The following is a 57,051-nucleotide window of genomic DNA, read 5'->3' as shown; positions in this document are numbered from 1 at the left end:
CTAGTGCTGATCGACACCCAAGGCGCCCGCAGTGTCTTGCTGGAGATGGCCATGCTCGCCGCCGACCTGGCCGTCTCCCCGATCACGCCGGAAATTCTGGCTGCCCGCGAACTGCAACGGGGCACGCTGCAACTGGTCGACGCGATCAGCCCGTACCGCCATCTGGGCATCCAACCGCCGCGCCTGCATTTGCTGATCAACCGTGTACCCGCCGTTTCATCAAACGCTAGGTTGATCCAGGAGACCCTGCGCCTGATCTTCCGTGAGCACCCCGGAGTCGATGTACTGCACACTGAGCTGCCCGCCATTGAGGCCTTCCCTCGCGCCGCCACCTCGAGCCAGCCCGTCCACCGGATCGAATCTCGTCGGCCAAGCGGGCGCCAGGCACCGGCGGCCTTGGAGACCATGCGTGGCCTCGCCACAGAACTCTGTCCGCAGTGGCAGGAGCCATTTGCCCGGGTGACCGGCCGCAGCGGTGGGAGACAATCCCATGTCGAGCGCTCATGAGCTCTGCTGCAACCACAAACGGCTACTGCCGCTGGTGGTGTTTGCCTTGCGCGAAGACTGGAAGGTACACCACACCGCGGGCGGTCACCTGACGTTCACCAAGCCGGGCCTGTCGCCGATCTTCACCAGCTCGACAGCCAGCGACTATCGAGCAAACGAAAACGGGGGGGCACGGAAGCGCCGAGGTGGTCGGTGCCTGCAGGGAGCATGGAATGGCTAACGTCACGCCAGAGGAAATGGCCGGGAAGCTGATGGCCGATAGTTTTTCGCGCAACGGCCCCGTCGCGCAGGCACTGACCGCCCCCTTGGTCGAAACCCCGATGGTCGTCACCCTGGACGAGTTGCGTCCATACGAACTCGATCCACGGATCACGCGCAACTCCCTCTACGCTGAGATCAAGGCCTCGATCCGAGAGCGTGGCCTAGATGCGCCGCCGTCGATCACCCGAAGACCCGGTGCTGAGCACTACATCATCCGTAATGGCGGTAATACTCGACTGGCCATCCTGCGCGAGCTGTGGTCTGAGACGAAGGACGAGCGTTTCTTCCGCATTCCCTGCCTGTTCCGTCCCTGGCCCGAACGCGGCGAAATCATTGCCCTGACCGGCCACCTGGCGGAGAACGAATTGCATGGTGGCCTGACCTTCGTGGAACGCGCGCTCGGTGTCGAAAAAGCGCGCGAACTCTATGAGCAAGACAGTGGCAAGCCGCTGTCGCAATCCGAACTCGCCCGTTGCCTCAGCGCCGACGGCTATCCGATTCAGCAGTCCCACATCAGCCGCATGCAGGACACGGTGCGCTACCTACTGCCGGTGATTCCCAACGTGCTGTACAACGGTCTGGGACGACACCAGGTCGAACGGTTAGCGGTGTTGCGCAAGGCGGCCGAGCTCACCTGGCAGAAATACGCCGGTTTGAAGGTCCTCAGCATCGAATTCGAGACGCTGTTCCACGACGTCCTCGCTCCCTTCGATGCGCAGCCCGACGGTTTCTCCGTCGGACGGGTCAGGGACGAACTGATCGGTCAAATGGCGGAGCTGCTCGACGCCGACTACAACGTGCTGGAATTGGACATCGATAGCACCGAGCACCGGCAGCGCGCGGTCATCAGCACGCCAACGGCTACCGTCGAACCCTCACTCACTGTCACGCCCGCAAAATCCGAGCGTGCTCCTACCGTCAAGTCGGTACCGCCCTCAATTCCGGCCGATAACGCTGAAGCGCTCTCGCCGGCGGCAGCATCACCAGCGCTTGACGTGGCCCTGCCGCCTTCGCCGGTGCAGCCGCAAATGCCGAACGCTACCCAAGTTAGTGGTACGGAGGAGGCGCACCTGCAGGAGCATATCGTCACGCCAGCCGTCAGCACCGAACGCCTGCAGGCCATCCAGCAACTGGTGGCTGAGCAAACCGGTGAAGCAGTGCCGCGGTTTGCCGACGCTGTGCTGCAGGCAATCCCCGTCCAGGCGGGCGGGCTGTTTCCGATTACCGACGTCTGGTACATCGAATCCACTCTGGATTCACCGGACCGACTGCGGATTCACATTGTTCAATTCGCTCGGGAAATCGCCGAGGAAGCCGAGCTGAGTGATTGCATAGAAGCAGTCAATACCGGCATCGGCTTCACGTGTATACCCCCCCAACCCGCCATGCTGATTTCCGCGTTCGGCCGTACGGTGCTCGCGCTCCTGCACACCCTGAGTGTCCACGACGCCACACAGCCCTCCCCCTTCGACAGTTGCGATCTCCAGTTGGCGGACAATCTGGGCACCCTGCTGCTGGGGACCGGGAGCAGACTCCCAGAAGCCCTTCCCCGTCTGAGCGATAACGGCTTGGTCAAGCTTTTCCGACTGGTTCGGCTTGCCCGCCGACTAGTCGATCTGGAAGCCAATCCAGACAAGTCCGATCATTGAAAGAGGCCGGAGGCTTTCATGTCGACACCTCATCCCTTGAACCAGGCGGTCGTTGCCCAAGCCTTACACGACCTGCGAAACGGCCAACTTCGCCGCTGCCTGTCCATGGGCTTCAGCGAGAAAGAGCTGGATGTCCTGAAGCAACCCGCCTTGGTGAGCTTGCTGGCCAACGCACAGGTGCCCTGGTGCTCGGTGAAGGTGAATACGGACGTCCTCTGGCGCCTGGTCAGCCAGCTGAACGACATCGAGCAGGAGATCGCCACGGTCGATCGCATGTTGCGCCTGGGCGCCAGTACCGAGATGGTCAGCACCTTCTACGGTTTGACCCACCAAGAAGTCGCACTACGCCGCGACATCATCGGACTGCCCAAACGCAAGGGCCGGCATCCCGTCTTGAACGAGGAACAGGAGACCACCCTGTGGAAGCGCTGGAAGTCCACCATGGACGAGCGCGGGATCACCCTGAACGATGACAGTGCGATGCTGACGTTAGCGATGGATCTGGCCGAGTCACTGTCCTTACCCATGTCCGTAATCTGGGCGGCAATACACAGCTGGATCGATCAAGGCTTGGTGTAACCCATGGTGCCGCCAAGCCAGCAAGCGGCCGGCCCCAGCTCGCTGTCCACGCTGCTCGACGACGCGCTGCGGAATTTGGCGCCCGCAACAAATACCGCCCCAGCCAGCGACGGGTTCCTCTACAGCGGCAATCGCCATGAAAGCGTACCCCGCGCGCTGTTTCTCGACCGACGCCTGACACCGCTGGAGCGTAATGCCTGGCAGGTCTTTCGACTCCTGCTCAACGACGATGGGGTGACGGCCTTTCCCACCTACGACCACCTGCGGTCCTATCTGGCCTCGACCCCCTGTGCGGAGCAGGCTTCGCACGAAACTGTGGCGCGTGCCCTGATCCTGCTGCGCCTGACTCGCTGGCTCAGTCTTGTGCGCCGACGGCGCGACGCCCGGACCGGGCGCCTCCAGGGCAACCTGTACGTGCTGCACGACGAGCCCCTTACCCCTTACGAAGCCATGCAACTCGACCCTGAGTACCTGGGCCTGGTGAGCCATGCGCTCAACCATGCCAGCAAGGCGATTCGACAGGTAGGTTACCGGGCCATCCAGGAGCTGGCCGACGACCCGCTGCTCAGCGGTCGCGCCCTGCCGACGCGGCTGCAGGTGCTGGCCCAGCGCCTGGCGCCCGGTGAAGTGGGCACACTCACCAGTGATCAAACCAGGGAACAGGAACACGAATCCGAAGTGGGCCGCGAGGCCCCTCTTCGGAATGGTGAACCGCCCTCTTCGGATTCCGAAGCAGGTGAAAACCCCAGCCACGACGCCCCTCTTCGGAATCCGAAGCAGGACCGTACTGAAGTACTCAGTACTCGTATTAAAGCCGTACGTACTGTACCGCGTGCGCAGGAGCTCCAAGACCTGCGGCTACCCGAGCGTTTCCTGGCGTTGAAAGAGGAACAGCAGGCCGGCGCGCTGGTTGCGCTGCGCCAGGTCGAGGCCGAACAGCGACAAGCCGTGCTGGATGAATGGGCCGTGCGCTGTCGCAACAGCGAAGTCCGTAAACCCGCCGGTTATCTGTTCGGCATCATCCAGAAAGCCATCCGCGGCGAATTCAAGGCCTGGGCTGGACAAGGAAAGAGCAACACCGTGCCCCCCGCCGGACCGTCCGCAAGCGATCACCGGCCAGCGCGCCCCGAAGTCGCCCAGACCCACCTGGCACACCTGCACGCCCTCCTGGCCCCGGATCCATGACGGGCAGATTAGCTCCAGTGGAACTCCCTGGCGCTATCCCCAGGGGATAGTTGCAACAGTGTGCCTTCCGCGATCCACCAACCAGGCTGGGCTTGTGTGCGGTTAGTTGACTGACTGCCTTCCCCTCGCCCCCCAAGCTGGCGACTCGTTACTCTACCGCGAGTCGCTCCCATGGCCAACGACACCCTGCAACTGAACCTCGGATCGCTTCGCGCCGCGATGTCGCTGACGCTGCACACCCACCATGCCTCGCGCATCTGGCACGGCCGCACCGCCGCGGAGGGACGTCCCGCTATCGTCGGGCTCAATGGCTTCATTGCCGTGATGAACAAGATGAAGCGCGGCGCCGAGCAGGATGATCCTTACAGCGACTGGTGGATGCTGCGCATCGAGGAAAAACTGGCGCAGACCAAGGACACCCTGCAGGCCTTGCGAGAACAAGTGGATCAAGCCCTGGCCGACGTGCCGCCTGCACTGACACTCGGGGAAAACCTGAATGTTCAGCCGGTGAAGCTGCCGCTGTTCGTGAACGCGCAGCTGGGGTTCGTGGCCGTCTACCTACTGGCCGACTACGACGACCTCGCCCGGAAGCTGATTCTCGCGCATCACACGGCGCTGATCGATCGCAGCACGCTCGAGCGCTGGCTCAACGAAGGGGCCCACGCTCTGCGCAGCCTTTTTTCGCTGGCCCAGCAGTATCGCTTCTCAGGATGCGTGCGAGATGATTTCGCCGCCAAGAATGCGGCAGCGCGAGCGGCTATCGAGAAATTTGGCGAACTGCCAGAGGAGGTGCTCGAAGGCACCCGACGCTCCCGCTATGCGCCGCCCATTGTCCGGCGCTCGGCGCTGGCCGCATCGGCACATCCTGGGGCCGAGAGCGACGACGAGTTCCAGGTTGAGGCCAGCGATTTGCTGATCACGGCCGCCGTCAGTGATGAGGATGAGCCAGCATGACACTCACTCCAGCGGCACCGGCTCGACGCTTTTACCCCTTGGAACAGGCTGACTTCCAGCGCCTGGAACAGGCCGCCTCGCTAAAAGGCCTTTTACGTCCTTTTAAGGGTAAGGGGACGCTTACGGACTGGGCCAGTCAGTGCCACGCGCTCCGCGATGACCTGGTCGTACTGGCACAGCAGCGAATCCTGGCTCAGACCGACGCCTACCCCTTCCGCCTGCTCCCCGTCCAGCTGGCCCAGCAGACCACGGGCGCAGGCACCACCTTTCTGCGATGGCGCAAGCCCGACCGCTCCGCGATGGGTGTGGTGCTGTGGCAGGAGCTGCTCACCAGCCTCACCACGCCCGACACACTGATTGACGACCTCTATGCCATGGAGGTCCAGCGCATCGTGCTGAACATGCAAATCAGCCTGCTGCACACCCTGGGCCGCCAGGCCCAGGAGTGCGCCAGCAAGCTGGCCCAGGCTGAGTCGACCTACCTGCGGCGTGTCCACGGCGACGCCGCTTCCCCCCGCACCACGCCCCCCAAGGAGTCACTATGAGCACGCACTTTGTTGGCGAAGGCAACATCGGCTCTGCGCCGGAGTTCAGGGAGTTCCCCAACGGCAACGATGAGCCGCGGCGATTGCTGCGCCTAAACGTCTACTTCGACAACCCGGTTCCAACCAAGGAGGGCTTCGAGGACCGAGGCGGCTTCTGGGCCCCCGTGGAGTTGTGGCACCGCGACGCCGCGCACTGGCAAACGCTGTATCGGAAAGGCATGCGCGTCCTGGTGGAGGGCCGCACGGTGCGCGATGAATGGGAAGACGCCGACGAGAACGAACGCGTGACGTTCAAGATCGAGGCCCGGCGTATCGGCATCCTGCCGTACCGGCTCGACGCGGTAACGTTGAGCCAGAAACCGGCCGCTGAGCCATCCCCCACCACCGACTAACCGCGCGCAGCAGCAGTCAGTAGAACTATCCCCGGGGGATAGTTCTACTGAGTTCCACTGAGTTCCAGCGGCGCCCTCTGAACGATGCTTCTGGTCATTGAGCTACTGCTTCATCCCTCCACGCTCTGATACATGGCACCTGCTGCACACTGCCGCCGTACATCCTGGTGTCAGTCGCTGCCGCGTTGATTGCTGCCGTGAACATGGCCGGCGGGAATGCTGACGATCATTCGACGATCGCCAGCGTTCCCAGGAGGCCTTATGCGCGTGTTCTTGTGCGAGAAGCCATCCCAGGGCAAGGACATCGCCCGCGTCCTGGGCGCTGGGGAACGTGGCACCGGCTGCTACAGCGGCTCCGGCACCATCGTGACTTGGTGCATTGGGCATCTGGTCGAAGCGGTCCCGCCCGAAGGGTATGGCGAACAGTACAAGCGCTGGACCCTCGAGCACCTGCCCATTATCCCTAAGCGCTGGCGCGTCGAGCCCAAGACTGCGACCGCTGCGCAGTTCAAGATCGTCAAGCAACTGCTGGCCCACGCCAGTGAACTGGTGATCGCCACGGACGCGGATCGCGAGGGCGAGCTGATCGCCCGCGAACTCATCGACCTGTGTGGTTACCGCGGTCCGATCCAGCGGCTGTGGCTGTCGGCACTGAATGATGCGTCGATCCGCACAGCACTCGGCGCCCTCAAACCGTCAGCCGAAACCCTGCCGCTCTATTACTCCGCCCTCGCCCGCTCGCGTGCCGACTGGCTGATCGGCATGAATCTGAGCCGGCTATTCACCCTGCTCGGCCGCCAGGGCGGCTACGACGGAGTGCTCTCGGTCGGCCGGGTGCAAACGCCTACGCTCGCGCTCGTTGTTTTCCGCGACCGGGAGATCGCATGTTTCATCTCGGTGCCGTACTGGGCCGTGGAGGTGTCACTTTCCCAGGCCGGCCAGTTCTTTACCGCGAGTTGGATACCGCCAGATGGCACCACAGATGCCTCGGGGCGCTGCCTACAACAAGCGGTGGCGCAACAGGCGCTTGATCGCATTCGCGCGACACGCGAGGCCCAAGTCATGTCGGTAGACACCGAGCGCGTGCGCGAAGCCCCGCCACTGCCGTTCGACCTGGGAACCTTGCAGGAGGTGTGCTCGCGGCAACTCGGCCTCGACGTACAGGAGACGCTGGACATCGCGCAGTCGCTGTACGAGACGCACAAGGCGACGACCTACCCGCGTAGCGACTCGGGCTACCTGCCTGAGAACATGCTGGCGGAAGTGCCGGCAGTGCTCGATGCCCTAGTCGCGACCGACCCTGGCCTGCGCCCGCTGCTCGCTCAGCTCGACCGGGCACAGCGTTCACGGGCGTGGAACGACAGCAAAGTCACCGCCCACCACGGCATCATTCCAACGCTCGAACCTGCGAAGCTAGCGGCGATGAGCGAGAAGGAACTGGCAGTCTATCGGCTGATCCGGGCGCACTACCTGGCGCAGTTCCTACCTCATCACGAATTCGATCGCACCGTGGCGCTGTTCACCTGCAACGGGCAAACATTGCAGGCGACCGGCAAGCTGGTCGTGGTACCGGGCTGGCATCTGGCGCTAGGTCATAGCACGCCGGAGACCGGGGACGACGAATCGGCACAGCGTAGTCAGATCCTGCCGCCATTGGCCAACGGCACTCATTGCAACATAGGACAGGTCGAGCTGAAGGCGTTGAAGACCCTGCCACCGAGGCCCTACACCCAGGGTGAACTGATCAAGGCGATGAAGGGGGTGGCAAAACTGGTGAGCGACCCACGTCTGAAACAAAAGCTGAAGGACACGACCGGGATTGGCACCGAGGCAACACGCGCCAGCATCATCAAAGGCCTGCTTGACCGAGGCTATCTGCTCAAAAAAGGCCGTGCCGTCCGCGCGTCTGAGCCAGCTTTCACGCTTATCGACGCCGTACCGGCAGCCATCGCCGATCCCGGCACGACCGCCATCTGGGAACAGGCGCTGGACATGATCGAGGTGGGCCAGATGACGCTAGACGCATTCGTCGACAAGCAATCCGCCTGGGTTGCGCAGCTCGTGCAGCAGTACCGTGGCACCACTCTTTCCATCCGTCTGCCTGATGGGCCTGCATGCCCCTTGTGCGGCAACGTCACACGACAACGCAAGGGTAAAACCGGCCCCTTCTGGTCCTGCAGTCGCTACCCTGACTGCAAGGGCGCTGTTCCCATCCAGACCGGCCGGCAAGCTGGCGGGAAACGCCGCTCGGTGAGCAAGCCGTCGCCGCAGTCGAAGTAGCCAGGCTCCACCTCCCCCATCGTATCGATCACAGTCGATACGCAGACCTCGCTCCCGCGAGGAACCCAGCACACCCCATCCTTCTGCAATGTGTGCACGCTGCCGGCAGATGGCCGGCGCCGAGAAGGCGAAATCCTCCGCAATCGGCATGTCGCGATCCCCTACTCTGCGTGCTTCCGCTTCCCCGAGGGGTCTCCTGGTGCCTTGCTGCCGACCTGAACACGAGCCGCCAGGAGACCCCTCGGGTCGAACGGTATTCAGTGCCGGCGCCCACCGGTGAAACAACGGGCGCCCTTTGTGCGCGGATGCGTGCCAAAGGATTTCGACCCCAGCCACGACACGGGTCGAGTGCGAATGCTGCGACAGAGGACGGCTTTGACGACGGCCATGCTCTGAACCGGCTCACGGGTGGTTTCTTTATCGACAGCCGAAGGCCTTCGGCCTTCGGCGTCTTTCTCTTGGTTCCAGGATTCAGTCGACTTTGAACGACAGAAGAACGAACGCAACTCTCGGCACATCGCGCCATTGCGCCGCGCTGACCGGCCCATTGGATTGATGCTGGATATCGCCTGCAGATGACTTGGCTGGACGCTTACACTTGGCCCATGAATGTCACAGATGCGACCAGCGAGGATCGGCCAAAACCGGACACTCGTCTCCAGCACGTCGGCGCTGCGGTAACTTAAACGCCATGCTGGCATCTAGTACACTCATTTAGCGGCGACCGCGCGCGCTCAATAGACGGACACGATCGCTTCTAGCGCTCAGCGCTGTGGCTACTCATTCACCGCTAGCTGACTTCTAACCGGCCATGGGCTTTCTGAGGCTGTAACGCCGTCAGGGGTTGGTGTGAGTGACCATAAACGTGCTTCGATCCCGTCGTTTTGTAGCTTACGCATGAAGTAACGGGCTTGAAGGGCGTCATGGGTTGCAATCACGACCTGGAAACCATGATCGACGATGTAATCACGAAGCACGTCGAATACCGACGCAGCATGGACCAGGTCATGATGCTGGGTTGGGTCGTCTAGAAGCAGGCCGCGCCAGGAAGACCACTGATGATCCAGCGCCATTGACAGCAGGAAGGTTAGCTGCAAATCCGTCAGCTGAGCCTCACTGGCTATCGCCGGTACCGGGACTAATTCCCCGTGGAGCGGCACCGAAACTTCAGCACGCTCCTTTCTATACAGGCTGCGAAAATCCAGATTCGTCCCGGTAAAACGTTGCTCTCTAACCACTCGCTTCAGAAGCGCCTGCCATCGCGGTACCACGGCGAGTACGTGTTTTTGAACATTAGCGATTTCGGAGGATAAGTACTGATTGAGCGTGTCCATCGCATCGGATAGCAGCGACAGACGCTTCTGGCTCAATCGTTCTTTCTCCATACGCTGACGAAGATTTGCAGTGAACTCATCCTCCGACAGCTCGCCGCGCCGACGATCCAGGAGCCCCTGAGCCAGGCGCGCCTGCTCCAGTTTGCTCCAGGCACCAATCTCGATTTTGATCGTTCGTAGCTTTTCTGAGTGTCGAGCCAGCTCGGTGACCGTGGACTGCAACTGAGCCTCACGACTGCTCGCAACCTCGGCAGTTGGATCGCCGGCGAACGATAGCTGGCGCCAGGAAGCTCGGGCAGTAGCGAGTCGAGATTGGGCATCGGATAGCTGGGTTTCCAGGTCAGATACCCTATTCGTCACGTCGGTCAGCTGAACCTGCTGCCGATCCAAGGCGGATTGCTCGGCCGTCACCTTGGAGCTCAGGTCAGCAATCTGATTGGCATTTTGGTTCTGCGCCGAGGACAACTCTTCCAGTGTTTGTGCTGGCGGAGCGTCTGCAGTGATTGCTGCCAATGCCGCGGTAGCCTGCTCAAGCCTGCTGCTGGCCTCTGATCGGCCCTGTCGCGCGGAGTCCAATGCACGAACAGCCGAATCGTAGGCGTTTTTGGTCTGATCAAAGACATTGGGGGCTAGTGGGGGCGCAAGATTGCTCTGCTTCTCATCCAGCTGGAGCTTGGCTGAAGCATTTGCATCTTCGCGACGTCGGATCGACTCTTTCGCGAGGGGTACCGTATCGCCGCCGAGCAGAATGTTGGTTCTGAAATCGTTGATGTCCGCTGCCAGGCCCGCCTGCTGGAACTCCAGCTCAACAATTCTATCCTTGCATGCTCTCAATTCTGCTTCGGCGTGTGTTACCGCCTCTGAGCATTCACGCAAAGCATCGGCTGCCTTCTTGACGCGCCGTTCGGCGTCGACAACATTGGGGTCGATAGCCTCTAATGCCTTGGCAACACGTTCATGAAGGATTATTGCTCCGTGCTCTTCACCACATAAAGGGCAGTCACCGCGATCGCTGGGCAGGTGAGCCGCGATGGACGCAACGGCTTGCCGTATTGAATCAGCGGCCGAGGTCAAAGTCTCGTGATGGCTCTTCGCGGCTAACTCCTCAGCTTCAGCAGCTATCCTTGATGAAACCGCAGTTCGAAGCTGTTCTTGAAGGACATCCTCTTCTGCCTCTTCACCACTGATGGAGCCCGTAACATCTGCAACGTGCTGAATCGTCTGCTCCCAGCGCTCCAGGAGTTGATGAGCGGTGAGAAGGTCAGCGTCTATCTGTAGCAACGCCTTGCGTTGTCTGTTGATGTGGTCATGTTGGACGCCGAGCTGCTCGTTGCCTTCATGCTGGCTACGCAAGGTGGAGGCCAGGGACTCAGCGCTGGTCAGAGTCTTGTCAGCGGTCTCCAATACCTGCTTGCGTTGATCGACCGCCTCTTTGGCCTGGGTCTCATTCACGTGCCGATTGAGCTGCTGACCGATAGCATCACGCTCACCTTCGGCAGTGACCAACTCCTGCTGGAGTCGCTCATGATTGGCAGCGACTAGGACGCGATCTTGTTTCTTCTGTGTAAGCTCCTGAGTAACAGCGATGAGATCGTTACCAAGCTGCTCTGAACGTGCTTGATCAGAAACAAACCGGCCTATGAGTCCGTCAACCTCAGCCAGCGCCGTGATCTGATCACGAAGTCGGTCTAGCTTGGCTTGTACCAATTGCTCCAACGCATCGTGCACCGTTTCCAAACCATCTTGGCCCAGCGGTGGCACAAGTAGGCCTGCGGGCAACTGCTCGAAGCTCTGCGCCTGGCGCGCGATGTCCGAAATGGATTCAGCGATGTTTTCTTTGCTACGAAGTGCACCTTGAGACTGAGAAGCTGCCAGATCCCGGTCAAGGATCAGGCTTTGCCATTCACCAAATTCTGCTTCGAGTGTTTCGAGTGCGCTCTTGGCCTGTTTCAGTTGCTCTGTGAGCGCGCGGCGAATGCCGCCAAGCGCAGAGCTCACCTGGGTGCCATCCTTGCCAATCGGCAACCGTGCCAACTGAGACCCTGCGATTTTTGGTTCTGCCTTTACCAGCCATTCCCCTTCACGCTGATCAAGCAGGTGGGTAAGCCTCAGCAGAAACGGAATGTCCTCAGGGGCTGTCTCTGGGAAAAGAGGGCTGAGGTCGCCCGTTCTCTCAACGACACCAATGTTGCTCACTTGAGCAGAGGCTTGCACATCACCGAAATCGAGGCTCACGCGAGCCATGATTTGAGAATCTCGGATAATCGGGGAAAGATTCCCGTCGAGTCGGGAAATCTTGCCGGTGAGACCGAACTCGATGGCTTCAAAGATCGCGGTCTTTCCGGTGCCATTGGGGGCCAATAAGATGGTTGCCCCGCGGCTGAGCTCAATCGTGGTGTCGGCGCCAAACCTGCGGATGTTGGAAAGTGTAATGGACTTCAAATTTTTCATTGGGGGTCCTCGTCACCAAACGCAACCGCCTTCAAGGCTTCAGCGATCTCTCCGCCAGATCTTCCAGACAACAGCAATTCTCGCCACGTGTCGCGATACGGCTCAACCCAGGAATGCGCTAGGACAAGAGCACTCAGAGACGACAATAATGGATCGCTGATGTTGTCTGAGCTGCCGGCGGGCGAAAGGGTCGCCAAGAAGCTACGGTCGAGAAAGGAGTCGGCATCTTCCTCCTCTCTGACCACTACCTTTCTGCAGAAGCGATCGTCCGTCTCGAGGCGAGCTGCGTCTTCTGACGCAATGCCTTCGATGAGCATGAACATGTAGAGGTCAGCTGTTTGCGGCTCCGCAAGCATGTCACGGACATCCGCTGCCCACCGAAATGCGCCTTGGATTTTTGCCGAATCGAAGGGAAGGGCTGCGATCAACACAGTCCGCCAGCCCGCACCTTCCTGACTGACCCGTTTGAGCTGCACCGTAGCAGAGTCGATCTCAATCGACGGCGACGCCAGTTCAAACGTATCGGACACGGCAACTTCATAACGACCTTCAGCACGCTTCGAGATGGCTGCAACCATCTCCGAGATTGTTAGCATTTCAGAGTCCTTTCGCGTTCGCCTCGATGGCTGACTGGCGGGCAAGCAGTCGATCCTGCCATTGCTTAGTGAAGTGTTGTCGCACAGAGGCCAGACTCCCTCTACGCAGATGATTAAACGCCCCTGACCGGGTGACGAGCAGGTGCGGCTGGCGCTCGGCCGCCATGCTGGTGGCCGCCTCGGCGTCGTCAGCCATCCCTATGTTCAATAGCTCTGAGGGGGAGGCGCTTACGCCTGACAGGATTACGACCGGGGCTGGTGAAGGGCCAATAACCGTCACCAACGGATCGTCAGAGAGCTCACGGACTTCTGGAGCGCTGCCTGCGGGGCCAGACCAGTATTTGAGTGCAATGCTCAGCACCTGACCACAATCCGGGAAGGACGCCCAGTCGGTGCCGCTTCCACCTACCCCCACCGCAACCAGCAACAGGATTTCAACTGCGGTGACCAGCAGATCCAAAGTGCGAGGGCCAAGGCGAAGTGCGTGCTTCGCATTTTTCCCTTCTGTTTCCGGGTACAGAAGCTGATCCAGAAATTTTCGGCGGCTCCCAGGATTCTTGGCGAACCCGTCCAACCATTCCAGCCAAACTGCTTCCATGGCGTCAGCGAGGGCCGGATCTGTAATGGCGGTAAGCTTTTCAGAGACGCCTTGAATGAGGCGCTGCCACATCAGGTCGTCCATGGCGCTTGCGAGCGCATCAGCTTCCGCTCGGGCCGCGCCTTGTGTCTTGAATTCATGATCCAGCGCGCACGCAAGACGCTCAGGGTTTTCGAGCCACGGGAGGTTGTTCAGGTCGCTCTCTGCGCAACCGAGCGTGTGCCCGACTTCATGGCCGACGCTACCGCGCCACGTTGGTTCGCCTAGCATAAGACTCTGACTGCCATTGGGCAGGTGCAAAGCCATGCGCAGTATTGCAGATGGAAGAGTGAGATTCGCCCCGATGGAGGGCGTGTATGGGGCGTATATCCTGAGCTTCCGGTTTCCAGGCCCACTACTCCACATGTGCTCCACAACTCCCTGCGCAGATCGGGGAGCCACCCCACCAAGATCATGAGTCCCTGCGAATGACCATGACCTGCCGGCCGGCAGAACTTCGTCACCTAACAGATACTGAGCCCAGGTTTCGATATCTGGGCGAAGCTCGTCCTTGAGCTCTCGGACTACCGCATGACAGCCCAAAGCTGACACGTCAGATGTCTCGCTAGTGATGTACGTTATCAGGCGTTCAAGCGTCCGTTTCGGATCGGTAAAGTGCCGACCGAGAGATTCAGCGGAGCGTTGCTCCAAGGTCGCATCATTGCCTACGCAGACTATGGTGACTCGACGCAGGGTGTCTCTGATCTGATCCCAGTTTTTGAACCCACACCAGGTAGTGAGCCAAAGATAAGTTCGTTCGGTGGGACCGTCCTTGCGATTGGCAAGTTCGTCCAGATCAAGTCCGTCTTGGCGACACAGTTTGCACAAGGCATCCAAATGGTCCACGGTCAGGTCTTTTTTGATCTTCAGGTGTGCGCCGACGAGGGTCAGCTGAAACTGACGGTCGGGGAGTGAGTCGAAAGTGCCCAAGCCGGCGTGCTTAGCCAGGCTGGCGAATGCCGAGTCTATGACTGAGTCCGCGGGCTCAGTGCCGGCAGTTCCACCTTTGGATGCCTTGGCCGGGTGTTTTGTCTTATCTGGATTCTTGGTGCAGAAATCACTGGCCTGGCGTTTGACCTGCAGATGCTCAAAGGAGTCTGAGGTGTGGAGGATGACCACGTCGTCCCATTCTTCGATACCGCCCTGTTCAGCGCCGATCGCGAGTGGAGCGCGCCGCCCAGCCAGGAACTTCTCAAGCATGTCCGACAAGCGCTGAGCAATCACCAGCCTCTCGTAATAAGACTTCTGCTCCAGCCGAAACCTTCTGATCATACCGACATCCCTTCACTCCATAATTGTCCCGACCAGCTCCGCTGGCAGTGTGCCACATGCTACCAGTCGAGATGACTCAGTGGTGCGCACCTAGCTGAGACGCACAACGAGCGACGCAGTTGGGGGCTCGACGCCCATAGCCCCTGCCCGTTCAGAGCGCTAGAGTTATGCCGAGAACACAAACTACCGAGGGAGAGCCGCCATTTTCTTCACTGTACTCGACGGGAACGCACGGATACCGGGCGACGCAAAGCGCAGGGCTTTCCTATACACAGACAAGTGGGACGACTGGGGCAAGTACAGGACGCAGTTCTTCCTTCACGTCGCCGACGAAAAAGGCCAGGTCCATGAGATCGGCTCGGTGAAAATCGGCCACAAGGGCCTGATGCCCTCCGGGAGAGTCTCTCAGGGCCACCGCGCGCCGGCCTTGCCCGAGACCTTCAACTCGCTGCCCGAGAAATACTTTTCGCTCGGCCAGAGCGAGAGCTACTACGAGGCACTGAACGAACTGAGCGACGTACTTCGGGCGCGCGTTTTCATCGGGCTGCGCGACTGCGCCGCCGACCTCAGTATCTTCGAGGCCCATCGCGATGAAGAGGTGATGCGCGAGTCACTTCTGCGAGACGTTCGCGGCTCGACAGTCACTGGGCGGCTGAACCGCTTGACCCGCGGCGATGCCAAGCTCACTGAGTTTCAGTTCACGTACCACTTGCCCACGGTTGGCCGTACACCGCCGGCGTCGATGACCTTTGAGGTCGCACCCGAATCTCAGCCGCCGACGAACGTTCACGTCCTCATTGGCCGCAACGGCGTGGGCAAGACACGATGCATGCGGCAGTTGACCCTTGCCCTTCTTGGCCGCGAGGCTGATGACGGATCCTCCCCTGGCTCGATTGAGATGCTGGCGGAGGATACCGGTGGCGCAGTGGCCTTTGCCGGACTGGTACTCGTTTCGTTCAGCGCCTTTGACGACTTCGAATTGAAGCCGCCAGAAGAAAGGGATGCCATGAGCTGCAAGCAAGTCGGCCTCAGGCATGCCGAATCCTCCGACCGCAATTCGACGACGAAGAGTTTCGCTGAACTGGGAACTGATTTCGCGAATAGCCTGACACGGTGCCAGTCAGGCGTGCTGGCGGAGCGCTGGCGCAAGGCTGTGAAAACGCTCGAAGAAGACGATCTCTTCGCAGAGGCAGATGTCACATCCCTGCTCGACGACGAAAGCGATGTGAGCCTGAAGACCCGCGCGCGCAGGCTGTTTAAGAAGCTCAGCTCAGGCCATGCCATTGTCCTATTGACTGTAACCCGGCTGGTCGAGCTGGTCGATGAACGAACACTGGTGCTTCTCGACGAGCCCGAAGGACATCTGCATCCGCCGCTGCTTGCCTCGTTCGTGCGCTGCCTGTCTGATCTCCTCATCCGCCGGAACGGCGTGGCTATTGTGGCGACGCACTCGCCGGTCGTCCTGCAGGAAGTACCTCGGTCGTGTGCATGGAAGCTACGTCGAAGCGGAAGAAGGTCCATTGTTGAGCGTCCGACTGTTGAGACGTTCGGCGAAAACATAGGTGTCCTAACCCGAGAAGTCTTCGGCCTGCAGGTCACAAAGTCTGGTTTTCACAAGCTATTGCAGGATGCCGTGTTGGACGGATCCTCCTATCGGCGGGTTCTGAACAGGTTCGGCGGGCAGTTGGGTGATGAGGCCAAAGCAATCGTTCAGGCGCTCATCGCGGAGCGAGACGGAGACGACTATGCGTAGCCTGCCGAGACCTGGCATCACAGGCGCCGAAGCGCTGGAGCTATGTGCATCCAGTATCAGGGATGAGGACCTGAGGAACCGGCTGCTACTGGCCGTAGCCAGCGTAGAAGCAGCCGAAGCGGTGTATGTAGAGAACGGTGAAGGCGCGACGCTGCACGCCTTAGCAGGGACGAAAAATGTTGGCGGATACGTCACAGGAAAAGAGGTGGAGCGTGTATACAACGGCACTTTCGTCAAGAGCAGCAGGACGCGCAACGTATACGCGAAGCTGAAGAAGGCGTGTGTCAACGACATCTGTCCGCTGTGCGGCCAAGGCACGGTTCACCAGCTCGATCACTATCTGCCGATCACAAGCTTTCCAGTCTTTGGCGTGACCGCAATAAATCTGGTCCCGGCCTGCAGCGACTGTAACAAGTACAAGCTCGTGCATGTCCCGGCAACCGCTGCCGAGCAGACTATCCATCCATACTTCGACGAGGTCGATGATGAGAGGTGGCTGTTCGGCGAGGTCGTGGAAGGCACGCCTGCTGCGGTGCGGTTCTCTGTCATCCCTCCGGTATCCTGGGGCGCAGTGAAGGCAGAGCGCATGAGAACTCACTTTCGCATCTACAGATTGGGCACGCTCTACGCAACACATGCCGCGGTGGAGATCGTCAACATGCGCTATGCCTTGAGAAAGATGGCCGCAACGGCAGGCTTCGAACAACGGATCAGGAAGGACTTGCGCGGACGGGCCGAGAGCTGCGCCGATGTCTATGAAAATTCATGGCAAAGGGCGACCTATGATGCGCTCGCGGACTCGGACTGGTTTTGCGCCGGCGGATTCGACGAGACGTAGACACTCCTGGTCGTACGTCATGAGACCATCGACAGCTTCCCGCGAAGGGACCGAGTCCCGCCATCACCGACTGCCAGCGGCAGCTTGCGCACTTGCCCCGTACCTCGCTTCGGGATGTTCTGCTGAAATGGCTACGTAGCGTGATACCCAAGTTCTCTCGGCAACCGAGTTCCGACCAGTGCACCCGCTGGAAAGAGACGAAACGGTGATAGCCTTTACTGGCGATTGCACCTCAAGGTACTACGGGTGCAGGGTGCACGGTACAACAACTATCCGGGAGTTTAGAGCATGGCACTCGACGGCCAGGGACGGATTCTGCTGTCTTATCTTGTTGGCAAGCTGCCGCAGATAGTGCCAGGCAGGCCGCAGAGTTATGTGGGCTACAAGCAGGTTCACGACGATCTAGGGCTTGCGATCCAGCGCGGAACCTTCGGCGAGAGTCTGCAGGTCCAGGGCTTGAACAGTCTGGCGGAATGGACGGCTGAATTGGCGCTGCCCGCAATCACAGGGCTGATCATCGATCGCGACCCACAGAGGATGCGCCCCGGTCACGGCTACTTCAAGCTGTTCGGCCGGAGAGACGAAGACTATCCATGGTGGGAAAGCGAAATCCGGAAGGTTAAAGGGTTCGACTGGGCGCCTTTCATCGCGAATGAGCCACCGCCCGTCACGCCGCCAGCGAATGACTTATCCGCCCCGCCAGGCCGTGTGGAAACTACGGTGAGCCGCATCATCCGCGATAGCCTGCTCTCCCGGCGCGTCAAACAATTGCACGGCTACAAATGCCAGCTTTGCCAGCACTCCATCGAGTTGCCGGCCGGATTGCGTTATGCAGAGGCGCATCATCTTCAACCGCTCGGTTCTCCGCATGACGGACCCGATATCGAAGGGAACATCATCTGCTTATGTCCGAATTGTCATGTCGAACTCGACTACGGTGTCCGTAGCCTGCGTATGGAAGACATCACCGTCGTCCCCGGTCATGTGATTGACGAACGGTTCATCACATATCACAACGAAAAGTGCGTCGAGCGATAGATCGACGCTCCATCTCCTCGACGGCGCGTTAGAACGCAGCATGACACGACTTTTAACCGACGCGGCGTCGAGTGCGACATCAAATCCTAATCCGTCCTTGTGCTGAAACGCGTCACTGATCTTCGGCCAGCTCGCTTCGGCTTGGCCATTCGCCGCGGTGTAGTCCCGCACCACTTAGGCTGTGTGCGATGGTTTGACCATCTTGTCTAGGTGACTGCTTTCGAAGAGTGAAACTGTCTAGCACGAAGTCCGCAGTGGGCCGCTTTCTGCTGATCCCAACCGAGGCTCGCGAGAATGTTTGTACAACCGATTTTCGATAGTGAAGGCAACTCTCCACCAGGCCACGGTTGCCGACGTGCACATGCTCGTGTTCGATGTTGATGCTCCGACGCTGTAGGGGCTGCCGCTGTACGACGCTTCGGTCACTAGCGTGGCGGAGAATGCGCAACGAGCCCCAATCCGCTAACGAAGCGAATGGCAAAACTGGAGCGCCCAAGTAGAACCGCCCCAATTACGGGCGCGTACGAACCGGTTTACCCGGCGCAGCCGCTCATCCGATCCAACATCCTGCGCGCATGTTCGCTGGTGAACCCAGCAGCATGCCCAGGCAGTCGAGACCTTCACGACTGCGGTGCGCTTCATCGCACTGGTCGCTCTGCTCTTCCAGCGCATGTCGCGCTGACCACCCCTCAAGGGATACCCTCCCTTGTAGGCGGGAGTCCCTTGCTTCAATTCGAGGAATCTCCCATGGACCACCAAGCCATCCGCACGCAACTGCCCTCACTGGTTGCGAAACACGTACCGCGTAACTCACGAACTTTTCGCTTCAAAATCTTCGACGGCGAACCCAAGGTATCCACTTTGGGCTTTTTCATCGATCCGCAGCCCTTCGACGGCACGGTAATCGCTACAACCGACGCGGCCATCGTTGTGAAGACCGGCCGTACCGAGTTTGCCGTTCTCGATCGGGACCTGGTCACCGAGCAGCCCGGTGAAGGTGACAAGGTTCAAGTTCGTCCATATGCACGGCGCCGTTTCGACGGTCAGCGCGCGGACACGCCGGAAGAACGAACCGAGCGTTCGTCGGACGGCACGGCCTACACCGTGAAGACGCTAATACTCGGCTCGGCTATCGCCAAGCTGCCCATTCCCACCCCGCAGTGTCCGGAGCTACAAGCACTGATCGAGCAACTGGAAGAGTTGCCAGCACCCGATGGCTACCGACGCATTACCCATCTGTTGGTGGATGCCGATGCGCGGGACTTCACGTGGGTGGATCCCAAGCCCGATGACATCATCAAGTCGCCACCGGCACTCAGCTTCACTGTAGCCACAGACAAGTTCGAGGGGCAGGTAACTGTGCTCTACGAACGTGTCCACGACCTCTACGCAATGGAGTTACGTCACGGTGTGGATGTGGTTGAGCGAGTGGACGAGGTGTACTTCGACTCGCTCGGAGAGGTACTCGAGCGGCTGATCGACGATGGCCGCTGGCGCCAGATACAGGTGGAGATCCTCCGTACCCGAGCTCGAACACCGCGCCAAGAGCTTTCAGCATGACGACTGGTACCTGACCTTTCCTCCTCCATAGCCCCCGTCCGCGGGGGCTTCTTTTGATCGCCCCACGCGTATCTATTACGCGCCGTCTCCAAAAACTGAAATGGCCGCCCTCGCCGGCTGATCCCGGTCAGCCCCAAGGAGACGCCCGCAGGCGCGCCGTTCAACATCGCCCCTTACTGGCACCAGTTTCAGCGGCAGCCGCCAATAGCGGTCAGGACACGGGTTTCTTCGACCCCACCGTTGACCCGATCGCCTGCCATTGCGAGGACTAACCAATGCGGTTTTCCGCGACTGCTGATTCCTCCTGGTCCGGCGAGTCGCCTAGCGCCAGGCTGACGTCATGTGCTGCTGACGACGTCAGCGACATACCAGGCAACCATCGGTCTTCGAGGTTGCGGCGCAGCTTTGCTGCGTGACCAAACCAGTTCGCACCGCATCTTTTGCGCGAACGACTCCCGGCATCCGGGAGTGGATGCAGTTGATCCTTAACCCACCGCGGGGTTACGCACCTCCCCGCTGTGGGTCGGTGTGTTTCCGCTTTCTTGTTCTCAAGTCAATGGAGATTCACCATGACCAGCAACGCTTCCAATCAGAAGTCCTACTTCGACATCCATACGTCCGGCATCGGCTACATCCAGCGCGTGCGCGAAGTCCCGGTGAAGGGCGGCCGCCATGCGCAGCCGTTCCTGGCCTGCACGGTCGCGGCCCTCGTCGGACCTGCCAAGGACCCGACCCTGCGCTACTTCGATGTGCGGGTCTCGGGGGCCGAGGCCAAGCAACTTGTCCAACCCTATGTCGGTGTCGATGATCGCAATCAGCGGCCTTTGGTCCGCTTCCGTCTCGGCGACCTGTGGATCGATCCGTTCCGCCGGCCCTCGGGTGATCCAGCTGCCAGCATGAAGGCCCGGTTACTGAAGGCCGAACTGCTGGAGCGGAGCGTCTTGGGAGAAATCGAGTACCACGAGCTGATTACCCGCGGTATCGGTTACTTGAATGATCCCAAGATGGTCCCGAACAACGGCGACCCGTTTCTGTCCTGCTCGATCGCAGTCTTGGCCGGGCCGGTCGACACTCCCGAATATCGCTACATCGAGACCATCGTCGCCGACAACAGTGCCCAACACCTGGTGCAACGCTGCATTCAGGCCGTGGAAGCACAGAAGAAAGTCCTGCTGGCCTTCACGCTCAACGACATGAAGGCCGAGTCCTACATCCGCATCAAGGGCGAGCATGCCGGCGACGTGGGCGGAAGCCTGAAATCGAAGCTGATCCAGGTCAGCCTGATCAAGATCGACGGCCAGCAAGTCTACCCGCTGAAGGCCGACGTACCCGCCTCCCAGGACGCTTCCACGCCCGACGAGACGGTTCCCCCTGCAGACGACAACGGCAGCGCCAAGCCCACCGAGCCTGCCGAGAACACCCCTCAGGCAGCGTCCTTCTAACTCGCAGCGCCCCACCGGGGCCTTGTCCTGCCCTCCCGGCATTGCCCCGGCACTTCGGTGTCGGCGGCATGTCGGTCACCGCCCCAACCGGCCCCGTCTCACGGGGCCTTCTCCATCCCAGGCAATCACCGGCTATCGAGCTTAAGCCCCGACACGCCAATTGCCAGCATTATCCAGGAGATCACCATGCAACTGGCCTCTCGCTTTGCGCATTGCTCCCCCATGCTGCGCGCAGATCACCCGCTCTCGGATGATCAGATTCGCGCCGTCGTACCCTCAATCTATGCGGAAGCCCCGCACGAAAGCCGATCCGAACGGTACAGCTACATCCCCACCGCCACCGTTCTCTTCGAGTTACGCAAGGAGGGCTTCGAACCCTTCATGGTGTGCCAGACCCGCGTGCGACATGAGGATCGCCGCGAGTACACCAAACACATGCTGCGCCTTCGCCACGCCAGCCAAATCGACGGCAGCGAAGCGAATGAGATCATCCTGCTGAACTCTCACGACGGCACCAGTAGCTACCAGATGCTCGCGGGCATGTTTCGCTTCGTCTGCCAGAACGGCCTGGTGTGCGGGGACACGATGACCGACGTGCGCGTCCATCACAAAGGCAATGTCACGGAGCACGTAATCGAAGGCGCCTACGAAGTCTTGAAGGGCTTCGAGCGCGTGGAGGAATCACGCGATTCGATGCGCGCCATCACTCTCGATGAGAATGAGGCCACTGTGTTTGCCAACTCTGCCCTGTCGCTCAAGTACGACGGCGCCAGCAAGCCGGTACCGATCACCGAGAGCCAGGTGTTGGCGCCACGCCGCTTCGACGACCGGCGCTTCGACCTGTGGTCGGTGTTCAACCGAGTGCAGGAGAACCTGGTCAAAGGCGGCCTATCCGGTCGATCCGCCCGCGGGCGCCACCAGCGCACTCGGGCCGTTGAAGGCATCGATCAGAACGTGCGCCTGAATCGCGCCCTGTGGCTGCTCGCCGACGGCATGCGCCAACTGAAAGCCTAAGCCTCTCACGGACCATCCCCGAACAGGGCATGGTCCGTTTTTTATCTGCTCCTAGCGCGCTTGCCTCGCCCTGCGCAAAAACACGGAGCGTTCGGCTGCCGATTGGCACGCGCCCCCACCCTACCCTTCAAGCAAGCTACCCCTATGTTCGCAGGCGAAGCCTGCAGCATGCCCAGCAGCTTCGACCTTCACAGCTGCGGTGCGTTGTATCGCACTGGTCTTCCTCATCCCCGATGCTTCGGCGTCGATCTGCGCCACTCGCATGGGACTCCGTCCACCGGGGCGGATACCGACCTTGATTTCCCTAGCAGGAGATTCCTTTCCGCGCGTTCGGATGGGCACACCCGGCCCAACATCCTCGAAGGAGAACCCACATGACCGCCACGCCTCGCGCTCAACAGTCCCCCATCATCGTTCCTGGCCAGCTCACCTTGCGCACCATCCATGGTCGCAACGGCCCATTCAATGTCAGCCGCCTCGTCACCCCGATCGGTGAGTTCGTGGTCAAGGATCCCGAGCTGGAGCAGTACGCCGAAGGGAAGTACGAAGGGGAGTTCGTGATTCGTTACATCTTCCCCAAAGCTTACCCCGCTGGCGGAGGCATGCGCTTTGAGATCCGCGCCAAACTCGATGGAATGGCCCTCTCTGGTATTACGCAGCTGAGCAAGGACGAAGCCCGCAAGTTCGGTCCACAGGAGGTCGATCCGCTCGATGAAGAGCAGAACAGCCCTGCGACCGACACCACGACCAATCCACAAAGCCCTGCGGCACCGTCGTCGAAAGACCCATTGATCGATACCACGCCCTTTGGGGTGGACAAGCCGACTGAGGCCTCTGCCTCAACGTCCGCGGCTGACGGCGAAGATGCCGCGCTGTTTGGCCTGCTCTGGCCGCTGGACGATACCGTCAAGCTCGACTCGACCATCGACCGCCGCACGCTGCGCCTGCAGTGTTCGCGCCTCAACCAGCTCGGTTATGCCTTCGATGCGAAGGCACAGAGTTGGCACCGGGAGCCCGACTGTCAGGCTGCCTGACCACTCACATCACCGCGGTGACCTTCACCCACCCGCCGGGGCTCCCCCCTGAGGGGCGGACTCCGGCCAGTTTTCGGAGACCTCATCATGGGTTGGTTTTTCTCTCCCCAGTCCCGATCCGAACTGATCGCTGAACTGATCGCACCACAGGAAACTGAACGCGCCAGCGTCAAGGTCATCGCCCACGCCCTGCGCGGGAATGTGCTGTGGTCCGTCGCCGAGGTGACCGCCAAGGTCGACGGTGTGCATCGAGATCTCGCACGAGGTCAGTCGCTCTGCTACATCCGCTGCGACCTGCTGCAACGTAGTGGCAGCGAATGGGGCTACAAGCCGATGGACGAGTCGATGCACCCGTATTACTACACGTGCCCGCTCCGCTATCTGGACATGGCACCTGAGCAGTCCCACGAGTGGCGCGAACACGTCCGTGCCTACCACACAAAGCGTCACCTGCCCAAAGCACCCGAAAGCGTGCTGATGGCCTAACCCGGAGCACACGCCATGGACTCCCTCCTTGCCGCGCTCCCGGAATCGCTACTCCTTTTCGTCGAGGACCAGTTGTCCAACAACGAAGTGTCCTCCGACGAAGAATTGCTGGAGCACTTCATCGCCAGTGGCCTCAGTGAAGAGCAGGCGCGCCATGCCTTGACCTACCGGGACCGTTACCGCCGCGACATCTACCTGCAAGGCTTCACGCCAATCCGCACACCGGATGCGGCGCTTCGCTTCAATCCTCACACCCGGGACTTCGAGCCCGATTCGTAATCCACCCCACGGGGCAGTCTCTGTCCCTCAGGCAGTGCTGCCCCGCCACCGAGGCCATCACCATGCCTGCATCCTCATCAACCGCAACGCTCTTTGCCATCGACGAGTGCCCCGACCTGATGGCCGACGCCTGCGTCGGCGACGAGCAGGGCACCCTTGTCTTCGCTTCAGTCTGGGGGCGCGACACCGCCATCCAGCAATTCATCGCCCGCTTGACCTTGGGACAGGACCAGGACGGGCTCGACCAGTTCCACCTCCTCACCCAACAGGAGTCGTCGATTCCGCTCTTCGTCGGCAGCGTCGATCGCCTGGAAAAGCGTTTGACCCGTGTCTACCGGCGCACCCTGTTTGGTTCGCTGATCAACCTCTGGCTGTTCGACCGCCGTTGCACGCGGCCCGACAAGAGCAACGCAAGCGCGCTAGCGCTACTGCCGCGCTCCGCTATCGCCCCCGACGCTCGCCTCTGGCGACTGGTACGGGACACCTGTCCGCTGCCCTTGCTCGACCACTGGCAGGCCCCTGTGCTGGCGCATCTACGCGCGCACGGCATGCTCCATCGCCTGCCATTGGCGATCGGTCCCCTCGATGGCCATCGCCTGGCCATGGACGTACCGGCCCTCACCCAGGCGCTGGGCAACCTGATCCGCAGCGGCACCCTCGACGTGCACGAAACCGATCGCCCGCTCCCCCGCCTGCTTGCGGCAGTGGCGTAAGGGCTCCCCAGCAGGCATGCGTCCGTGCATGCCTGCACTCTTCCTCGACAGACAGGAGGCAGCCATGGCCCTCATGTTTCCTCGACTCGCAAGAAACTTCGCCAAGGGCGGCTACTACCCAACTGACGAAGCCACGCTCGAACGAGCACTCGCCGCACTGGCGCCTGGCGACGGGCCGATGTGCATCATCGATCCCTGCGCCGGCGAAGGCGTGGCCGTTGCCGAAGTCGCCCACGCCCTCGGGCGCGAGCAAACCCAGGTGTTCGCCGTCGAGTACGACGGCGAACGTGCCCACCATGCACGGGGGCTGGTTGACCGCTGCATCCACGGCGACCTGATGGATACCCTGATCTCCCGCCAGTCATTCGGCCTGCTGTGGCTCAACCCGCCCTATGGCGACCTGAGCAACGACGCCAATGGCAACCTCGGCTACGACGGCAAAGGCCGCGCCCGGCTCGAGAAGCTGTTCTATCAGCGCACGCTACCGCTGCTGCAGTACGGTGGTGTACTGGTCTTCATCGTGCCGCATTACGTCCTGGACGCTGAACTCGTCGGCTGGCTCACGCGGCACTACAGCGACCTGCGTATCTACCGTGCGGTGGAGACGCAATTCAAGCAGGTCGTGGTGTTCGGCCGCCGCTCGCGGCAACGCGACCAGGCCAGCGACGAAACCAAGTCCGCCCGAGCCCTGCTGCTGCAGATTGGTCAGGGAGACATCGAAGCCGAAGCGTTGCCGGAAGAGTGGCCGCTCCTGCCGTACACCGTCCCCGCGACTCCGTCCGAGCCAGAGCACTTCTACCGCGTGACGCTGGAACCTGCGCAGTTCGCCGATGAAGTCGGTCGGCTGCAAGGGCTTTGGCCGACACTCGAAGCGCATCTGGGTGCCTCGCAACAGTCGCTGCGACCGCCCGCACGGGCGCTGTCGCACTGGCATCTCGCCCTCGCCCTGGCCGCAGGCGCGATCTCTGGCGTCGTGACGTCCAAGACCGGCAAGGTGCTGATCGTCAAAGGCGACACCCATAAGGAGAAAACCCTCCAGCGGGAGTTCACCGAACGCGACGACGGCTCCGTGGCCGAAACACGCATCCTCACCGACAAATTCGTACCGGTTATTCGCGCCTGGGACATGACACCGGACTCCCCTACCCGGGGCGAGGTGTTGACCATCCGCTGAGCACTCTCTGCGAGAGCTGACCGTCACTTTCCGCCACCCACCGGGGCCACGTCATCCCGCTGGGATGCCGTGGCCTCCACCTGAGGAGAAACCCATGGCATCCGCTGCTCGCAACACCCGTGATCGCAGGCTCCTGTTCCCGATAGGCGCGCTGATCTTCAGCAAGGGCGTCGACCAGCTAGTCCGTGAGGGCCGGCTCGACCCGTTGCCCTATTTCCAGCGCCATACCCGCGGTGACTGGGGCGACATTACCGACGACAGGTGGCAGGAAAACAATGCCGCTCTGACATCCGGTCAGCGTCTCGACTCGATCTACCAGGTCACGCGCGAGCTGACCCTGTGCATCTACACCGAAGCGGATCGAAGTGCGACACACATCGCACTCCCACCCGAAATCTGAGTACTCGTTCGACGGTCGCAAACCGTTGCTTTCCTCCCACCCAAGGGGCATGCCATCGCCCCACGGGGACGGTGCATGCCCACTTTCCTGGAGCATCATCATGTCCCACGCTCTTGATCCCGACCCCGAAACCGCTGCGCAGGGCAACCTGCTGGAAGCGGCTGATTCTCCCCTCACGCTCAGTCTGCAGGACTTCGTATCCGAATTCGGCGACGAGTTGCTCGACTCACTCAACCGCGCCAATCCGCCGGTCTATGCCGGGAAGCCGCGAGCACAGCGGCAAACTATCCTAGCGGGCCTCAAGCGGAGGTTGTTCCCCGCGCAGGCCGACGTGGTGCATGCCGTTGCCGAGTTGTTGATCGATCACGGCGAGCGCGCCGCGATCGTCAATGGCGAGATGGGCTGCGGCAAAACGACGGTGGGTATTGCCACCGCCGCCGTCCTCCAGGCCGAAGGCTACCGGCGTACCCTGGTGCTCTCCCCTCCGCACCTGGTTTACAAGTGGCGGCGGGAAATCCAGGATACGGTAGCCGACGCCCGCGTCTGGGTCCTCAACGGCCCGGACACCCTGGTCAAGCTCATCAAGCTGCGCGCGCAGTTGGGTGTGCCGGCCCAGGGCCAGGAGTTCTTTATCCTCGGCCGCGTTCGCATGCGCATGGGCTTCCACTGGAGGCCCGTCTTCACCCAGCACCGCACGCGTCACGGCGACGTGGGCGCCTGCCCTGACTGCGGCCAGGTCATCACCAATCTCGACGGCGAGCCGGTCAATCCGGTGGAGCTGGAAGCCGAGGAATACCGCCGCAAGTGCAGCTGCTGCGCAGCTTCCTTGTGGACGCTGATCCGCCCGCGAAACCTGTCCGCCAACGACCAGTCCTCGGCCGTATTGAAGGCCCTGAAACGCATTCCCACCATCGGCGAAGTCACCGCGCAGAAGTTAATGCAGCAGTACGGTGATGGGTTCCTCGCGTCGATGCTCGGCGACAACATCCACGAGTTCATCAACCTGATGGACGACCAGGGTGAACTGGTCTTCTCGGACCGCCAGGCCCAGCGCATGGAACGTGCGATGGCCAGTATGGAGTTCGGCTTCGGCGAGGGCGGCTATCAACCGTCCGAGTTTGTGAAACGCTACTTGCCGCAAGGCACATTCGACCTGCTCATCGCCGACGAGGCGCACGAGTACAAGAACGGCGGAAGCGCCCAAGGCCAAGCCATGGGTGTGCTCGCCGCGAAGTCGCGCAAAACGCTGCTGCTCACCGGAACTTTGATGGGGGGGTATGGCGACGACTTGTTCCACCTGCTGTTCCGCGCCCTTCCGAGCCGGATGATCGAAGACGGCTACCGGCCGAGCGGTACCGGCAGCATGACGTCGGCCGCCATGGCGTTCATGCGCGATCACGGCGTACTCAAGGATATTTACTCCGAAAGCTTGGGCGCAGCGCACAAGACGGCCAAGGGCACCAAGGTATCGGTGCGCACGGTTAAAGCGCCGGGGTTCGGGCCGAAAGGTGTGCTGCGCTGCATCCTGCCGTTCACGGTATTTCTTAAACTGCGGGACATCGGTGGCAATGTGCTGCCGCCCTATGACGAGGAGTTTCGTGAAGTTGCCATGGACGCGGACCAGGCCAATGCCTACCGCGACCTGTCGCAGCGCCTGAGCCAGGAACTGAAACAGGCCTTGGCCAAACGCGACACGACTTTGCTCGGTGTGGTGCTCAACGTGCTGTTGGCCTGGCCAGACACCTGTTTTCGCTCGGAAACAGTCAAGCATCCGCGCACGCGCGCCTTGCTAGCATTCGTGCCCTCCCAGTTCAATGAGCTGGAGGTGATGCCCAAGGAGCGCGAGCTGATCGAGCTCTGCCGGCAGGAGAAGGCAGAAGGTCGCAAGACCCTGGTCTACTCGATCTACACCGGCACCCGCGATACGACGTCGAGACTCATGACGCTGCTGGAGCAGGAGGGCTTCAAGGTGGCGGTGCTACGCGCGAGCGTGGATGCCTCTCGCCGCGAAGACTGGATCGCCGAGCAGCTCGACCGTGGCATCGACGTACTGATCACCAATCCCGAACTGGTGAAAACCGGCCTGGACCTGCTGGAGTTCCCAACGATTGTCTTCATGCAGTCGGGCTACAACGTGTATTCGCTGCAGCAGGCCGCACGCCGTTCCTGGCGCATCGGCCAGAAACAGGCCGTCCGGGTGATCTACCTGGGCTACGCGGCCACCTCACAAATGGCCTGCCTGGGCTTGATGGCCAAGAAGATCATGGTCTCGCAATCCACGTCGGGAGACGTACCAGAGTCCGGGTTGGATGTCCTCAACCAGGACGGTGATTCCGTCGAAGTGGCACTGGCCAGGCAGCTTCTTGCAACCTGACTCATGTGCCTTATGCCGGCAGCCCCTCGGGCTGTCGGCCCCTTCTCTTCACCTGTACCTCCTTTGAGGTCCTAGAGCACCGAGCAACGATTTTCCACCGTGTGATAACGGCAGCAGGCGACTTATTGCAGCCTGTCGGTACAGGCAGAAATCGGCCGATTCTGTTGAAAGACTCCCTTCGAGATTTCTGCCCACAAAAGTGCATTGCTTACGCTGAAATCTGAGTCATTTCCGGGGCAGAACTGCCTTGGATTTCACGTAGCAACGCGCGAATCAGCCGCATTTGGGCCTATGGGCAGGCGACTCTGGCCAACACCGCCTTTTTCAACAGAATCGGCCAGAAACGGACGTTCAGGGCGGCCTGATTATTAGGCTTGGAGGTTTCTAGGAGGCCCGGGGCTGCTCAAACCGAGAGAAGGCTGAAATTGCGAAGCAGCCTCGTCGCTTCACCTTGAAAATTAATTTCGTACTGGCGTCTTGAAATCCGCAGAAGTGACCTCATTTTAACATCAAAGAGCCAGTACAATGGAGGGGGCATGCCAGCACATAGCGGTGACATCAAAATTCTCAGCCTAAATGGTGGGGGGGCTAGAGGTCTGTAGATCAGCTCCGACTTGCCCTCATCCAGATCGCGATGACGCATTGATGCCGACCATTCCTGAAAGACGCCAGCAGGCTCTACCAATACCGCGGCAGCCACCTTACCTGGCTGGTAGTTGACGAATCGAGTCCGCATTGACAACGGACGCATCCATCCGCGCCCCTGATTGAATGTGACCGCCCCAATGTAAGGATGGCTGCCGCCACCTTCCACATTGGTTATCGACAGCAAGGTATCCCACTCCAAACGCACACTGTGGTTGTGGAATGCCTCAAAGGTAGCGGCGGCTGGGGCCGGCATGACTAACGTGATCTTATGGCGACTCATGACCGAAGGCCGACGGCGGGAGATGAGGGCTAGCCTAGACCAGTCGCACCGGCTCGAACATGCGCATCATCGAGGTATTTTTCGTTCGCTTCGGGTCGCTTTCTGCCGGTCCCACCCGAGGCTCGCGAGCGTTCGCGCATCTGATCTTCGACAATGAGGACAAGCTACAACAGGTCATGACCTCGCATTACCGGCCTTATCTAATGAACGCTCCTTCAGGAGTGCTCTTTTAATTCAGAAGATATCGAAGAGTTCCAGGCTCCACTATTCCTATAAAGGCAATCAGGAGACCTACAGCTTCGCATTTCCAACTGATTCAATGTTCAACGCTGATGCTCCGACTCTGGATGAGTTGGCGCTGTACACTGCAACGTAGCGCCTGCCACCGGCTAGACGAGAAAAATACTTATAATAAAGCTGCCAGTATTAGAAAAGTTTGGAGCTGGACATAGCAGAAGCGCAAGAATCCAAAAAATCACTACGAAGCCCATCTTTAGTGCTTCCAACTCATAAAAACAAATCCAAAAAGTCGAAAAACCGGAGTCAAGCGCCCTATAGCAGTACGCGCAGTAGGGTTTCGCCACAGCAATAGCTTTACAACAGACTATTACAAATAGACCCTTCCAATTTCAACGCTTTTTAAATACACTAAACCCGTTATTAACCAGGAGACACACGATGTCCCGCCTTGCTGAATTTCGTAAGCTTGAAGAACAACTAGCCCAACAATTAGCCGAGCTCGAAGCGCTCAAGAACGACAGCGCGCTGAAAAAAGAGATCGAGTTTGAAGAGAAGCTGCGTGCGCTCATGTCTGAGTACGGTGTAGATGTGCGCGGTCTGATCGCAGTGATGGACCCCGAGTATCGCCCACTCGCTAAGAAAGCTCAGACTGGTAGCGGCCCCCGCAAAGCGCGCGAGGTAAAAGTCTACATGCACCCCAAAACTGGTGAGCGTGTCGAAACCAAGGGCGGCAATCACAGCATCCTGAAGGCTTGGAAAGCCGAGCATGGTGTTGAAACCGTAGAGTCCTGGCGTGTGCAATAATTGCTTCGAAGCCAAAGATTTTGCTTAAAACAAAGGGCCCCGCGGGGCCCTTTGTCGTCCCAGCAGTGGCGACTCAACCAACTGACCCCTAATAAGAACACAAAACTTAACCACAAAATCTGTGGGTAACTCGTTGGATAAAACGTGCGACTTTCGATGCGATAGGCATTGCACGGGCATGCTGCTTTATTGAGCATGAGTTGATCCCCACCCCAAAGAAGCAAATCTCACTGACGAGCAATCGGCAACACGACGATTCCCTTTGTTTGGTGATACCGCATTGCTGAATGGCGATGCTCTCGGCTCGACTCAGCCGGGAGCGCCTCCATGCCCGCCGCCCTTTCCTATCGCTGCTGCCTGCTACTGGCCGTCCTGACGGCTGGCTGCGCAACACCTCCGCCTGCCCCTGTAAGGAATGAGGTGGTGAATCCCCAGCCGGAGCAATTCCCTGTCGTTCGTTACGGCCGCTACACCCTGGTCGAATTGGCGCCGACGGCCGCCCAGCAGGACCTCCTGCTGCAGGTAGTCGATGCATCCATTCCCGACACGCTGAGCGCCAGCGTCGGCGACGCACTGCGACACGTCTTGCGCCGCTCCGGCTATCAGCTCTGCAGCGGTCGTGAAACCGACGCCCTGAACAACCTTCCCCTGCCGGCCGCGCACTACCAGCTAGGGCCTGTCCAACTGCGTGAAGCCCTTCTGCTCTTGGTCGGGCCGCCCCGGACGCTGCACGTTGATCACGTAACCCGCCGTGTCTGCTTCACCCTGTCACGTCATGGCGAAGCGTCAGCGACTGCAGAGGCTGGTCCCCAAGACCATGTCGCATCGCCTGCCGGGAAGGTCCAGCCGTGACGATCCTGGGGAAGGAACACCGCGAGCCCACCCCGCTGATGCGCCCAGCGGCGATTACCTGGCTCCTGCTCGTCAGCGCCTCGGCGGTGATCGACCATGTCGCGCTATTACGCCTGGCCGAGCAGATGCAGACACGTGCTGCGACATCGCAAGTCGAGATACTTCAACAGCGCCTGGACGAACTCACCCTGCAGGTCGAACAGCTGCCACAACCGCAAGCGCTGCCCATGGAGCGCTACGAGTCCGAACGCCAGGTGCTGGAGCAGCGGCTCAGCGCCCTTGAGCACGCCCTCAGCAACCTTGCGACAGCGGACAGCCTGCTGCCCCTGCAAGCGCGTGTGGAGCAGTTGGAAGCGCGGCCCATGACTTCTCGGCAGCCAGCACCGGTCGTGGCACGTCCCCGCTCCCCTGCCCCATCCAAACCCCAGGAGATCCAGCCGCCGTTCCAGGTAATCGGCATCGAGTTACGTGCGAACGAACGCTTCCTGGCGATTCAGCCTTCAACTTCAGGCTCGCTCTCGCAGGTTCGTCTGCTGTTGCCGGGCGAAACTGAAGCCGGCTGGCGTCTCCAGCACATCGAGAGGGATGCCGCTGTCTTCCAGCAGGGTAACGACACCCGCCGAATCACGCTGCCCACTGGCAGGAGCGATAGATGATCGACCGCAGCGGCGCGCTCGTCGTGCTCGCCGCACTGCTGGTGAGTGGCGTGACCGACGGGGCAGAAACGCTCGCCTCGACTGCCCGCCCTAGCAGGGAGCAACCGACCACCATCGAGCGCAGCGACGAACAGCAGGCGCGTGATTGGGGACTGAGCAGCGACGAATGGACCCGCTACCGCGAGCTGATGCGGGGACCATTAGGCATTTACTCGCCCAATCTCGACCCACTCACCGCGCTGGGTATTGAAGCACGCTCCGATGAGGAACAACGCCGCTATGCGGAGCTGCAGGCGCAGGCCGAAGCTCGTCGTGTCGAAAAGCTGCTGGCCTACCAACGCGCCTATGACGCAGCCTGGCAACGGCTCAAACCAGGCATGCCACGCGTCGCCCTGCCCGACGCGGGCGCAGCCTCTTCGCCCGCCGTACCAGCCACGGGCGAGCGGCTCGCCGTATTCGTCAAGGACGCCTGCACGGCCTGCGACCATGCAGTCCAGCAGCTCCAGGCAGCCAGCGTCGGGTTCGACCTCTACCTGGTCGGCAGCCGCAATGACGACGCACTCATCCGTACCTGGGCTCGGCGCATCGGCATCGATCCCGCCAAGGTGAGCAACCGCACCATCACGCTCAACCATGATGCCGGGCGCTGGCTGTTGCTCGGCCTCCCCGGCGACCTGCCCGCTGTGCTGCGCAAGGTGAACGGCCAGTGGCAGCGGCAATAGCGACGTCACGGTGCGCCGTGCTGGCGCTGATGACCTGGGCACTGGCGGGGCACGCCCTGGCGCAGAACGTGCCGCCACCGGCCTACCAAGTCGCGGCGCACCAAGCCGGCATTCCTTCGACCGTGCTCTACGCCGTCGCCCTGCAGGAAAGCGGCACGCGGCTCAGTAGCCGGCTCGTCCCCTGGCCCTGGACACTCAACGTGGCCGGCGTCGGGCGCCGCTTTCCGACCCAAGCCAAAGCCTGCCTCCACCTGCATCAGGCACTGCGCGACGTCCCGCCCACCCGTATCGACGTGGGTCTGGGCCAGATCAACCTGGGCTACCAGCGTCATCGCTACCGTCGCCCCTGCGAGCTGCTCGACCCCTACCGCAACCTCGCTATCGCAGCCGACATCCTGCGCGAGCAACACGCTCCCGGCCAGGACTGGCTGATTACCGTCGGCCGCTACCACCGGCCTGCCGGCGGCGCACCGGCCGCACGCTACCGCCGCAGCGTCGGCCAGCACCTGGCACGCGTATTTAGCGAACCCCACCAAAGGAGCCTGCCATGAAGCCCATTCGCCTCGTTGCCCTCTTCGCCCTGGCCGGGGCACAGGTCACTGCCCGGGTACAAGCCGACGCACTAATTGTTGTGGAAGACCGGGGCGGCGCCTCCGCCCTTCCTTACTACGAAGCACTGAGTCTTCAACCACGACCCCAGGTGCCCTCACCGCACCTTGAGGTTCCACGTCCGCCCCTCGACCCGTTCAGCGAATCCGACATGTTGCCGGTGCGCTCAGTGCGTCTGTCGCCGGGACTGGTGGAACGCCGGGTGATCGAGGCACCAGGCCTGCCGCCGTTCTTTCTCGTCGGCGACGATGCCCAATCCCGCGCCTGGCTGCAGCAGCGGTCACCCCACTTGCGTGAACTCAATGCCGCCGGGCTGGTGGTCAACGTCGACTCGGCCGAGGCCTTGGCTGAACTGCGCGCACTGGTGCCTGGCCTGTCGCTGGCGCCAGCGTCCGGTGACGACTTGGTCGACCGCCTGAGATTACGCCACTACCCGGTGCTGATCACGTCGACCGGCATCGAACAGTGAAACACCGCTCATGGCCCAGCCCCATGCGATCGAGGTACTGCTGCGGCCAGCCGTGGAGCTGTATACGGTGGTGGTCTGCGTCGGCGCCGCGGCAGTGTGCCTGGTGGCACCCTGGTCGCTGGCACTGAGTCCGCTGCTGGGCCTCGGCAGCGCCTTAGCCTTCCTGGCGTTCGGCACGCTACGACTGCGCGATGCCTGGGTGATTCTGCGCTACCGCCGCAACATCCGAAGGCTGCCACGCTACGTGATGACCAGTCGTGACGTACCGGTGAGCCAGCAACGCCTGTTCATCGGCCGGGGCTTTCGCTGGGAACAGCGCCATACCCATCGGCTGATGCAGACCTACCGGCCAGAGTTCCGCCGTTATGTCGAGCCCTCACCGGGCTACCACGTGGCGCGCCGCCTGGAAGCACGGCTGGAGTTCGCCCCGTTTCCGCTGTCGCACCTGGCCAAGCTCACCGCCTGGGACGTCCCCATCAACCCAGTGCGGCCGCTGCCGCCGGTGGGCGGTCTACCCCGGCTGCACGGTATCGAACCCCATGAGACCGACGTTGGCTTGCCGCTCGGCGAGCGTGTCGGCCAGACCCTGGTCCTGGGCGCAACGCGGGTCGGTAAAACACGGTTGGCCGAGCTGTTCATCACCCAGGACATTCGGCGCTGCAATGTAACGGGCGAGTATGAGCCAGTGATCGTCTTCGATCCCAAAGGCGATGCCGACTTGCTCAAGCGGATGTATGTGGAGGCCAAACGCGCCGGCCGTGAAGGCGAGTTCTACCTCTTCCACCTCGGGTGGCCGAACATTTCCGCCCGCTACAACGCCGTGGGGCGCTTCGGACGGATTTCCGAAGTCGCCACGCGGATTGCCGGCCAGCTCTCCGGTGAAGGCAACAGTGCCGCCTTCCGCGAGTTCGCCTGGCGCTTCGTCAACATCATCGCGCGCGCCCTGGTCGAGTTGGGCCAGCGCCCCGATTACCTGCTGATCCAACGCCACGTCATCAACATCGATGCGCTGTTCATCGAATACGCCGCCCACTACTTCGCCCGCACCGAGCCCAAGGCCTGGGACATCATCGTCCAGCTCGAAAGTCGGCTGAACGACAAGAACATTCCGCGCAATATGATCGGCCGCGAAAAGCGCGTGGTGGCGTTGGAGCAGTACCTGTCGCAGGTGCGCGTGTACGACCCGGTACTCGACGGCCTCAGGTCCGCCGTCCGCTATGACCGCACCTACTTCGACAAGATCGTTGCCAGTCTCTTGCCGTTGCTGGAGAAACTCACGACCGGCAAGATCGCTCAGCTGCTGGCGCCGAATTATGCCGATCTCAACGACCCGCGCCCGATCTTCGACTGGATGCAGGTGGTCCGTCAACGAGCGGTGGTCTACGTCGGGCTGGATGCACTGTCCGACGCCGAAGTAGCCGCGGCCGTCGGCAATTCGATGTTCGCCGACCTGGTCTCGGTCGCGGGCCATATCTACAAGTTCGGGATCGACGACGGCCTCCCCGGCGCCGTTGGCGGGACCAAGCTGCCCATCAATGTCCACGCCGACGAGTTCAACGAGCTTATGGGCGATGAATTCATCCCACTCATCAACAAGGGCGGCGGCGCGGGTATGCAGATCACCGCCTACACCCAAACGATGAGCGATATCGAGGCGCGCATAGGCAATCGCGCCAAGGCCGGCCAGGTGATCGGCAACTTCAACAACTTGTTCATGCTGCGTGTGCGGGAGACCGCCACCGCCGAGCTGCTGACCAAGCAACTGCCCAAGGTCGAGGTCTACACGACCACCCTGGTCAGCGGCGCCACCGACAGCTCCGATGTCCATGGTCCCACTGATTTCACCTCCACCGCGCAGGATCGCGTCAGCACCTCCAGCGTGCCGCTGATCGAGCCCGCACACGTCGTCGCGCTGCCCAAAGGCCAATGCTTCGCCCTGCTCGAAGGGGGCAATCTCTGGAAAATCCGCATGCCCCTGCCCGCGCCCGATCCGGACGAGAGCATGCCCGAAGATTTGCAACAGCTCGCCGGGTACATGCGCCAGCACTATACGGAGGCTCGCGACTGGTGGGACAACCCAGGCCAGCCGGGTCTGCAGGACGCTCCGCTGCCCGATGACCTACTCGACGGATTGCCACACCTCGCCGACCGTGAGGGACCGGATGGGGCGGCACGGCCATGAGGGACCCGGCGACCACCGCACAGCGTCAGCAGATTCAGCAACAAGGGCTGATCGCGAATACCGTCACCCTGCCGCTGCGCATGCTGGGTGTGCTGATCGGGTCGTTACTACTGTCCATCGTCATCGAATGCGTCGGCATGCACCTGTTCTGGCCAGACCAGGGCTGGCGCCATGCCCAGGGCATGCTCGACTATGAGTTGAGCCAGCTATCCAGCCACTTCACCCGCAGCGCGCTGGTGCAGGAACCGGGACGTACGGCGCACCAGTTGATCGAGGGGGCCTACGAATGGCTCTTCGTGAAATCCGGACTGCTCGACTGGATGAGCCGCACCTCGGCGCATGCTCGTGCGCCCGGCCACGGCGACACCCGGGACTTTCGCTACTACCTGAGTCAGGTCTACCAGTGGACCGAGAGTTACCTAATCGCCGCGGCGTTCACCACGCTGACCTTCATCGTGCGGATCCTGGTGCTGCTCCTGACGCTACCGCTCTTCATCCTGGCAGCCTTCGTCGGCCTGGTGGACGGGCTGGTCCGGCGCGATATCCGCAAGTTCGGCGCCGGTCACGAATCCGGTTTCGTCTACCACCGCGCAAAAGCCGCGCTGATGCCGCTGGCGGTCATGCCGTGGATCCTCTACCTGACCCTACCCTTCAGCCTTCACCCATTGCTGGTACTGCTGCCGTGCGCGGTGCTGTTGGGGGGTGCCGTGAACATCACCGCCGCGAGCTTCAAGAAGTACCTCTAGGCGCGACACGAACGTGCTTATTTATCTTTAGATATCAGCATCCTAGGAAGTCTTACGAGAAGATAAGCCAGAATCGTCCAGTCGGCCGGGCTCGAGCCCTGCTCTACCCCTCGCGTAGGAAAATCCGCAAGGTCGAGCGGGGCCTTCACTAGATTTTCACCTGCCCAGGAGCACAGTGATTCTGCTGAAGGACCAGCCCCATCCGACGATGTACATGAAGCCCCGCCTGCCCGTGCGGGGCTTTGTGTTTCTACACCACCCTTCCCAACCCTACCCACGCTAGATAGCATTGCGCCATCAACGCATGGAGCATCCGTATGGCACGACGCCGCCCCCTTACCTTTCAAGCATGGGCCTTAGGCTTGGTAGGCACCATTCTCACCGCGCTTGTCATGTACTACGGCAGGCTGGCAATCATCGAGCAGATGGGCCAGCGGCAAATTGCACACACCCAAGCAGCCCTCCAACGGCTGCAAGAACAGCAAGCCCAACAGACTGCTGCTCGCGCCCAGCAAACTCTCCAGCGTCAACATCGCCAGACCATATCTACAGATGAAACCCAACGTCAGGCCGCCATTGATTCACAGCGAGCTGTCGAGGCTCAGCGCGCTCGTATCGATGAGCAGCGCCAGCGAGATGCGGCCTGGGAAAGCTTCTACAAGCCGATGCGGGGCTGCGATAACTGGCAGAGCGATTCCCATATGGTTGAATGCCAGAACCACAAGCTCAGGGCCAAGCGCGAGTTCGAGCAGAAGTGGGCCGCTGGGGAACTCGACCCACCCAAGGGCTGACCATGCTCGATGCCCTGATCGATTTCTGCTTCAACTACCTGTGTTATGGCTTCGGCCACCTCATCATCAGCACCGTATCGCGCGGCCGCTTTCCGGGGCAGAGCAGCTATTGGTTTGGCCTGTGTATGGCGACTGGTGGCGCAGCTTTAGGGGCTGCGCTGGCGTTGGTGATCTACCTTGTTTCACTCATAACCTGATTGAGGACAAGGCCATGTGCGGCCGCATCGCCCAGTTCGGGACCTTTCGCGAGATCGTCGAGCTAATCAATATCTGGAACACCCCCGTACAGGCGGAGGCATCACCGCCTAAGTACAACGTCGCGCCAGCGACGCGGGCTCAGGTACTGAACGTCGCGGGAGACGCCCTGCTGGCCCGGCAAATCAGACTGGCGCCCCCTTCCATAGGCGCCCCTCCCAATGCCCGTCAATCCGGTCACGTCTAGCAACCCATTGTTTAAGGCGCCGCAACCGGCATTTTGAAAGCATTTCGCCATTCCTCGCTTATCGCGGATAGGCCAATGTCGATGCGCTTACTCGTCCCCACCACCCTGCATCCCGAACCGGGGCTGACCCTCGCGCTGCTCCTGCTCAGCCTGTGTGGTTCAAGCTATTCCGCCGCCGACGACAGCACGCCTGAGCAGGCACACCTCGCCGCGGCGCTGCGCCAACTCGACAGTATCGAGCGGCTGGTCGAACAGCATGCTGCGCAGCAGAACCAGGAGCGAACCCGCTTCTACTTCGACTACACCCGCCTGCGCGCCGATTTGCAACGCATGCGCGCCGGCATCCGCGATTACCTCAGCCCCTCCCGCGCGCAACCGCGCGATCCCACGCAACTGCTCGGTGACTACCGGCAAAGCACCGCCACGCCCACCGACACGGGGGTCGCCCCGTGAACGCCGCCCAGGCCAGCGCATTCCAGGCCAACAGCGGTTTCGCCCCCTCCGCCCTATCGGTCGTACTCCTTGGCGCCGTCTTCACCGTCCTGCTCCTGTGGGGCGTCTGGGCGATGCGCGCCGCCTACAACGGCTGGGCGGAAGCACAGCTGTCCCAACGTCAGTTCACCGGTGTCGTGCTGCGCATCGTTGCCCTGTACCTGGTGCTGACCTTTTTCCTGCTCTCCTAGAGGCCGCTACCATGAAGCCGCTCCCTCCTCACCCGATTGCCCGCGTGGCCGCGCTGCCGCTGCTCTCCAGCTTGGCGCCACTCGCGCAGGCCGACCTGCCCACCATGGAAAACCCAACGCGGGGTGCCGGCTCCGGCATCATCGAGACACTGCGCAACTACGGCTACGACATCGTCATGCTCATCGCCCTGCTCGTGGTTGCGTCGATGTTCGTGGGCGTCTGCTATCACGCCTACACCCGCTACGCAGAAATCCACACCGGCCGCTCGACCTGGGGCCAGTTCGGGCTGACGGTGGCCGTCGGCGCGATCCTGCTGGTCGTGGGGATCTGGCTGCTGACCGAAGCCACCGGCGTTCTCTGAGGCACGCGTCATGAGCGACGACATCCGCAAGGACGGCACGGTGGCGTTCCTGCCCCACCGCCTTAACCACCACCCTGTGGTCGTGCGCGGTCTGACCGCAAACGAACTCTGGGTCTGTGCCGGAGTATCGAGCGGGCTCGGCCTCGTCGCCGGGATTCCTCTGGCCATCGCGTTCGCAACCGTCGCCATGATCCCCACGGCCATGGTGTTGGCCGTCGCCGGTGGGGTCTTCATCGGCGGCGGTGCGGTGCGCCGAATCAAGCGGGGCCGGCCGGAGGTCTGGCTGTACCGGCACCTCCAGTGGTGGTTTGCCACCCACCTGCCCCCACTCGCTGCCCTCGTCGGTGGGCACAGCCTGGTGACCCGTTCCGGCTATTGGACGACGCGCCGGAGCCATGCGCCGTGAGCCGGTTCAAGAACGAGGTCGTGCACCTGCAGGCCCATATCCGGACCCTCCGCATCGGCGTCGGCCTGATCGTGCTGCTGGCATTGGTCATGGGGGTCGGCTGGTGGAGCGCACCGCGCGACTTGACCATCCACGTGCCGCCGGATCTGCGCTCGGGCAGCACGCGCAAATGGTGGGACGTGCCGCCTGAAAGCGTGTACGCCTTCACCTTCTATGTCTGGCAGCAACTGCAGCGCTGGCCCACCAACGGCGACGACGACTACCCGCGCAACCTGTATGCGCTGTCGAGTTACTTCACCCCAGCCTGCCAGGCGTTCCTGCAGCAGGACTATGAATTCCGCCGTAATGCTGGGGAGCTGCGCCGGCGCGTGCGCGGCATTTATGAGATTCCCGGCCGTGGCTACGGCGACAACCCCACGCTGCGGGTGCGCACCGTCTCCAATCGCGAATGGGTGGTGACCCTCGACGTCACGGCGGACGAGTACTACGCCTCGGAACAGGTCAAGCGCGCCCTGGTGCGCTACCCGCTCAAGGTGCTGCGCAACGACGTCGACCCGCAGCGCAACCCCTTCGGTCTCGCCATCGATTGCTACGAGGGCGCCCCACAGCGCATCGCCACCCCCACCGAGACGGCGGACACCTCCGCCCCTGTGCAGGAAGACATCCCATGAACCGTCTTATGCCGGCCATCGCGCTGCTCGTGCTGGCCCTGTTCAGCACGGCCCACGCAACCGAAATCCTGCACTGGGAGCGCTTACCGCTGGCGGTACCGCTGGTGGTCGGTCAGGAACGCATCGTCTTCGTCGACCGCAATGTCCGCATTGGGGTGCCGGCGTCAGTCAGCGCCCGCCTGCGTGTGCAGAGCGCCGCGGGCGCGGTGTACCTGATGGCGAGCGAACCGCTCGAACCGGTACGGCTGCAACTGCAGGACGCCGATACCGGCACCGTGATCCTGCTCGACATCGCTGCGGAACCGGCCCAGGAGCACCAACCGCCCCTGGAACCGGTACGCATCGTCGACGCCACCTCAACCTCCATGCACAACGGAGCAACCGACGCGAAAGCGGAAGACGCCACCGAGCCTGCGCGCGCTACGCGGGAGACGCCTCTGCCCGTGGTGCTGACCCGCTACGCTGCGCAGAACCTCTACGCACCGTTGCGCACCGTCGAACCCGTACCAGGTATCACGCGGGCCAATCTGCGGCGTGACCTGACGCTGGACACCCTGATGCCCACCTTACCGGTGCAGGCCAGCGCGCTCGCGGCCTGGCGCCTGGACGACCTGTGGGTCACCGCCGTGCGCTTGCGCAACACCGCCCCGCGCTGGCTCGACCTGGATCCGCGCACTCTACAGGGCAACTTTGCCACCGCCACCTTCCAGCACGCGACCCTGGGCCCGGTCGGCACGCCGGAGAACACCACCGTCGTCTACCTCGTCACCCGCGGGCATGGACTGGCGCAGGCCCTGCTGCCGGCGATGGCCCCCGTCGACGCCGCGCTCAACCTCCCGACGCCGCATGCCCCCGACACCAACGAGGGAGGCCGCGATGCACAGTAATGGCCTGCTCAAGTGGTTGATGATCCCGCTGGCACTGCTGTTGGTGTTAATCGGCCTCAAGCTGTTCTCCGGTGGCAAGGACGCTTCCTCCCCACTGGAGACGGACAGCCGCCTGACGCCCGAGGAAGCCAAGGCGCTCGGCATCGAAGGCGACACGCCACGCGACACAGTCGCAACCCTGGTCGCACAGGTCCGCCAGTTGCGCACCGAATTGCAGACCGCGCTGAGCGACAACAAGACCCAGCGCGAAGAAAACGCGCGGCTGCGCCAGCGTGAGAATGCCATCGACCGACGCATCAAGAGTGCACTCGAGAGCGAACGCAACCAGCTGCGCCAGGATCGGGAACACGTCGCCACGGAGCGACAACAAACGCAAAACCTGCTCCAGGAACTGCAGCAGCGCCTCGAAGGTATGGGTAGCGACCAGGATGGCCAGGACGACCTGCCCGTCGGCCTCGGGCTGGAGCCTGGCGACGGCGCTGAAGCCTTGCGCTGGATCGAGCCGGACGACGCCCGTGACGAGGGAAAACGTCGCACGGCTGGCAACCCCGCCGGCGTCATCTTCCCCACCCGCTTCGGGCCGGCGCAGAAGACCCTCGAAACCAAGGCCAGAGCCGCCGTCGACGCCGGGCGCCGAGCGGCCGGCGTGCCGGACACCCAGGCGGTCTACACGGTGCCCACCAATGCCACGCTGATGGGCTCGATCGCCATGACGGCGCTGATCGGCCGGGTACCGGTGGATGGCACCGTCAACGATCCCTACCCCTTCAAGGTGCTGATCGGCCCGGACAACCTCACCGCCAACGGCATCGACATCCCCGACGTGGCCGGTGCCGTGGTCAGCGGTACGGCCTCGGGCGACTGGACGCTCTCCTGCGTGCGCGGACACATCCGCTCGGTCACCTTCGTGTTCCAGGACGGCACCATCCGCACGGTGCCGGAGGACCGCGGCGCGGGCGCCAGAGGTGGCGGCAGCCAGCGCAGCAGCGACGACAGCACCACGCAGAACAGCCTGGGCTGGATCAGCGACCCCTACGGAATTCCCTGCGTCAGCGGTGAACGGCGCAGCAACGCCCAGCAGTACCTCGGCTCGCAAGCCCTGATCACTGCAGCCGGCGCCGGCGTCGCCTCGCTGATCGACGCCGACAGCGGCCAGGTCCCCTACATGAACAGCGACGGCTCCATCGGCACCCTCGGCATCGGTGGGAACGAGGCGATGGGCCGCATCCTCGCCGGCGGTGTACAGGACCTGTCGCAGTGGGTCAACAAACTCTACGGACAGGCGTTCGCCGCGGTCTACGTCAAGCCCGGCGCCAAGGTGGCCGTGCACCTGGAAGAACCCCTCACCATCGACTACGACCCGGCCGGCCGCCGGGTCGATCATCGCCTTGGAGGACGCCCCCATGCCCAGGAACTGGACTGACAGCCTGACACTGCTGGCCATCGCCCTTGCGCTCGGGGGTTGCGCCACCAGCAAAGACGAGCTGCTGCCGCACGACGACGCGACCATGCTCGACATCTGGAACGTTGGCACGGGTGGCAGCGCGGGTGGTGGCCAGGCAGCCCGGGAGCTGCTCGATGCCCGCCAGTCGCTGCGCCGGCCGCTGACCGAGGCCGATGTGCAGGCCGCGCCGGGCGTGCAGGCCCGCTACACGCGCACCGCGGCCAACGAGATCTACCGGCAGTTTCATCGCCTGCCGAACCCCGATCTGGTGATGTATGTGTTCCCGCACCTGGCCGGCAGCGACCCGGTGCCGGTCCCCGGCTACACGACGGTGTTCCCGCTGTACCAGCGCGTGCAATACGCGCTGCCAGGCGAGCGGGTCGAGGACTACTGATGGCCTCGCTGCGGCGCGAAGCGCACCCGACCCATGCCGAGGCCGAGGAAGCAGCCCCGCCGAAGGACGCCTGGGCCCGCCATGTCGCTGCGTTGCGCGCGCACGGCATTCCCGAACCCGGCACCACGCGGCCCCGGCGCCGGCCCGCCACCCTGGCCGACGAGCAGGCGCTCTACGACGTGGCGCCATCTTTTACCGACCTGCTGCCCTGGGTGGAGTACCTGCCCGACGCCAAATGCATGCTGCTGGACGACGGACAGTCCGTGGCTGCCTTCTTCGAGCTGACCCCGATCGGCACCGAAGGGCGCGAACCCGCCTGGCTGCTGCAGGTGCGGGACACCCTGGAGAACGTGCTGCAGGACTCGTTCGACGAATTGGACGACAACCCCTGGGTCGTGCAGCTCTACGCGCAGGACGACACCAGCTGGGACCTGTACCTGGACGAGTTGCGCAGCTACATCCAGCCGCGTGCCCAGGGCACCGCCTTCAGTGAGTTCTACCTCCGCTTCTTCGGCCATCACCTGCAGGCGGTCGCCAAGCCCGGCGGGTTGTTCGAGGACAGAGCCGTTACCCGCCTGCCCTGGCGTGGGCAGACGCGGCGCACGCGTCTGGTCGTCTACCGCCGTGTCGGTCAAGCGCCCGCGCGCCGCGGACACTCGCCCGAACACGCCCTCAACCTGGTCTGTGACCGTCTCAGCGGGGGGCTGGCCAATGCCGGCGTGCGCAGCCGGCGCCTCGGCGCGGCCGACATCCATGCCTGGCTGCTGCGCTGGTTCAACCCGAACCCGACCTTGCTCGGCCCAACTACAGAAGACCGGGAGCGCTTCTACGCGCTGGTCCGCTACCCGGATGAACAGGAGGCCGGTGAGCTCGAACTGGCCAGCAGCACCGACTTCGCGCAGCGGCTGTTCTTCGGCCAGCCACGCTCGGACGCGGCCCGGGGGCTGTGGTATTTCGACGGCCAGCCCCACTGCACTATCGCCGTCGACCGCCTGCGTACGCCGCCCGCCACCGGCCATCTCACCGGGGAGACCCGCAAAGGCGACGCCATCAATGCCCTGATGGATCAGATGCCCGAAGACACCGTAATGTGCCTTACCCTGGTCATTACCCCACAGGATGTCCTCGAGGCCCACCTGAACCACCTGGCTCGCAAAGCCGTCGGCGACACGCTGGCCTCCGAGCAGACCCGCCATGACGTGCAGCAGGCCCGCGGCCTGATCGGCAGCGACCACAAACTCTTCCACGGCGCCCTCACCTTCTACCTGCGAGGCCGTGACGAAGCCGAACTGGACGCCCGCGGGCTGCAGCTCGGCAACGTGCTGCTCGGCGCCGGCCTGCAGCCCGTGCGCGAGGAGGATGAAGTGGCGCCGCTCAATACCTACCTGCGCTGGCTGCCATGCGTGTACGACCCGGTCAAAGACAAACGGCAGTGGTACACGCAGCTGATGTTCGCCCAGCACGCGGCCAACCTCGCACCGCTGTGGGGGCGCAGCCAGGGCACCGGCCACCCGGGCATCACCTTGTTCAACCGCGGCGGCGGCACCATCACCTTCGATCCCCTGAACCGCCATGATCGGCAGATGAACGCGCACCTATTCCTCGCCGGTCCCACCGGTTCCGGCAAGAGCGCGACCCTCAACAACCTGCTCAACCAGGTCACGGCAATCTATCGGCCACGCTTGTTTATCGTCGAGGCCGGCAACTCCTTCGGCCTGTTCGGCGACTTCGCGGCGCGGCTGGGCCTCACCGTGCATCGCGTGAAGCTCGCCCCCGGCGCAGGCGTCAGCCTGGCGCCGTTTGCCGATGCGCACCGGCTGGTGGAAACGCCGAGCCAAGTGCAGACGCTCGATGCCGATGCGCTGGATAACGACGACGCGGATGTCGACGGCGACGAGCAACGCGACGTGTTGGGCGAGCTGGAGATCACCGCACGGCTGATGATCACCGGTGGCGAGGACAAGGAAGAAGCGCGCATGACCCGCGCCGACCGCAGTTTGATTCGCCAGTGCATTCTCGACGCCGCCCAGCGCTGCGTGGCCGAGCGGCGCAGGGTACTCACGCGGGACCTGCGGGAGGCACTGCGCGAGCGTAGTCGCGACACCTCGCTGCCGGACACCCGGCGCGCGCGGTTGCTGGAAATGGCCGATGCCATGGACATGTTCTGCCAAGGCGCCGATGGCGACCTGTTCGACCGCCCGGGCACCCCGTGGCCGGAGGCCGACATCACCATCGTCGATCTCGCCACCTATGCCCGGGAGGGCTACAACGCGCAGCTGTCGATTGCCTATATCTCGCTGATCAATACGGTCAACAACCTCGCCGAGCGCGACCAGTTCCTCGGCCGCCCAATCATCAACGTCACCGACGAAGGCCACATCATCACCAAGAACCCGCTGCTCGCGCCCTACGTGGTCAAGATCACCAAAATGTGGCGCAAGCTGGGGGCCTGGTTCTGGCTGGCGACCCAGAACCTGGACGATCTACCCAAGGCCGCCGAGCCGATGTTGAACATGATGGAGTGGTGGCTGTGCCTCAGCATGCCTCCGGACGAGGTGGAGAAGATCGCCCGGTTCCGCGAGCTCACGCCCGCGCAGAAGGCCCTGATGCTTTCGGCTAGGAAGGAAACCGGCAAGTTCTCGGAAGGGGTGATTTTGTCGCGCAGCATGGAGCTGCTGTTCCGCGCGGTACCGCCGAGCCTGTACCTGGCGCTGGCACAGACCGAGCCGGAAGAGAAAGCCGAACGCTATCAACTCATGCTGGCCCATGGCCTCAGCGAACTGGATGCCGCATTCAGGATCGCTGAGAATATCGACCGAGCCCGAGGGATCGCCCCGTTGGCGATGTCATCAGTCAAAGCCACTCACCGCGCGTGATTGATCTCCCGCTCCAGCACATCCAGGCGCTCGATGATGCGCTCGAAGGGCAGCGTCTCGCCGTAGAACATTTGCGCAGCCAGCATCGCTTGGTAGTCCCCGCGCAACGCATCGAGCAGCGCAGCCTCCGGGACCAGCCTCAAGCCACCCGCTACGCACCGATCGTAGTGGCTGTGCCCGCTGCGATAGAAGGTCTCCTTGATGCTCAACACATCCCGCAGCAGCTCGACGTCGCACACGGCCTGACGTCCCACCTCATGGTCCGCCAGGCGCGCCAGATCGTACCAATGCCGGGACAGGCGCTCGGCCCCCTGCCGCAAATCCGGGCGGTGGCATTCGACATGGATCAGCGTGGCCTTCTCCCAGAAGGTGCGCAGGGGCGACAGCACGGCAACTTCCGCAGTCGGAAAGGCCAGCCCCGGTACATGCATGGCCACATCCGGCACGATGGTCAGCTGGTCCTGCGGCAAGGTGGCATTGCGACCGCCAAACTCGATCAGCACGCTCGGCCGCAGGTAAGCGTCGGTGTTCTCCACGGCACTCGGGTAATAGAGCCAGAGCTTCTCCGCGTCCTCACTGACCTCGATGGCGATCTCTCGCCCCGGCAACGCCTGCGTGAACGCCTCGCGCAGCGCCGGCAGCAGCTCCGCCGTCACATGCTGCGCCAGTGCCGCCTTGAGCGTGTCGGACAGCCGCCGGCGCTGATGGCTGCCGAGCGTCGCCAGCTCCGGCACGTCATCGACCAGGCTGCGGTAGTCGACGGTGACGTCGATGTCTTCGGAAAATCGCTCGATGGCCTGGTAGACCTTCGACAGCGAGGTACCGCCCTTGAAGGCCATCGGCTTGCGGCACGGCAGGCTGAACAGAATCCCCAGGGCGTGGCACAGCCAGATGTCTTTCTCCAGGATTTCAGCGCGGCGCCCCAGTACGGGCGCCAGGCCATACAGCAGATCAGCCTGCTCCCCCGGGGAAAGATCGAAATAGCGCTCGGGGCTGTCAGGCATGCACAACCTCGTTGCGCTCATAGCTGGTCAACGCCGCTACCATCCAGGCGGGCATCATGGCCTTCGCCTTGCACAGGGCCTCAAACTCGAGGCTCGGCAGCTTCTCGGCGATGCGCCGGAAGGTGGCGGGCGTCACCTGATGCCGCCCCAGATACCACAGCGCGGACAGTGCCTGCCCCGCAGGGCGCCCCGCCAGGGCCAACTTGCGTGGTGCCACATGCTGCAGGCGGACGACCAGCTTGCCCAGGCGCACCGTGCGCGACGAGCCCGTGGTGTAGAACACCGGCTGCGCCGGCACCTGGGTCGAGAAGCCAAAACGCCGCGCCGCCTCGGCGCCATGTACCTCGATGGTCGCGCCCTCGCTCGCGGCCAACACCTGCGCCACTTTCTCCGGCGCGGGCATGGCCTTGATGCCGAAGCGCCCCGCCTTCGGCACGCTGTACAAGCCATGGCCAATGCGCTCGATATGACCGGCCTTGGTCAGCCGCATCAGCGTCTGGTCAATGGCTGCACGCGAGCCTAGCTCCGCGAACAGGGCCGGGGTAAACGGCTCGCCGGCAGGCTGTGCCGCAATGCGTTCTCGAATGGCTTGGGATGTAGTCATACTGATCTCCAGTTGTTAGATATTCTTATCAAAAATCTAACAAACTGCAAACCCAATCAGAGCGGGAGACGCTTCTGCCGGGTTGCAGCACCGCCTGGACGTGAACAGCTACTGGGCTGATCGCCGAAACGCTCGTCGGAGGCAGCCAGGAAGCGGGCAATACCCTCCCCTCACCGCCCATCACTTGAATGGCCCGCGTACACACCCATGAGCACGCGCTACACTGTGCGCCCGCCAACAACCACTCGGTCTCAGAGGTACCGTCGTGACCTTAACCGACGCAACCATTGCCTTGCTGCTCGCGGCGAAGATTCATGGCAGCAGCGCTGCAGTAAAAGCCACGGCAAAACGCTGCGCACAGGCCTTACCCCGTAGCAAACGCGACCTGATGTTCTCTGTCATGAACAGCCACGAACCGCTCAAACTCATCGCCTGTATCGCTGAGAACCTTGATTGAGCGCTGTTCGTACACAACCGGCCAGATTGCCCCAACCTCGCCCGTCAGAACCACGCCATCTGGCATGACCAGCGGCCACGCCGCCTGCAAGCAGCATTAGGTGCCTGTAACAGCGCATCAAATGTCTCTCCCTCCGGGTCGGCCATTCTAGGGAGCCTCCATTTCCGGCTCATCCATCAAACCGGTAGCCTGGACTCCCGTTTGTTTGTCGCTGAACGCTCGTCCTTCGAATCAACTACTGGCACGACACACCCCACGGTAGTTCGATATGCCAGCGCTACGCTCGTCCCAAGCTTTCTCGTGGACTTCCTCCTTCGCGGCAGGTCTTTGTGCCGCGCTACTGGCCCCGCTGGCGCAGGCCGACGACATCCTCGTCATCACCGACAGCCGCCATCCGGTCCAGGCGCCCATCGGTGTTCGGGTCATTGAGTTGGATCAGCCGGCACGCATTGAAGCTGAGCTGACAGCACACCTTGCCAATGTGGCTGGACGCAGCGCAGCCGCCGTACAGCAGCGCCTACGAGCAGGCGGAACGGCACTCCAGCAACGAACTGGCATGGCCTATCAGGGGGTGGTAGATGCCTGGAGCCTCGGCATTACCACGATCCCCGCGGTGGTCGTCGATCAACACTATGTGGTTTATGGCGAGCCGGACGTCGCTAAAGCGGTCGCGCTGATTAACTCGCACCGGACAGTGCGACCATGAAGGGCCCTCACCGTTTGCGCGCCGGCATCGCCACCATCTTGCTCACGACGGGCCTGCCGTCGTTCGCCCTCGACACTGCGACCCTGGTGTCGTCAGTACTCTCCCCCGACTGCCTGGCATACCGCGTCGTCGGTGTTTGCTATTGGTTGTACTGCAGCCACGGCGGCTGCTCGGTCCGAACCTCCGTGAAGGTCAGGCACTACGCGCCCGACGCCGTGGTCTCCAGCTACTCGACCACCGGCGCCAATCCCTGGGTGGAAGTACGAGCGATGAGCCAGCCCAATGCCAAGGCACAAGCGGGTGGAGACGGCACGACAAACCACGGCAACGAGAACAACCTGGCGAAATTCAAGAATGCTGACGTCATCGGCCACCCCAGTGGCTACCTCTTCAGCCAGTTTGCGTCGTCTTATGGCTATTCCTGCCCAGGGGCTGGCAGGCCCTTCATGCCCTACCTGCTGAGCACGCTCGATCCGCTCGCCTGGCGCTTTAACGTGCCCGAGATGGTTTACCCGGAGGCCCTGATACCCGGCAAGCGAGAGATCGGCTCCCGCAGCGCGATGAACCTGTGGGGCAATGTCTATCCACGCGGTGGATTCCTGCATCAGGCCGATGACTACAAGGCCGCCGCGGTGGTGACCCAACGCGCCGGGGACATCGTCACTCGCCGTGGCCAGCTGCACGTCTATCAGCCCCTGCTCGCCAACGCCCGAGACGGCTATTGGCCGGCAGGCGAATTGGTCGAAAGCAACGCGACCACGGGTAAGTGGCAAGAGCTGACACCCATCCTGTCGCGTACCTGCGCGGTCTTCCCCCACGCAGATCCCGCGGTTCAGGCGCAGCAGGGCGACTACGCCTGGGCTCTGTGGCGGCCCTATAGCTGCTGCCGCCGGCGCGGCCAGGTGTTCCTGGGCAGCACGGACCTTCAGTGAGGCAAGCCATCATGCGCCACGCGCTTCTCTCACGCGTCACCTGGTGCCTTGCCCTACTGCTGGGAAACCTGGCACAGACGTCCCCCACCTTGGGCGAGCAGACCGACGTCAGCGACTATGGAGCGCAGCATCAGGGCGCCGTTATCAGCGACGACGTCTTGTACAGCATCGGTGGCGGCCGCGCCGTATCGATGAGTCCAACTTCCAATATGCGTGCCCTCGGCGTCGGAGTGGGTTGGAACAGCAATCTGATCTGCGGCGACATGTCGATATCCACCACCATCCAGAACCAGCTGAACGGTTTGACCAACGGGTTCCAAACGATCATGAGCAGTGTGATTCAGAACGCCACGGCCGCCGTGGCGTCGCTGCCAGCGTTGATCATCCAGCGGGCTGATCCAGGGCTCTACAACCTGCTCACCAATGGCGTGCTGCAGGCCCGACTCGACTTCGACCGCTCCAAACTGACCTGCCGCTCAATGGCAGAGAAGATGGCTGAGACGGCCGGCGGCCAGGCCGGCTGGAACCAACTCGCCGAAGGCATGGCACTGAAGCGCGCGGTTGCCAACACCGATGCCGTCTCTGCCGTCGCGACGGCTGAAACGAGCCGCGGTAACGAGGGTGTTCCCTGGGTCGGCGGCGACAACGCCGGCGGCTCGAACCAGAAGCCGGTCCGCGTGGTGGGCGATGTCACTCGCGCCGGCTACAACCTGGTCAACGGGCGCGATGCCACTGATGAGAGCACGCTTGATCCCAGCAGTTGCGGCGGCAACCTGGCCTGCCAGACCTGGCCCTCGCCTGATGCAGCCGCGCACTGGGCAGTGCGCGTGCTGGGCGAGCAGGAACAGCGCACCTGCGCAGCCTGTACCAAGACCGTCACGACGCCGGGCGTGGGCCTCACGCCTCTGATCCAGGAAGAGTACGAGGCGAAACTCAACCACCTGCAGGAGCTGATCGCCGGCAGTCGACCGTTGAGCTTCGAGAACCTGTTGGCAGCCGGGAGCGCCTCGTTGCCGATCACTCGCGGCGTGATCGAGGCGCTGCGCGACGAGCCCGACCAAGACATCCTGGCCCGGCGCCTGGCCTCGGAGGTCGCGCTGGCGAGCGTGCTGGAGAAGGCTTTGTTACTGCAGCGCACGCTGCTAACCGGGCGGAAAGAGCCCAATGTCGCCGCTAATGAGTTGGCGCAGAGCGCGATTTCGCACGAAAGCGATCTCCTTGATCGCGAGATCCACAATCTGAAAACCGAATTGGAACTGCGCCGCGAACTGGCGGCCAACTCCCCCACCGCGATCATCCAGCGGCACAGCACGCGCTCAGCCGGCTCTCGCGGTATCTATCAAGGCGATCCGACACGCAATCGGCTCAATCAACTGCAGCGCCCACCGAGCCCAGGAGACACGCCATGAGCCAGTGGCGGCCGGACTTGCTGCAACACGCGGCGCGGGTGCTGCTGTGGGGCATGCTGCTGCTGATCGCAGCGACCGCAGCCAATGTGGCTGGCATCCACCTGGCCGGCAGCCTCGACAGCTGGCGGCAGTGGCTGAAGTCGCATACCGACCACTTCCTGATCTGGCGACTGTTGCTCTACGCCGGCACGGCCTGGGGCTGGCTATGGATGCGGCGCCGCGTGCTCGCACGCGAGCCGGGAGGCAAGGCCCAACCACGCCTGCTCCGAGCCGAGATTGCCACTGTACTCGCGGTGGCAGCAATGGAAATCAGCCAGTTCGTCCAGGCCGGATGACCCGGAGGCGACTATGACCCTCTACACCACCGATTACCTGGAGTACTACCTGACCCTGGTGAGTTGGATCGTCCATAACGGCATCTGGTCGATACTGGTGGCCAGTGGCGTATTCGCCATCCCGTTTCTGGCGATCATTCTCCAGGAATGGCTCCGGTCACGTGCCGAGGGCGCAGATGAAGGTAATAAGGGCGCGCTTTCAGCCAGCCGCATCGAGAACCGCATCTTCGTCGCCATCGTGGTCATCATGTTTGCCGGCATTCCGTTCATCGACGTGGATTTCACCACGCTGCACTTCGACCGTTCCCGTTCTGCGCAATGCCAGGTGAGCGTCCCAGCACCTGCAGAGACAGGCTGGTCGCAGTCCTTCAGCACACTCAACAACCAGTCGGCCAAGGTGCCAGTATGGTGGTACTTCGTACACGCCATTTCTCGGGCAGTAACCGGTGCCTCGGTGACGGCGATTCCTTGTGGCACCGATCTGCGGCAGATCCGCATGGAGGTCGATGCCTCACGCCTCGATGATCCCGTGCTGGCACAAGAGGTCGCGGACTTCACCCACGATTGCTACGGGCCAGCCCGCGCCAAGCTCTTTATGAGTCGCCCAAACTTGAGTGAAGAGCAGATGTACGACGTGACCTGGATCGGCGCTCGCTTTTTCCTCGACACCGCGGGCTACTACGACACCTACCGCTCGCAGACACCGCGCGCGGGCTGGCCCTACGACAGTGCACGCGACGCGGGGCTGGCCGAGGTTTCCAGCGGCGCCGGCTACCCCACCTGCCAGCAGTGGTGGTCCGACAATGGCGGACTGCGGGCGCGGCTATTGGGCCAGGTCGATCCCACTCTGCTGACCCGAATCGCCAGCTGGGCGGGTTTTCTGAGCCAGGATCAGGTCAACGACTCGGTGATCCGCGCCATCGCGTCACCCCGGCAGCAAAAGCTCAACCAGGGCGCGATCTACAGCGATTACGGTGGCCGGATCGAATTGACCGTGCCGGACGTCGCCACCCGCGCCGCCAGTGACGTCGGACTCGCGGTGGGCTCTATTGCCTTCTTCCCCGCCATGGACGCCATGCGTCAAGCGCTGCCAATGGTGTTGGCCTTGCTCAAGATGGCATTGGTCATCTGCATTCCCCTCGTGCTCATGATCGGTACCTACGACCTCAAGACCATCGTCACGATCAGCATCGTGCAGTTCGCCTTGTTCTTCGTGGAGTTCTGGTTCCAGCTCGCGCGCTGGATCGACTCAACGATCCTGGATGCCCTCTATGGATGGGGCTGGGGATGGAACCGCCCCCACACGAACTTCGATCCTTTGCTCGGCCTGAACAACGCGTTTGGGGACATCCTGATCAGCTTCGTGATGGCGACGATGTTTATCGCACTGCCTGCGTTTTGGGTCGCGGCCTTGTCTTGGGTGGGTGTGCGCACCGGCGGCCTCCTTCAAGGGCTCTCGGATGGCACGCGCCCCGCAGGTCAAGCAGGCGGGAAAGCACTAGGAATGGTGTCAAGCAAACTCAGGTAAGCCGCCAACTCGACATCCGAGCATGTCAATCATCGTCATACCGCGGGTCAGCGTAGCGTGAATCAGGCGCATCGTTATAAAGTACCGGGTGGTAGCCAGGATTGCTCTTGTGTTCAGCTTGTTCGCCTACCGCCCATTCCTCGGCTCCATAATGGTCAGAGGCGCGCACAGCCCACAACACTGCCACTGCAAATGCCAGCAGCAGCGCCAGCCAAAACGCGGTGTACAGCAGCACACCGAGCACCACCAGCTTGGCGACCCAGAGCAAAGCAGTAGCCCCGCCAGCAGGTACGCCCCGCTCAACAAGCCAGCCATCCAGCTTCCGTTCTTGACGCAGGCAACCCCTCCACATCCGGCCCAACATCAGGCCCGTGCGCTCCGCGAAAGAGGTTTGTGCAGAAGGTTTCATGGCGGTTACCTCAAAGCCGACCCTTGATGTGCAGACTTAATAAATTCTCGTAGTGCGACTGAAGTTCGAGCGCGACCTCATAAGCGGTCTGACCCTATGACACTCCAAAAACTCCATCAGGTGCGCCATTTCTGATAGCCGGCATCATGGGCAATCCACTCGACAAGTCGCTGGGCCCCGGGGCCAAAAGGAAACAGCTCACACCTCATTGACGCTAGCGGACGACTGAATCTAGCCGTTACATCAAAGGGGCCCCGCAAAGGCGCAAGGGAATGGGGATTCAAGGGAAATGGGTCTATTTGGAAAAGGAAAAGGCCCTCACCTGCCACAACTCCAGGTGCCATCGATGCTCGCGCTGTTCCAACGAAAATGCCCTTCACCTACAGCGCCACCTCCCACAGCAGGAGAAAAAGGCAAAGGGCTGACGCGGCCGGAATCGGCCACCGCCCTGCTGTCCACGTCACGCCGACAGCGCCTGCTGGAGCACATCTGGCAGCGCACCTCGCTCTCGCGCAAGCAGTTCGCCTCGCTCTACCTAGCGCCGCTGGAACGCTACGCCGAGCTGGTCCAGCAACTGCCTGCCTCGGAGAACCACCACCACGCCTACCCCGGCGGCATGCTGGACCACGGCCTGGAGATCGTGGCGTATGCGCTCAAGCTGCGGCAGTCGTATCTGCTGCCCACCGGTACCACTCCCGAAGACCAGGTCGTGCAGGCAGAAGCCTGGACCGCCGCCACCGCCTACGCCGCGCTGTTGCATGACCTCGGCAAGATCTCCGTCGACCTGCAGGTCGAGTATGTCGACGGCAGCACCTGGCACCCCTGGCACGGCCCGCTGACGCACCCGTACCGCTTCCGCTACCGTCAGGATCGCGAATACCGGCTGCACAGTGCGGCCACGGGGCTGCTGTACCGGCAGGTGCTCGACCGCGAGATTCTCGACTGGCTCAGCACCTATCCCCCGCTCTGGTCCGCACTGCTGTACGTCCTGGCCGGCCAGTATGAGTACGCCGGGGTCCTCGGGGAACTGGTCGTGCAGGCCGACCGCGCCTCCGTCGCCCAGGCCCTGGGCGGCGACCCAACGCGCGCCATGGCGGCCCCAAAGCATGCCCTGCAGCGCAAGCTGCTCGATGGCCTGCGCTACCTGATAAAGGAGGAGCTGAAACTCAACCAGCCCCAGGCGTCGGATGGCTGGCTGACCCAGGACGCGCTGTGGTTAGTCAGCAAGACGGTTTCGGACAAGCTGCGCGCGCACCTACTGGCCCAGGGCATCGACGGCATTCCCGCCAACAACACCGCCGTGTTCAACGTGCTGCAGGATCACGGCATACTCCAACCCACAGCTGATGGAAAAGCCATCTGGCGAGCCACCGTCACGAGCGCCGCCGGCTGGTCGCACACGTTTACACTGCTGCGGCTGGCCCCGGCTCTGATTTGGGAAGGAGAGGATCGGCCGGCGCCGTTCACCGGCACCATCGCGGTGGAACTGGAGTCCAACGATGACGCTCCCGCGCCACTACCCACCGATACCGGCAGCACCTCACGGGTCGATGTTGCCGCTGCTCTGACCGCCACACCAACTGTTGATAGCGTTGATGCCCTGCTGGCTTTGCTCTCCCCCTCGGATACCGAGTCGCCCACTCAGGCGCCGGCGGCTGAGCCGTCACCAGCAATCGACCTCGATGAGCCGTCCGCACCTTCTAATGGGGACACTCCAACGCCACCACCCTCCCCCGCGCTGTCGCCCACCTCGAACAGTGGAAGCGCACTGGAACAGCCTTCCGGTGAACACTTCATTGCCTGGCTGCGGCAGCGCATCCAGAACCGCAAGCTCATCATCAATGACGCCAAGGCCCTGATACATACCGTGGCTGACTCCGCCTTCCTGGTCAGCCCGGGTGTGTTCCAGCACTACGCACAAGAACACCCGCAAACTACCGCACTCGCCAAGCTGGATCAGGTCGCCGATTGGCAATGGGTGCAAAAACGCTTTGAAAAGCTGCAACTGCACCACAAGCAAGACAACGGCCTGAACATCTGGACGTGTGAGGTGACGGGGCCGCGCAAGTCGCGGCGCCTACATGGGTATCTACTTAAAGCACCTGGCTGTTTGTTTACAGAGTCTCCGCCGAATAACCCCTATCTATTCCTGATAGGTAATCGGGCTGAATAAGACAAAGGCACCTGAGGTCACGCATTTGCTGCAGTAGAGAATGACGAGGGCGTCGTATTGGGCGGGAACATGGAATGCCGCGTGATTCTTGGAATTGACGGATCTTGCCGGTACGCCAGTCAATGATCAGCACCGCCCTGCCGGCATAGACGAAATCAACCTCTCACCGACACAGTGCTCTTGACGCATCACCAGTCCGCCTTGCTGACCCAGGCTCGGAATGCTTGCAGAACCAGTCGGGGACCGGACATTGCTCACTGGGAAAAGAGTGAAACGACAGAAACCGATGGCGCTCGTACTCGGCATCGGACAACGCGGTCGTCTAAGTTGGGCCGCTTGCGGCAAAGGTAATCTCGGGCACTGCTGTGGCCATTGCCCAGGCTGCGGGCGCTCTGGGGAATGGACAAACCGCAGTCGAACTTGAGACGCAGCACCTCGTGAATTCTGCGCGTGGATACACGCTCCACTGCGACATCTTTGCTTCGATAAAGAAGCCAATGGTAGTGGGGAAATCTCGCGTGGCTGGCTGCCAGAGAAGTGTCCGGGTGCTCGTGGATGTCCGAAATCATGGACCTGAAGAAAGAAAAGAACTTCTTCGAGACTCGCGTCATTGAGTACCAAACTGGTGGCGCGCTGAGCTGGAATTGATTCCCCTCTCGTAGTTTTTCAACAAACACTGAAACTTTTTCACTGAATGTTGAAACGGATGCACCGAGACGGTGCACAGCCGCTGCCTGGGGAGGTAGCGGCGCTGGCCATCGAAGGGTGGCTTTAGCAACAGGGCAAGGCCATTAGCCCCAAAGGAACTGGGGGAGAAGGGAGTACGCGAAAGGGCCGGTGGGCAATGCTCACCGGCCCTTTTCCTTGGTAACGGGAAAGGCCTTTAGCCGAAAAGCGGCCATTGAAACAGCTCGTCGCACCATCGTCGCGCTCAAAGCTCCGTAGAGGCTCAGCGCCCGAGATGTCGGAGCCAGAGAGTGCCCGTTTCTGACCGGTCCTCGCCGCTAGCGAAGGGAAGCTAACAGTCGATTGTGTTGAAAAAGTAGCTGCCACCCCCTGCCGCCGGCAAAATCACGCGCTCAGTGAGCGTGGGGACAGGCAGCATGATGGGGCAGTTACCGGGAGGACAGGCGCGCCTGTTCTACTCGTTCAATCTGGAAGAGCACGTCCCAGTCCAACACCTCCTGCGCAGCATCGATCAGTGCCTGGATCTCAGTGACCTGCGTGCTCACCTGGCCGACTTCTACAGCCCCATCGGACGCCCATCGATTGATCCGGAGTTGATGGTGCGCATGCTGGTGGTCGGCTACTGCTACGGCATCCGTTCCGAGCGGCGGTTGTGTGAAGAGGTGCATCTAAATCTGGCTTACCGCTGGTTCTGCCGCCTGGGCCTGGAAGACGAAGTGCCCAATCACTCGACTTTCTCTAAGAATCGCCACGGCCGCTTCCGTGACAGCGGACTGTTCCGCTGGTTGTTCAATGAGGTGCTCCGGCGCTGCATGGCCGCTGGCCTGATCAAGGGCGAAGGCTTCGCCGTCGACGCCAGCATCATCAAGGCGGATGCCAGCCGGCAACGTGGGGTG

The 57,051-nt window shown here is 62.1% G+C and carries 56 protein-coding genes and 2 pseudogenes (1 of these 58 only partly in view); 50 read left to right on the top strand and 8 right to left on the bottom strand.

All coding sequences use genetic code 11. From position 1 onward, the window contains the following. The 9 genes from E8E75_RS20610 to E8E75_RS20570 form a co-directional block, all read left to right on the top strand. Positions 1–507, top strand: the 3' portion of a protein-coding gene (locus tag E8E75_RS20610) for a ParA family protein (RefSeq protein ID WP_280359721.1). 360 nt of this gene lie to the left of the window's left edge; the window shows 507 of its 867 coding nt (coding positions 361–867); its start codon lies beyond the left edge, outside the window; its stop codon occupies positions 505–507. After that, the gene (locus E8E75_RS20605) at positions 491–727 is read left to right on the top strand and encodes a type II toxin-antitoxin system HicA family toxin (protein ID WP_280359720.1); all 237 of its coding nucleotides are present in this window, start codon (positions 491–493) and stop codon (positions 725–727) included. The genes E8E75_RS20610 and E8E75_RS20605 overlap by 17 nt, the downstream gene beginning before the upstream one ends. Next, complete coding sequence (locus tag E8E75_RS20600; RefSeq protein WP_280359719.1) at positions 720–2,417, top strand: ParB family protein; 1,698 nt, start codon at positions 720–722, stop codon at positions 2,415–2,417. Before E8E75_RS20605 ends, E8E75_RS20600 begins: the two co-directional genes overlap by 8 nt. Before the next feature lie 18 nt (positions 2,418–2,435). Beyond that, positions 2,436–2,996 (top strand): DUF2857 domain-containing protein, encoded by a 561-nt coding sequence (locus E8E75_RS20595; RefSeq protein WP_280359718.1) that lies wholly within the window; start codon positions 2,436–2,438, stop codon positions 2,994–2,996. A 3-nt stretch (positions 2,997–2,999) separates the two neighbouring features. After that, positions 3,000–4,181 carry an STY4528 family pathogenicity island replication protein gene (locus E8E75_RS20590; RefSeq protein WP_280359717.1) on the top strand — a complete coding sequence of 394 codons (1,182 nt, stop codon included), beginning with the start codon at positions 3,000–3,002 and terminating at the stop codon, positions 4,179–4,181. 171 nt (positions 4,182–4,352) lie between these two features. Then, positions 4,353–5,135 (top strand): PFL_4669 family integrating conjugative element protein, encoded by a 783-nt coding sequence (locus E8E75_RS20585; protein ID WP_280359716.1) that lies wholly within the window; start codon positions 4,353–4,355, stop codon positions 5,133–5,135. Then, positions 5,132–5,680, top strand: a complete 549-nt coding sequence (locus E8E75_RS20580; RefSeq protein ID WP_280359715.1) for a DUF3158 family protein — start codon at positions 5,132–5,134, stop codon at positions 5,678–5,680. The genes E8E75_RS20585 and E8E75_RS20580 overlap by 4 nt, the downstream gene beginning before the upstream one ends. Next, on the top strand, positions 5,677–6,072 hold the full coding sequence (locus tag E8E75_RS20575) for a single-stranded DNA-binding protein (RefSeq protein WP_280359714.1): 396 nt from the start codon (positions 5,677–5,679) through the stop codon (positions 6,070–6,072). The genes E8E75_RS20580 and E8E75_RS20575 overlap by 4 nt, the downstream gene beginning before the upstream one ends. Positions 6,073–6,333: 261 nt before the next feature. Further along, entirely contained in the window at positions 6,334–8,352 is a 2,019-nt protein-coding gene (locus tag E8E75_RS20570; RefSeq protein ID WP_280359713.1) for a DNA topoisomerase III, read from the top strand. A 776-nt stretch (positions 8,353–9,128) separates the two neighbouring features. Here the strand turns inward: E8E75_RS20570 and E8E75_RS20565 are convergent. Genes E8E75_RS20565 through E8E75_RS20555 form a run of 3 tightly spaced genes read right to left on the bottom strand, consistent with a single transcriptional unit; the run spans position 9,129 to position 14,642 of the window. Further along, entirely contained in the window at positions 9,129–12,137 is a 3,009-nt protein-coding gene (locus E8E75_RS20565) for an AAA family ATPase (protein ID WP_280359712.1), read from the bottom strand. Beyond that, positions 12,134–12,733: an ABC-three component system middle component 1 gene (locus E8E75_RS20560; protein ID WP_280359711.1), complete on the bottom strand. Its 600-nt coding sequence runs from the start codon at positions 12,731–12,733 to the stop codon at positions 12,134–12,136. The genes E8E75_RS20565 and E8E75_RS20560 overlap by 4 nt, the downstream gene beginning before the upstream one ends. Before the next feature lies 1 nt (position 12,734). Then, positions 12,735–14,642 carry an ABC-three component system protein gene (locus E8E75_RS20555; protein WP_280359710.1) on the bottom strand — a complete coding sequence of 636 codons (1,908 nt, stop codon included), beginning with the start codon at positions 14,640–14,642 and terminating at the stop codon, positions 12,735–12,737. Positions 14,643–15,003: 361 nt separating this feature from the next. Between E8E75_RS20555 and E8E75_RS20550 the strand changes: the two genes are divergently transcribed. The 13 genes from E8E75_RS20550 (at position 15,004) to E8E75_RS20490 (ending at position 28,747) form a co-directional block, all read left to right on the top strand. Beyond that, on the top strand, positions 15,004–16,395 hold the full coding sequence (locus E8E75_RS20550) for an AAA family ATPase (RefSeq protein WP_280359709.1): 1,392 nt from the start codon (positions 15,004–15,006) through the stop codon (positions 16,393–16,395). Next, a complete protein-coding gene (locus tag E8E75_RS20545; protein WP_280359708.1) occupies positions 16,388–17,233 on the top strand; it encodes a hypothetical protein in 846 nt (281 codons plus the stop codon). The genes E8E75_RS20550 and E8E75_RS20545 overlap by 8 nt, the downstream gene beginning before the upstream one ends. Positions 17,234–17,521: 288 nt before the next feature. Further along, on the top strand, positions 17,522–18,271 hold the full coding sequence (locus E8E75_RS20540) for an HNH endonuclease (RefSeq protein WP_280359707.1): 750 nt from the start codon (positions 17,522–17,524) through the stop codon (positions 18,269–18,271). Positions 18,272–19,018: 747 nt separating this feature from the next. Beyond that, a complete protein-coding gene (locus tag E8E75_RS20535; protein ID WP_280359706.1) occupies positions 19,019–19,831 on the top strand; it encodes a GTPase in 813 nt (270 codons plus the stop codon). A gap of 569 nt (positions 19,832–20,400) precedes the next feature. Further along, positions 20,401–21,273: a DUF3577 domain-containing protein gene (locus E8E75_RS20530; RefSeq protein WP_280359705.1), complete on the top strand. Its 873-nt coding sequence runs from the start codon at positions 20,401–20,403 to the stop codon at positions 21,271–21,273. A 186-nt stretch (positions 21,274–21,459) separates the two neighbouring features. Further along, complete coding sequence (locus E8E75_RS20525) at positions 21,460–22,287, top strand: DUF932 domain-containing protein (RefSeq protein WP_280359704.1); 828 nt, start codon at positions 21,460–21,462, stop codon at positions 22,285–22,287. Between the two features lie 374 nt (positions 22,288–22,661). Then, on the top strand, positions 22,662–23,321 hold the full coding sequence (locus E8E75_RS20520) for a DUF3275 family protein (protein ID WP_280359703.1): 660 nt from the start codon (positions 22,662–22,664) through the stop codon (positions 23,319–23,321). A gap of 87 nt (positions 23,322–23,408) precedes the next feature. Then, positions 23,409–23,807, top strand: a complete 399-nt coding sequence (locus tag E8E75_RS20515; RefSeq protein WP_280359702.1) for a hypothetical protein — start codon at positions 23,409–23,411, stop codon at positions 23,805–23,807. 15 nt (positions 23,808–23,822) lie between these two features. Next, a complete protein-coding gene (locus E8E75_RS20510; RefSeq protein WP_280359701.1) occupies positions 23,823–24,086 on the top strand; it encodes a hypothetical protein in 264 nt (87 codons plus the stop codon). A gap of 62 nt (positions 24,087–24,148) precedes the next feature. Then, positions 24,149–24,799: a hypothetical protein gene (locus E8E75_RS20505; RefSeq protein WP_280359700.1), complete on the top strand. Its 651-nt coding sequence runs from the start codon at positions 24,149–24,151 to the stop codon at positions 24,797–24,799. 64 nt (positions 24,800–24,863) lie between these two features. After that, positions 24,864–25,973 (top strand): DUF6094 domain-containing protein, encoded by a 1,110-nt coding sequence (locus E8E75_RS20500; RefSeq protein WP_280359699.1) that lies wholly within the window; start codon positions 24,864–24,866, stop codon positions 25,971–25,973. Positions 25,974–26,067: 94 nt separating this feature from the next. Next, positions 26,068–26,373, top strand: coding sequence for a hypothetical protein (locus tag E8E75_RS20495; RefSeq protein ID WP_280359698.1), 306 nt, complete (start codon positions 26,068–26,070; stop codon positions 26,371–26,373). Between the two features lie 100 nt (positions 26,374–26,473). Further along, complete coding sequence (locus E8E75_RS20490; RefSeq protein ID WP_280359697.1) at positions 26,474–28,747, top strand: DEAD/DEAH box helicase; 2,274 nt, start codon at positions 26,474–26,476, stop codon at positions 28,745–28,747. Positions 28,748–29,150: 403 nt separating this feature from the next. Here E8E75_RS20490 and E8E75_RS20485 read toward each other — a convergent pair whose 3' ends face one another. After that, positions 29,151–29,675, bottom strand: a complete 525-nt coding sequence (locus tag E8E75_RS20485; protein WP_280359696.1) for a hypothetical protein — start codon at positions 29,673–29,675, stop codon at positions 29,151–29,153. Positions 29,676–30,353: 678 nt separating this feature from the next. Here E8E75_RS20485 and E8E75_RS20480 point away from each other — a divergent pair. From E8E75_RS20480 to E8E75_RS20390, 19 genes are all read left to right on the top strand, one after another. Next, positions 30,354–30,719, top strand: coding sequence for a histone-like nucleoid-structuring protein, MvaT/MvaU family (locus E8E75_RS20480; protein WP_280359695.1), 366 nt, complete (start codon positions 30,354–30,356; stop codon positions 30,717–30,719). A 327-nt stretch (positions 30,720–31,046) separates the two neighbouring features. Continuing rightward, entirely contained in the window at positions 31,047–31,571 is a 525-nt protein-coding gene (locus tag E8E75_RS20475; RefSeq protein ID WP_280359694.1) for a PilL N-terminal domain-containing protein, read from the top strand. Then, complete coding sequence (locus E8E75_RS20470; protein WP_280359693.1) at positions 31,568–32,227, top strand: hypothetical protein; 660 nt, start codon at positions 31,568–31,570, stop codon at positions 32,225–32,227. Before E8E75_RS20475 ends, E8E75_RS20470 begins: the two co-directional genes overlap by 4 nt. Then, positions 32,224–32,949, top strand: a complete 726-nt coding sequence (locus E8E75_RS20465; protein WP_280359692.1) for a TIGR03759 family integrating conjugative element protein — start codon at positions 32,224–32,226, stop codon at positions 32,947–32,949. Before E8E75_RS20470 ends, E8E75_RS20465 begins: the two co-directional genes overlap by 4 nt. Before the next feature lie 29 nt (positions 32,950–32,978). Continuing rightward, complete coding sequence (locus E8E75_RS20460) at positions 32,979–33,500, top strand: transglycosylase SLT domain-containing protein (protein ID WP_280359746.1); 522 nt, start codon at positions 32,979–32,981, stop codon at positions 33,498–33,500. Further along, positions 33,497–34,027 (top strand): integrating conjugative element protein, encoded by a 531-nt coding sequence (locus tag E8E75_RS20455; protein WP_280359691.1) that lies wholly within the window; start codon positions 33,497–33,499, stop codon positions 34,025–34,027. The genes E8E75_RS20460 and E8E75_RS20455 overlap by 4 nt, the downstream gene beginning before the upstream one ends. A 10-nt stretch (positions 34,028–34,037) precedes the next feature. Further along, a complete protein-coding gene (traD, locus tag E8E75_RS20450) occupies positions 34,038–36,209 on the top strand; it encodes a type IV conjugative transfer system coupling protein TraD (RefSeq protein ID WP_280359690.1) in 2,172 nt (723 codons plus the stop codon). Further along, positions 36,206–36,955, top strand: a complete 750-nt coding sequence (locus E8E75_RS20445) for a TIGR03747 family integrating conjugative element membrane protein (RefSeq protein ID WP_280359689.1) — start codon at positions 36,206–36,208, stop codon at positions 36,953–36,955. Before traD ends, E8E75_RS20445 begins: the two co-directional genes overlap by 4 nt. 317 nt (positions 36,956–37,272) lie before the next feature. Continuing rightward, a complete protein-coding gene (locus E8E75_RS20440; RefSeq protein ID WP_280359688.1) occupies positions 37,273–37,746 on the top strand; it encodes a hypothetical protein in 474 nt (157 codons plus the stop codon). A gap of 2 nt (positions 37,747–37,748) precedes the next feature. After that, positions 37,749–37,943, top strand: a complete 195-nt coding sequence (locus E8E75_RS20435) for a hypothetical protein (RefSeq protein ID WP_280359687.1) — start codon at positions 37,749–37,751, stop codon at positions 37,941–37,943. Between the two features lie 320 nt (positions 37,944–38,263). After that, positions 38,264–38,641 (top strand): RAQPRD family integrative conjugative element protein, encoded by a 378-nt coding sequence (locus tag E8E75_RS20430; RefSeq protein WP_280359686.1) that lies wholly within the window; start codon positions 38,264–38,266, stop codon positions 38,639–38,641. Further along, positions 38,638–38,871, top strand: a complete 234-nt coding sequence (locus E8E75_RS20425) for a TIGR03758 family integrating conjugative element protein (protein WP_280359684.1) — start codon at positions 38,638–38,640, stop codon at positions 38,869–38,871. Before E8E75_RS20430 ends, E8E75_RS20425 begins: the two co-directional genes overlap by 4 nt. Before the next feature lie 11 nt (positions 38,872–38,882). Continuing rightward, positions 38,883–39,233 carry a TIGR03745 family integrating conjugative element membrane protein gene (locus tag E8E75_RS20420; RefSeq protein ID WP_280359683.1) on the top strand — a complete coding sequence of 117 codons (351 nt, stop codon included), beginning with the start codon at positions 38,883–38,885 and terminating at the stop codon, positions 39,231–39,233. Positions 39,234–39,243: 10 nt separating this feature from the next. Further along, entirely contained in the window at positions 39,244–39,639 is a 396-nt protein-coding gene (locus E8E75_RS20415; RefSeq protein WP_280359682.1) for a TIGR03750 family conjugal transfer protein, read from the top strand. Continuing rightward, on the top strand, positions 39,636–40,310 hold the full coding sequence (locus E8E75_RS20410; protein WP_280359681.1) for a PFL_4703 family integrating conjugative element protein: 675 nt from the start codon (positions 39,636–39,638) through the stop codon (positions 40,308–40,310). The genes E8E75_RS20415 and E8E75_RS20410 overlap by 4 nt, the downstream gene beginning before the upstream one ends. Next, positions 40,307–41,197, top strand: coding sequence for a TIGR03749 family integrating conjugative element protein (locus E8E75_RS20405; RefSeq protein WP_280359679.1), 891 nt, complete (start codon positions 40,307–40,309; stop codon positions 41,195–41,197). Before E8E75_RS20410 ends, E8E75_RS20405 begins: the two co-directional genes overlap by 4 nt. After that, positions 41,187–42,620, top strand: coding sequence for a TIGR03752 family integrating conjugative element protein (locus tag E8E75_RS20400; protein WP_280359678.1), 1,434 nt, complete (start codon positions 41,187–41,189; stop codon positions 42,618–42,620). Before E8E75_RS20405 ends, E8E75_RS20400 begins: the two co-directional genes overlap by 11 nt. Then, positions 42,601–43,035, top strand: coding sequence for a TIGR03751 family conjugal transfer lipoprotein (locus E8E75_RS20395; RefSeq protein WP_280359677.1), 435 nt, complete (start codon positions 42,601–42,603; stop codon positions 43,033–43,035). Before E8E75_RS20400 ends, E8E75_RS20395 begins: the two co-directional genes overlap by 20 nt. Beyond that, the gene (locus E8E75_RS20390; protein WP_280359676.1) at positions 43,035–45,911 is read left to right on the top strand and encodes a conjugative transfer ATPase; all 2,877 of its coding nucleotides are present in this window, start codon (positions 43,035–43,037) and stop codon (positions 45,909–45,911) included. Before E8E75_RS20395 ends, E8E75_RS20390 begins: the two co-directional genes overlap by 1 nt. On the opposite strand, the gene E8E75_RS20385 is transcribed toward E8E75_RS20390, so the two are convergent. Next, on the bottom strand, positions 45,899–46,915 hold the full coding sequence (locus E8E75_RS20385; RefSeq protein ID WP_280359675.1) for a nucleotidyl transferase AbiEii/AbiGii toxin family protein: 1,017 nt from the start codon (positions 46,913–46,915) through the stop codon (positions 45,899–45,901). The two genes, E8E75_RS20390 and E8E75_RS20385, sit on opposite strands and share 13 nt — an antisense overlap. Continuing rightward, positions 46,908–47,519 carry a DUF6088 family protein gene (locus E8E75_RS20380; protein ID WP_280359674.1) on the bottom strand — a complete coding sequence of 204 codons (612 nt, stop codon included), beginning with the start codon at positions 47,517–47,519 and terminating at the stop codon, positions 46,908–46,910. The genes E8E75_RS20385 and E8E75_RS20380 overlap by 8 nt, the downstream gene beginning before the upstream one ends. A gap of 265 nt (positions 47,520–47,784) precedes the next feature. Between E8E75_RS20380 and E8E75_RS20375 the strand changes: the two genes are divergently transcribed. The 6 genes from E8E75_RS20375 to E8E75_RS20350 all read left to right on the top strand — a co-directional run bounded on the left by E8E75_RS20375 (position 47,785) and on the right by E8E75_RS20350 (position 52,886). Next, entirely contained in the window at positions 47,785–47,976 is a 192-nt protein-coding gene (locus tag E8E75_RS20375) for a hypothetical protein (RefSeq protein WP_280359673.1), read from the top strand. A 268-nt stretch (positions 47,977–48,244) separates the two neighbouring features. After that, a complete protein-coding gene (locus E8E75_RS20370; protein WP_280359672.1) occupies positions 48,245–48,682 on the top strand; it encodes a TIGR03757 family integrating conjugative element protein in 438 nt (145 codons plus the stop codon). Continuing rightward, positions 48,679–49,614, top strand: a complete 936-nt coding sequence (locus E8E75_RS20365; RefSeq protein WP_280359670.1) for a TIGR03756 family integrating conjugative element protein — start codon at positions 48,679–48,681, stop codon at positions 49,612–49,614. The genes E8E75_RS20370 and E8E75_RS20365 overlap by 4 nt, the downstream gene beginning before the upstream one ends. A gap of 11 nt (positions 49,615–49,625) precedes the next feature. After that, positions 49,626–51,023 carry an integrating conjugative element protein gene (locus E8E75_RS20360; protein ID WP_280359668.1) on the top strand — a complete coding sequence of 466 codons (1,398 nt, stop codon included), beginning with the start codon at positions 49,626–49,628 and terminating at the stop codon, positions 51,021–51,023. Further along, positions 51,020–51,358, top strand: a complete 339-nt coding sequence (locus E8E75_RS20355; RefSeq protein WP_280359667.1) for a hypothetical protein — start codon at positions 51,020–51,022, stop codon at positions 51,356–51,358. The genes E8E75_RS20360 and E8E75_RS20355 overlap by 4 nt, the downstream gene beginning before the upstream one ends. Before the next feature lie 13 nt (positions 51,359–51,371). Further along, positions 51,372–52,886, top strand: a complete 1,515-nt coding sequence (locus E8E75_RS20350; protein WP_280359666.1) for a conjugal transfer protein TraG N-terminal domain-containing protein — start codon at positions 51,372–51,374, stop codon at positions 52,884–52,886. A 25-nt stretch (positions 52,887–52,911) separates the two neighbouring features. Here E8E75_RS20350 and E8E75_RS20345 read toward each other — a convergent pair whose 3' ends face one another. Next, entirely contained in the window at positions 52,912–53,295 is a 384-nt protein-coding gene (locus E8E75_RS20345; protein WP_280359665.1) for a DUF3742 family protein, read from the bottom strand. Positions 53,296–53,641: 346 nt separating this feature from the next. On the opposite strand from E8E75_RS20345, the gene mobH reads away from it, so the two are divergent. After that, positions 53,642–55,468 carry a MobH family relaxase gene (mobH, locus tag E8E75_RS20340; protein WP_280359664.1) on the top strand — a complete coding sequence of 609 codons (1,827 nt, stop codon included), beginning with the start codon at positions 53,642–53,644 and terminating at the stop codon, positions 55,466–55,468. Positions 55,469–55,556: 88 nt separating this feature from the next. Here mobH and E8E75_RS20335 read toward each other — a convergent pair. After that, a pseudogene (locus E8E75_RS20335) lies at positions 55,557–55,935 on the bottom strand (IS21 family transposase); the annotation flags it as partial. Positions 55,936–56,020: 85 nt separating this feature from the next. On the opposite strand from E8E75_RS20335, the pseudogene E8E75_RS20330 reads away from it, so the two are divergent. Together E8E75_RS20330 and E8E75_RS20325 are read left to right on the top strand one after the other, a co-directional pair. Next, positions 56,021–56,116: pseudogene (locus tag E8E75_RS20330) on the top strand (hypothetical protein); the annotation flags it as partial. A gap of 455 nt (positions 56,117–56,571) precedes the next feature. Further along, positions 56,572–57,051 (top strand): transposase (locus tag E8E75_RS20325; protein ID WP_280359663.1); only part of this gene is annotated, 480 nt, incomplete at its 3' end.

Origin of the sequence: Pseudomonas sp. BN606, from assembly GCF_029873115.1 — a bacterium.
Lineage (GTDB): Bacteria > Pseudomonadota > Gammaproteobacteria > Pseudomonadales > Pseudomonadaceae > Metapseudomonas.
This window is presented reverse-complemented; position numbering and strand designations above follow the sequence as displayed.

Coding starts and splice junctions, on each gene's coding strand:
- E8E75_RS20605 (WP_280359720.1), top strand. CDS start 491: ATGTCGAGCGCTCATGAGCTCTGCTGCAACCACAAACGGCTACTGCCG.
- E8E75_RS20600 (WP_280359719.1), top strand. CDS start 720: ATGGCTAACGTCACGCCAGAGGAAATGGCCGGGAAGCTGATGGCCGAT.
- E8E75_RS20595 (WP_280359718.1), top strand. CDS start 2,436: ATGTCGACACCTCATCCCTTGAACCAGGCGGTCGTTGCCCAAGCCTTA.
- E8E75_RS20590 (WP_280359717.1), top strand. CDS start 3,000: ATGGTGCCGCCAAGCCAGCAAGCGGCCGGCCCCAGCTCGCTGTCCACG.
- E8E75_RS20585 (WP_280359716.1), top strand. CDS start 4,353: ATGGCCAACGACACCCTGCAACTGAACCTCGGATCGCTTCGCGCCGCG.
- E8E75_RS20580 (WP_280359715.1), top strand. CDS start 5,132: ATGACACTCACTCCAGCGGCACCGGCTCGACGCTTTTACCCCTTGGAA.
- E8E75_RS20575 (WP_280359714.1), top strand. CDS start 5,677: ATGAGCACGCACTTTGTTGGCGAAGGCAACATCGGCTCTGCGCCGGAG.
- E8E75_RS20570 (WP_280359713.1), top strand. CDS start 6,334: ATGCGCGTGTTCTTGTGCGAGAAGCCATCCCAGGGCAAGGACATCGCC.
- E8E75_RS20565 (WP_280359712.1), bottom strand. CDS start 12,137: ATGAAAAATTTGAAGTCCATTACACTTTCCAACATCCGCAGGTTTGGC.
- E8E75_RS20560 (WP_280359711.1), bottom strand. CDS start 12,733: ATGCTAACAATCTCGGAGATGGTTGCAGCCATCTCGAAGCGTGCTGAA.
- E8E75_RS20555 (WP_280359710.1), bottom strand. CDS start 14,642: ATGATCAGAAGGTTTCGGCTGGAGCAGAAGTCTTATTACGAGAGGCTG.
- E8E75_RS20545 (WP_280359708.1), top strand. CDS start 16,388: ATGCGTAGCCTGCCGAGACCTGGCATCACAGGCGCCGAAGCGCTGGAG.
- E8E75_RS20540 (WP_280359707.1), top strand. CDS start 17,522: ATGGCACTCGACGGCCAGGGACGGATTCTGCTGTCTTATCTTGTTGGC.
- E8E75_RS20535 (WP_280359706.1), top strand. CDS start 19,019: ATGGACCACCAAGCCATCCGCACGCAACTGCCCTCACTGGTTGCGAAA.
- E8E75_RS20530 (WP_280359705.1), top strand. CDS start 20,401: ATGACCAGCAACGCTTCCAATCAGAAGTCCTACTTCGACATCCATACG.
- E8E75_RS20525 (WP_280359704.1), top strand. CDS start 21,460: ATGCAACTGGCCTCTCGCTTTGCGCATTGCTCCCCCATGCTGCGCGCA.
- E8E75_RS20520 (WP_280359703.1), top strand. CDS start 22,662: ATGACCGCCACGCCTCGCGCTCAACAGTCCCCCATCATCGTTCCTGGC.
- E8E75_RS20515 (WP_280359702.1), top strand. CDS start 23,409: ATGGGTTGGTTTTTCTCTCCCCAGTCCCGATCCGAACTGATCGCTGAA.
- E8E75_RS20510 (WP_280359701.1), top strand. CDS start 23,823: ATGGACTCCCTCCTTGCCGCGCTCCCGGAATCGCTACTCCTTTTCGTC.
- E8E75_RS20505 (WP_280359700.1), top strand. CDS start 24,149: ATGCCTGCATCCTCATCAACCGCAACGCTCTTTGCCATCGACGAGTGC.
- E8E75_RS20500 (WP_280359699.1), top strand. CDS start 24,864: ATGGCCCTCATGTTTCCTCGACTCGCAAGAAACTTCGCCAAGGGCGGC.
- E8E75_RS20495 (WP_280359698.1), top strand. CDS start 26,068: ATGGCATCCGCTGCTCGCAACACCCGTGATCGCAGGCTCCTGTTCCCG.
- E8E75_RS20490 (WP_280359697.1), top strand. CDS start 26,474: ATGTCCCACGCTCTTGATCCCGACCCCGAAACCGCTGCGCAGGGCAAC.
- E8E75_RS20485 (WP_280359696.1), bottom strand. CDS start 29,675: ATGAGTCGCCATAAGATCACGTTAGTCATGCCGGCCCCAGCCGCCGCT.
- E8E75_RS20480 (WP_280359695.1), top strand. CDS start 30,354: ATGTCCCGCCTTGCTGAATTTCGTAAGCTTGAAGAACAACTAGCCCAA.
- E8E75_RS20475 (WP_280359694.1), top strand. CDS start 31,047: ATGCCCGCCGCCCTTTCCTATCGCTGCTGCCTGCTACTGGCCGTCCTG.
- E8E75_RS20465 (WP_280359692.1), top strand. CDS start 32,224: ATGATCGACCGCAGCGGCGCGCTCGTCGTGCTCGCCGCACTGCTGGTG.
- E8E75_RS20460 (WP_280359746.1), top strand. CDS start 32,979: ATGACCTGGGCACTGGCGGGGCACGCCCTGGCGCAGAACGTGCCGCCA.
- E8E75_RS20455 (WP_280359691.1), top strand. CDS start 33,497: ATGAAGCCCATTCGCCTCGTTGCCCTCTTCGCCCTGGCCGGGGCACAG.
- traD (WP_280359690.1), top strand. CDS start 34,038: ATGGCCCAGCCCCATGCGATCGAGGTACTGCTGCGGCCAGCCGTGGAG.
- E8E75_RS20445 (WP_280359689.1), top strand. CDS start 36,206: ATGAGGGACCCGGCGACCACCGCACAGCGTCAGCAGATTCAGCAACAA.
- E8E75_RS20440 (WP_280359688.1), top strand. CDS start 37,273: ATGGCACGACGCCGCCCCCTTACCTTTCAAGCATGGGCCTTAGGCTTG.
- E8E75_RS20435 (WP_280359687.1), top strand. CDS start 37,749: ATGCTCGATGCCCTGATCGATTTCTGCTTCAACTACCTGTGTTATGGC.
- E8E75_RS20430 (WP_280359686.1), top strand. CDS start 38,264: ATGTCGATGCGCTTACTCGTCCCCACCACCCTGCATCCCGAACCGGGG.
- E8E75_RS20420 (WP_280359683.1), top strand. CDS start 38,883: ATGAAGCCGCTCCCTCCTCACCCGATTGCCCGCGTGGCCGCGCTGCCG.
- E8E75_RS20415 (WP_280359682.1), top strand. CDS start 39,244: ATGAGCGACGACATCCGCAAGGACGGCACGGTGGCGTTCCTGCCCCAC.
- E8E75_RS20405 (WP_280359679.1), top strand. CDS start 40,307: ATGAACCGTCTTATGCCGGCCATCGCGCTGCTCGTGCTGGCCCTGTTC.
- E8E75_RS20400 (WP_280359678.1), top strand. CDS start 41,187: ATGCACAGTAATGGCCTGCTCAAGTGGTTGATGATCCCGCTGGCACTG.
- E8E75_RS20395 (WP_280359677.1), top strand. CDS start 42,601: ATGCCCAGGAACTGGACTGACAGCCTGACACTGCTGGCCATCGCCCTT.
- E8E75_RS20390 (WP_280359676.1), top strand. CDS start 43,035: ATGGCCTCGCTGCGGCGCGAAGCGCACCCGACCCATGCCGAGGCCGAG.
- E8E75_RS20385 (WP_280359675.1), bottom strand. CDS start 46,915: ATGCCTGACAGCCCCGAGCGCTATTTCGATCTTTCCCCGGGGGAGCAG.
- E8E75_RS20380 (WP_280359674.1), bottom strand. CDS start 47,519: ATGACTACATCCCAAGCCATTCGAGAACGCATTGCGGCACAGCCTGCC.
- E8E75_RS20370 (WP_280359672.1), top strand. CDS start 48,245: ATGCCAGCGCTACGCTCGTCCCAAGCTTTCTCGTGGACTTCCTCCTTC.
- E8E75_RS20365 (WP_280359670.1), top strand. CDS start 48,679: ATGAAGGGCCCTCACCGTTTGCGCGCCGGCATCGCCACCATCTTGCTC.
- E8E75_RS20360 (WP_280359668.1), top strand. CDS start 49,626: ATGCGCCACGCGCTTCTCTCACGCGTCACCTGGTGCCTTGCCCTACTG.
- E8E75_RS20355 (WP_280359667.1), top strand. CDS start 51,020: ATGAGCCAGTGGCGGCCGGACTTGCTGCAACACGCGGCGCGGGTGCTG.
- E8E75_RS20350 (WP_280359666.1), top strand. CDS start 51,372: ATGACCCTCTACACCACCGATTACCTGGAGTACTACCTGACCCTGGTG.
- E8E75_RS20345 (WP_280359665.1), bottom strand. CDS start 53,295: ATGAAACCTTCTGCACAAACCTCTTTCGCGGAGCGCACGGGCCTGATG.
- mobH (WP_280359664.1), top strand. CDS start 53,642: ATGCTCGCGCTGTTCCAACGAAAATGCCCTTCACCTACAGCGCCACCT.